The sequence below is a fragment of the uncultured Brachyspira sp. genome (assembly GCF_910588665.1).
Lineage (GTDB): Bacteria > Spirochaetota > Brachyspiria > Brachyspirales > Brachyspiraceae > Brachyspira.
Map to the genome: position 1 here is coordinate 1 of NZ_CAJUPR010000004.1, position 57,671 is coordinate 57,671.

Here is a 57,671-nt window from a genome sequence, read left to right on the forward strand (position 1 = left end):
TTTTCTGCTGATGGGATTATATTTTATTATTTTGTATCTTTTTTTATTATTGCTAGTCTTCTGAATGATTTGTTATATTTTCAGAACTTCTTATTTCTGCTGTACCCGCCTTTAAAACCCAAGATAATAAATTATCCCGCCAAGTAGGCGGCTACCTGCTCGGGAATAATTTCTGCATTAAGCCTTTCTTATATTTCTTTAATGCTTCAAGTTTGCGGCGCTCTGCGTCGATTAGTTCATCGGCGGTGCTCAATACTTCTGAAATTTTCTGCTGTTCTTTAATAGACTTTGATGTTTGTATTGAAAATTCTTTTATATATGATAATGGTATATTTTTTATTCCTGTTCCTATTCCTAATTTCATTATTCTATTTTCATTATGTTTTAAACATTGATATAAAAATAAAGTATCTATACTTGCATCATGTAATGTATAGCAATGCCCACTAGACCAAAATTTAGTTTTTATAAAATTAACATATCCGCAAGAACCACCTTCACTTATAGCTATTGTATTTGCTTCTCTATTATATGAATTACAATAACCAGAAAAAGTTACACCGCCGTTTAATACAGGATATTTACCATTTTCAATTAAATCTAATTTATTTTTTTGTTCTCCTTTTTTTATACTGCAAAGTTCTTCCAATTTTTTTTCTTCCCATTCGCCTGCTGTTTGGAATTCGGGGAAGCGCATTTCGGGTACTTTTTCGCCGTCTCTTGGAAACAGTTTCTGCATTAAGCCTTTTTTATATTTCTTTAATGCTTCAAGTTTGCGGCGCTCTGCGTCGATTAGTTCATCGGCGGAAGTGAGGAAGGAGGCGATTTTCTGCTGTTCGGGGAGTGACGGAAGTTTTATAATAATATTTTTTAAAACATTTTCCTCAACTCTTTGCCGTCCCGATGTTCCTGTCATTGATTTAATTGCAGTATTTCTGATATAGTCTGTATTGAAAAGATAATATATAAAATCGTTGTAAGTGATATTTTCCTTTCCTCTTAATACAATAAATTCTGTAGAACCGAAACCAACCTCATTTTTTTCTAAAATTGACACTTGAGCAGTTTTGCCGTTTTCTAAACATGGTGTAATTCTAGCCATTAAAGTATCGCCGTTTCTAAATTTTGAACCTCCGTTAAATATATTTATTTTATATCTGTTTATTTTTCTGGTATGAGGCAGTAAGCAATCCATAGATATTTTTTTATAATAATTGCCTTTTATTAGTTTTTCTGAAGGATTAAAATATACTATATCACCAAGTTTTACTTCCTGCCATTTTTTCATTACATAATGCCTTTAATTAAATCTATTTTTTATATATTTGTAAGCCTAACATTTTAATTTATATATAATTATAACATAATTAAAAAAATATTATATATCTATTCTTATTGTTTTATTGCTGTATAAAATAATTAAAGTTATTTGAATATAATCATTGATTTAAATTATTATTCTTTTAATTTAATATAATTTGTAAAAATAATTTAATAAAATAATATTTATTCATATTTCCTTGACAATTTGAACATGATTTATATACTTTTAAAATATGGAGATATTATATGTCAAATAAAAAAATAAAAAAAATGCAAAACTCTAAAACTATCTCATTGGAACATAAGCTTGATGACGGTACTGTTGTAAAACTTAATCCTACAGTTACAAGAATAGTATTGTTTGATAATAAAAAACATTAATTTATTATTGATAGTTTATAGATTTAGATTATTATTTTCAAATATGTATTTTTCTTTACAATTAAATTCTCTGACGCTGTTTTCATTATATATATCCACTCTCACTTTCTTATTTTCTTTTATAAAATTTTGTACTTGTCTTAATAATTTTTTTTCATCTCCGCTTTTATAAAGTATCAATACATCAAAATCGTATTCATTTTTTAAAGTATTTTGCCTGTAAAGTTTATCCGTATATACGGCAAAACCTATTGCATTTTTTTTATTTTTATCATTTGAAGTATGAGCGTTAAATTTTGCAAGAAGCTTATCGTATCTTCCTCCTGATAAAACAGCATTGTTTAAGCCTTTTATATATCCTTTAAATATTATTCCGTTATAATATCCGAGTTTGCTTTCTATGGAGAAGTCTAATAATATTCTGCTTAAATTATCATAGTTTTCAAAAACACCGCATAAACTTTCTAATTCTTCATAAGCTTTTTGCATTTTATCGTTTATAATTATATATTTTATTTTATCTAATGCTTCTTTATAATTTCCAGATAAATCTATTAATGATATTATGGCGTTTTTGTATTTATCATCTATATTATTTAATATAAGTTCTTTTTCTAGATCATGTTTATTTTTACTGTATATGAAATTAAGCATCTCAAGTTTTTTATTCTCATCTAAATTAAGCTCATCTATTAAAGCAAACATAAAATCTATGCTTGATATTTCAAGTATATATTCATTATTTATAGATTTTAAACTGTCTATTGCCATGCTTATAATTTCTAAATTTGTATATGTGTTTAAATTTCCTATTATTTCAACGCCTATCTGCTGTATTTCCTCATATTCATTTGAAACATTATCTATTTTATAAATATCTTCTATATAGTAAATCTTTTTTGTATATTTCTCATCATCTTTCAAAACTTTTTTAACTATTGATAATGTAGTATCTGGTCTAAGCGACTGCAGATTTCCATTTAAATTCATAAATGTTAATATATGCTCCGTCTGAATAAAATCTCTGTAATTATTATATAAATTATAATCTTCAAATTTGCTTAATTTAATTTTTTTATATCCGTAGTGTTCATATATTTTAATTAAATTAGATATTATTATATTTTCTTTCATAAACAGCAGTTTCTTCTTTAAAAATATTTTTGAAATATTATAATATAAAAAATTAAAAATAACTATACAGCAGCAATTAAAAAAGCAATTATTATTATGGTTTTATATTTATCAGTTTGAAATAACTTAAAAAAGAGTATATATTATTTTTAAGTATTTTTAAGAGGATTTTATGATAACAGAGGAAGAGCTAATAAAAAAATTAATGAAAAATCAAATAGATTATAATATATTTATAAAATTTAATTCAAGTACTGCTTTAGAAAAAACATCTCTTGCAAATTTAATAAGAAAAGCCATAAGCAGCGGATATATTCAAAAAACGGATGGTAATCTGCTTAGAGTTACTAAAGAGGGAAGACAGTATATTAACAGATTAGAGGGAAAAGAAGAGGCTGTAAAAACTTCAAAATTAATAAGAGTAAATGTCAATTCTAAAGATGCCAAAACTGACAGCAGTATTATAGCTAAGGCTTATAATATAAAATTTGATTTTGCAAACGAATTATTGAAATCAGCAGAAGAAATAAGTAATAAATGTTATTTTGAAAATATAGAAAGCGATAGGCAGGATTTTAGAAATATTAAAACTATAACTATAGACAGCGAAGCATCAAAAGATTTGGATGATGCATTTAGCATAGAAAAAACAGATGATAATAATTATAAAGTTTATATACATATTTCAGATGTAAGTCATTTTATAGAGTTTAATTCTCCTTTAGATTTGGAGGCTAGAAAAAGAGGAAACTCAGTTTATCTTATAGATAAAGTCTATAATATGTTTCCTGAAATTTTATCTAATAATATAATTTCTTTGAATGAAAATGCTGACAGATTTGCTTTGACTATTATTGTATATATGGATAATAAAGGAGAAATTTTATCTTCTTCCGTGTGTAAAAGCATTATAAAGTCTGACAGAAAGCTGTCTTATAATTATGCCGAAAAGCTTATAAAAAAAGAAGAAAAAGATGAAGATTGGCTTTCAGAGCTGCTTGATAATGCTTTGAGCATAAAGAATATTTTGCGTAAAAAAAGAATGGAGGGCAGGGGAATTGAATTTGATAATAATGATATAAAGATAGTATTAAATGATGACGGTATTCCCATAGAATTTTGCGCTGAAGTTAAGAAAGAATCGATGTCAATAGTTGAAGAATTAATGATTCTTGCAAATAGCGAAATAGCTGAAAAATTGTCGGATTATGACGGGGTTATATACCGCTGTCATGGACTTCCTGATGAGTATAGATTTAATAATTTTAAGATATTGGCTCATAATAAAGGGTATGATTTAAAACAGTTTAAGGATAACAGCTATGATATAAAAGGCTTTATTGATAATATAAAAGGAAAGCCTGAAGAGAATCTGCTGATATCAGTTTTGCTTCGTTCAATGACTCCATCTTCATACAGCATAATAAATAAAAGTCATTTCGGCTTAGGTTTTGATAATTATACTTATTTTACTTCTCCTATAAGAAGATATGCAGATTTGCTTATACATAGAATTGTTAAAGATACCATATTATCAAATAAGGATACTATAGATGAAAAATTGAAAGAAATCAGCAGAAACTCCGTTGAAAGTTTGTCTTTTTTAGATAAAAACTCAAGAAAAGCTGAAAGATATATTATTCAAATAAAAGCGGCAAGATATATGAAAGACAGACTCGGAGAGGAATATTACGGAGTTATAAGCTCCATATCTCACAAAGGAATATATGTTGCAATAGAGGGTTTGGAGATAGAAGGATTTATAGAATCTTTTTATATAGGTGCAGATTATAGATTTTATCAGGATATGCAAAGCGTTTATATTAATAAGATAAAAACTTATGAGCTTGGAGACAGGCTTAAAGTATTAGTTGCAAGCGCTAATACAGAAAATGGTAAAATATTATTTTCTTTATGATAAATAAAATCTAAATCATAAAAATCTTTAATTAATTTTGCTTAACATTTTTTAATGAGTTTAAAATATTGTATAAATAATATTCTAATTTTTTATCATCAATAAATTTATAATTCAGCTTTATATCTTCCTCTTTTATAATAAAATATTTTAGCCCAGCCTTATTTATAAGCTTTTCTTTTATAAAATAATTATTTTTAATTTTTTCTTTCATTTCTTCGCTGTTATTTTTGAGATGTAATGTCCTGTCATATTCTATTACAGCTAACGGTTCATTTGTTTTATCGCCTTTTTTATGCGTTATTAAAAAATCGCAGTAAAAATCTCTGAAAGTTTTCCAAACATCCGTATTTTCTTCGCCGTCTAAAAATGCTTTGAATGATACTTTTTTATAGATATTGTAATCTTTAAAAATATTTAATATAGAATAAAATATTTTTGTCTCTTCAATATTAATAATTTTTTTTATAGTTATGATGCCGTCATTCATATCGGAAAGTCTTTGTTCCATTATATTTTGTATTATTTCTTTTCTTGCTTTTCTGTATCTTTTATAATATTTATTTTTTCTGTAATATTTTCTATAATTTTTATAACCAGTATATTTATTGCCGCCTATTTTAGATATAAAAAACAGCATTTTATTAAACCAAGCGATAATTATTTTAGCTATAAAAAATAATATTAAAGCGAAAATTATAAATGAAATAACGGCATGCATAATTGTAAAATCCAATTTTTTTTATTCAGCATTCTTTGAAATCGGATATAATATTGTTAATATTATTTAAAAATGAATTTAATTTTTCTGTATCTATTAATCCCGATTTCATTTTTATATCATAATCTTTAATTATGAAATATTTTAATCCTATTTTATTAAAAAGTTTTTCTCTTACATAATCATTGTTTTTTGCTTTTTGTTTTTGCTCTTCAGTGTCTCCGAAATGTCCGCCTCCATGATATTCTATAACGGCAATAGGCTCATTTATTTTACTGCCCATTTTATGCGTGATTAAAAAGTCGCAGTAAAAATCTCTGAAAGTTTTCCAAGAATCCGTATTATTCTCGCCTTTTAAAAATGCTCTGAATGATACCTGAGGATTTACATTATAATTATTTAATATTTTTATCATTGAATAAAATATTTTAGCTTCTTCTATATTCATAACTTTTTTTGTTTTTATACTTCCGCTTTCCATATATTTTAATCTCTGCTTTGCTGTTTCATTCAGAGTATATTTTTCATCATTACTATTTGAATCTCCTTCTTTAGCCGTTTTATTATCTGATGTATTGTTTTTATTGGGTGAGTTATGTATTGATATTGCAATTTAAGAAAATAAAAATAATTAATAAAGATGTAATTATAATTGCATTTTCATTCATAAAAAATGACTCCTGTTTAATACAATTTTTTAATGCTTTGAAACTGTATAATGCTGTCTATAGTATAGTAAAAAGTATTTAATGTGTCAATTAATATGAATTATAATATATTTTATTTATATTGTATTTTTTATATTATTAAATAGTGAGAATTATATATTTAATATTGAGTTTATTTCTTCTTTATTAAGTTCTTTAAACTCTCCTTCTTTAAGATTATTCAATAAAATACCTGCTATTCTAAGTCTTTTTAATATTACAACTTCAAATCCCACTTTACTGCACATTCTTCTAATCTGTCTGTTTTTTCCTTCGGTAAGAATAATATAAAATGAATTTTTGCTTATTCTTTTTACTTCGGCAGGCTTTAATTTCTTTCCGTCTAAAGAGATGCCGTACTCCAGTTTTTTTAATGCTCCGTCTGGAATATCTAAATCGGTTTTTACATAATATTCTTTTTCGCATTTTGTATTTTCGCCTATAATTTTTTTACTGAATATTCCGTCATTTGTAAATATTATAAGCCCCGAACTGTCTTTATCTAATCTTCCTACAGGGTATATATCATTTGAATAATTTTCTATAAGCTTATATATAGGCTTTCCTTCTTTTTTATTTTTTGAAACCACATATCCTCTGGGTTTATTTAATTTTATATATATTTTGCTTTCTTTGTATTTATTTATATCGCATTCAATTATATCTGTTTCCAATACCTGTATTGCCGGATTTTTTATTACTATTCCGTTGATTTTAATATTCCCGTTTTGAATAAGCTTATCTGCTTCTCTTCTGCTGGCTATATTTAAAGAAGAAATATATTTATTTAATCTCATTTTTTATCTTTATTTATAATAATTTTGATATATATATTATCATAATATTATTTTTAATCAAATTTCAGTAATATTTTCTAAAATTCATGCATTATTATATCGATATAATAGTATGAGAATTTTATATTTTTATAGTTGACAATTTTTATTGATTATAATATAATTGTGCTAAGTTATTGGATATAATTGCTTAGCTATAAATATTAAGGAGAGTGCGCTATGAAATTCTATAGAAGTACGAGAGATTTTTCTCGCTACCTCATAATCATTTGTCTATTCATAAGCATATGTTCGTTTGCTGTTTATGGACAAACTTCTAGTGTTTACATGGAAACTAGACTGCTTTACAATTTTGAAACATTAGATGAATGGCAGCCTATATCAAATGCTAGCCGTTTTATGTTTAAAGGTGATAGAACAAATGAAAATGGTGTTGTAATGAAATACCCTAATATGAGATTATTCGCTACAAAACCATACGGTATGGGTAACCAAAGCTATAATTCAACTAATTCATTATCTGTAAGTGTTTCTTTTTTCAGAAAATCATATAACTTTTTTGACTTAGTGCCAACAGTACAAAAAGTAATACCGGGAAGAGCTCAGACTTTTGATGTATGGGTATGGGGCGGTAATTACGACTATACTATGGAAATGATATTTGAAGACTATCTTGGGTATACTTATACATTGCCTTTAGGATCTATAAAATATATAGGCTGGAAGAATATGAGTACAGCGGTTCCTTCTTTCATTCCTCAGGAAGAACCTTATGTTCCTAGAGCAAAAGGTTTAAGATTTATGAATTTCCGTTTCTGGTCTTCGCCTGAGGAAAGAGCCGATAATTTTGTAGTTTTATTGGATTACTTCCAAACTGTAACAGATACATTCAGAGAAGCTTATGACGGTTCCGATATTGAGACTACATTAGGTCAGGAAGTCGGCGGAAGAACTTCAGAACAATATACGGAAGTAGGAGCTCAAGTAGTAGGAGAAGGCGGTAATGCGGCTGCTGCGGAACAGAATCAAGAAGCGCAATAATAAGGTATAAGTAAGGAGAAGACTAAATATGAAAAGATTAAGTATCTTGATAGCAATGTTAATTCTAACCGTTGCATTCTTGCTGTTTGCCCAAGATGCGGCTAATACAGGCGAGCAAACTACTCAGAATCAGGGTGAAAATGGTAATAATTTTGTAACAGAAGCTATAACTAATTATCTGATTGATGATTTTGAATTTGCTAATACTTGGCAGGCTTCTATGCCTAGAGATTACGGTATAGTTAGTGTTATTCGCCGTGAAGGAGGACCTGCTGATGTGATAGCTGAAGGTGCGGAAAATAATAAATATATTTTAGGTGCTAAAGTAGAGTATTTCAGAACAGGTTATCCTTGGTTTGCTGTTACTCCTCCTAGACCTGTTAAAATTCCAGGCTATACTAAGGAGCTAAGCGTTTGGGTGGCAGGGCGTAACCATAATAATAGAATGAGTTTTTATATTTATGATATAAATGGAAAATCTCAGCAGATTGGCGATGAAGCTCTTAATTTTATGGGTTGGAAAAATATTACTGTGCAGGTTCCTGCTAGTATAAAACAGGAAGATTTTAGAGGTCAGGTAGAACAGGGTATTAGCTTTATGGGTATAAATGTTAAAGTTAATCCTAAAGATTCTTACGGTAAATATTATATCTACTTTGATCAATTAATGGCTAAGACTGATATGTACTTAGAAACTTACAGAGAACAAGACGATCCATTAGATACTTGGTAATACAAGCTAGAATGAATATAAAGAAGGCGGGTATATTAAATACTGCGCCTTTTTTTATAAAATAGATTGAAATTAATGTAATAATATATTAAACTATAATAAATTTGATATTAAAAGAGTTTCTATGTCTAATATAAATTTACTGCTGCTTATAGGTTTCATATTACTTGCCGTATATTCTATTACTACCAGAATAGTTAATAATAGAGCCAATAAAGATAAAAAAGAGAATATTGAAAAAGAAAATAATAATAATAATGAAGATGATAATCTTAATAAATAGGGATTTTTTACATGACATATTTAATAGTATATATTTTTATAGGAATAATATGGATTATTATTAATATAATACAAAAAATTGATAAAGATAATAAAGTAAAAAAAGAAAAGAAAATACATACTCAAAAAACTGCTCAGAGTTATAAAAATAATGATAATGAAGAAAGAAATATTAAAAAAACTGCGCAAAAATATTAAACAACGTTATACTGAAGATAAAAATGTATATGAAACTTCTGAAAATGATAGATTAATATTAGATCTTCAGAAAAAGTATAATTCTAAAATGGATAAAATTAACAGCATAAGATATAATTCAGCCGATGCTGTTGATACTATCCAAATTGAAAATAAACTACATATAAATAATATGCTTTCTTCTCTTGATATAAAAAATGCAATAATCTATAATGCCATACTTGAACCTAAAAAGATTAATTATACTAGAATTAATAAAAATAAAATTTAATCAGAGAGTAATAATGAAATCATTTGAAGAGCTTATACATATAATACAAACTTTGAGGGGAGAAAACGGATGCGCTTGGGATAAAGTGCAGACATTTGACAGTTTGATTTCTTGTTTTTTAGAAGAGGCTTATGAACTTATAGATGCAATTAATAATAAAGATTATGATAATATTAAAGAAGAGCTCGGAGATGTTCTTCTTCATATTGTATTTTTTTGTGAGCTTGCTAACGATGAAAATAATTTTAATATAGATGATGTTTGCAGAAATATTAATGAAAAACTAATAAGAAGACATCCTCATGTATTTGGAAACAGCGATGTTAAAGATGTTCAAGGCATATTAAAACAATGGGATAAAATAAAACAGGAAGAAAAGAATAATAATAGGAAATATTTTGAAAGTGTTCTTGATGAAATTCCAAAATCATTACCTATAATGGAAAAATCTTATAAAATGATGAAAAAAGCGGCAAATGTCGGATTTGAATATAAAAATACTGACGATTCTCTAGCTAAGATAGAAGAAGAGTTTTCAGAAGTTAAAGAAGCATATAAAGAACAGGATAAGGAGCATTTGGAAGAGGAGATAGGAGATTTGATTATGACAGTTCTTGATTTTGCCAGAATGAATAAAATTAATCCTCTTAATTCTCTTATAAAAGTTAATGAAAAGTTTAGAAAAAGATTTAATTATATAGAGAAAAAAGCTATTGAGACAAATAAAAAATTAGAAGATATGTCTTTGGATGAAATGGATAATTTATGGAATGAATATAAAAAGCAGGAAATAAAAAACAAAAGCTTTCTTAAATAGCAAATACTTAATTCTGTCTATACAATAATTATAAGATATTTATTATTTTATAACAGAATACAAATATTTAGTCTTTAAATCACTAAATAAATATTGCTTTTGATATATAAGATTACAGTATTTTGCTTCTGCAGTAAAAAATATTATATATAAATTGTATATACAATTATAAAATATACTATTTATATTTTGTTTAAATTTTATTATTGCAAGAAATTAAATTTTATATTATAATGAGGTATCTTAAAATCAGGGGTTTTACTTAATGCCGATTAATACTAATTTGTATAAAAAATCAAAATTATATGATTTGCTTTTAAAAATTGTAAAAAAACAAAATGATGAAAATTTTGATGTTCAGGATAACATAAATAAACTATTGGAGTTTATAGAAAAAAGTACGCAAGAGGATGTAAATTATTCAGATGATAAAATAACTTGTCTGCATTTAGCTGTTCAGATAAATAATCCTGATGTGGTTGAAGCTTTAATATCAAAAGGAGCCGATGTTAATGCTATTAATGAAAGAGGAGTATCTCCTTTGCATCTGGCTATTATTAAAAATCAGCCTGAAAGTGTTGTAAAAGTTCTGCTTGATAATGGAGCGGATTATAATATTGAACAAGCAAATTTTTCTGCCGTAAATTTAGCGGAAATAATGAATGTTCCTTATATGCATTTATTCAAAAAATAGATATTATTTTCTTTCAGAGTAAAAAACTATAAATAATTGATATAATTATAAAATCTTTTATACTTTTTATTATATAGCATTTACTGAGAGGTTTAATTTATGTCAATTCTATTTATTAAAAATGCTTCTTTTATTATTACATGCGACAGCAATGACAGTGTTTATAATTCAAGTAATTTATTAATAGAAAACGGAATTATAACCTATATTGGTAAATATAGAAAAAAAGCTGATAAAATTATTGATGCTTTAGGTTGCTTCATGTACCTTTGTCTTATTAATATTAATCATTATTTATTTCAAATATTCATCATAAATTTGCCTCAGGTTCAGAATATGTAATTATTTGAATGGCTTACTAATATTTATGAAATTTGTAAAAATTTAGGTAATGATGCATTATATTATAGTTATATAGCTAAAGATTTAGGCATTAGAATGTATGCTTCAAGAGGAAGTATGGATTTAAGTAAAAAAGACAGAGGACTTCCTCCTGATTAGGTATTGCAGTCATTAGATGATATTTTAAAAGATTATCAGAGAGTTTTTGAAAAATATCATGATAGTTTAAAGTATTATATCAGTATGGCTGCACTAGCTTTTAATATTACAATAGAATTATTAAAGTAGTCTGTCTTATTGGCAAGAGATTTAAAGGTGAGGTTTCATACTTATTTATGCTAAACTAAAGATGAGAAAATATTTGTAAAAGAAAAATTTAATATGAGTCCTTTAGAATATATTGAATCTTTAGATTGGCTTGGAAGTTATGTTTGGTATGCTCATATAATTCATTTCAATGATGAAGAGTTAAGACTATTAGCCGATACAAAAATGGGAATAGCCCATTGCCCTATATCAAATATGAAATTGAGTTCTGGAATATGCAAAATACCTAAAATGCAGGAATTAAGCGCGCCTGTAGGATTAGCTGTGAAACAATGACGGTCCTAATCTGTTAGAATAGATGAGAATATATTATTTTATTAATAGACTTAATTCAAGCAATAAAGTACCTGAGGCTTATGATATATTAAAAATTGCCGCTAACGGAGGAACTGAAATTTTAGTCAGGTACAATAAATGAAAACTTTCTGTAATAGATGAAGAAAAAATATATAATTTTGCTAATGAAACAGAAAATATATATCTTAATAAATGCATATAAATTAAATTGTATTCTGGTAATAATTATTTTTTATTAAGCTTTTTATTGATTAAAAATATTCAATTATAAAAACGGTATATTTAAAATTTTTTAAAATAATAAAATCTATTTATAGTATTGACATTATTTTTATTTATATTATATTAAAGCCTGATAAAAAATAGTATGCAATAGCTCAAGTAATAGATATTCTTAGCAGGTGTATCTGTTGACTAAGAAAGGCTTATTAATAGTTTCATTATAATTAGCTGGAGCGAAAAAAACCCTATGCGGGTAAGCGACGAGTAAACTGCGTTTTATACGTTAAGATGTATATACGTAATTTTACGGAGGCTATTGCAAATATACGCATAGGGAGTTGTTTATGAACGATAATATTATCGTATCTTTAAAAAATATTAATGTTTCCTACGATGAAAATATAATATTAGAAAATCTTAATTTAGATATAAAAGATAAGGAGTTTTTAACTCTTCTAGGCCCGTCGGGCTGCGGTAAAACTACCATATTAAGAACTATAGCAGGCTTTATAAAACCCAATTCAGGAAAAGTTCTTTTTGACGGAAAAATTATTAATGATACTCCTCCGTATAAAAGAGAAGTAAATACTGTATTTCAAAGATATGCATTATTTCCTCATCTTAATGTTTTTGAAAATATAGCATTCGGACTTAATTTAAAAAAAGTTTCCAAATCGGAAATAAAAGAAAGAGTTCATCAAATGCTTAAAATGGTTAATTTAGAAAATTACGGAAATAGAAATATTAGCAGACTTTCAGGCGGTCAGCAGCAGAGAGTTGCCATTGCAAGAGCTTTAATCAATAAGCCCAGACTGCTTCTTCTTGATGAGCCTTTAGGAGCATTGGATTTAAAACTTAGAAAAGAGATGCAAATTGAATTAAAAAAAATTCAGCAGTCATTGGAAATTACTTTTGTATATGTTACCCATGATCAGGAAGAGGCATTAACTATGAGCGATACAGTAGCTGTTATGAAAGACGGAGAAATACTTCAGATTGGCACGCCTGAAGATATATATAATGAACCTAAAAATGCATTTATAGCCGATTTTATAGGAGAGAGCAATATCATAGACGGTATTATGCATGATGATTATTCTGTGGAGTTTGCAGGGTATATGTTTGAATGCGTGGATAAAGGATTTAGAAAACTTGAAAAAGTTGATGTTGTAATACGCCCCGAAGATATAATAGTTGTAAATCCTGAAAATGCAAATATATCAGGCTTAGTGGAATCTGCTATATTTAAAGGCGTTCATTTTGAAATGATATTAGATGCTCATGGTTATAAATGGATAATACATTCCACAGAGAAATGGGAGGCCGGTACTGAAATAGGTATTGATATATCTAAAGAAAATATTCATATTATGAAAAAAACTATATAAAGAGGCGATTATATGAAAACAAAAATACCTGCAATACCTTATTTAATTTGGACATTAGTTTTTGTATTAGTACCTCTTTTTTTGATAATATATTTTGCTTTTACAAATAATAAAGGGAGTTTTACACTTAATAATTTTGCTAATGTTACAGGATTTACTCCAGTTATAATACGCTCTGTAATACTTGCTTTTATTTCAACTTTAATATGTCTTATACTTGCTTATCCTTTGTCTTATTATATATCCAGACAGGAAAAAACAGTTCAGCATGCCCTTATAATGCTTGTAATGCTTCCTATGTGGATGAATTTTTTACTTAGAACTTATGCTTGGATGACTATACTGGAAAATAATGGACTTATAAATAAAGTTTTCATTTTTATGGGGCTTTCTCCTATAAAAATTATTAATACTCAGGCAGCTGTATTAATAGGTATGGTTTATAATTATCTGCCTTTTATGATACTTCCGCTTTATTCCATTATGACTAAAATACATCAAAGCCTGATAGAAGCTTCTCAGGATTTGGGAGCTAATTCCTTTAATGTGTTCATTAAAGTAATATTTCCGTTAAGTTTGCCAGGAATGGCTGCAGGCGTTACAATGGTATTTGTTGCAGCGGTAAGCACATTTGTAATTTCTCGTATGCTTGGCGGCGGTGCTAATATTCTTATAGGCGATTTAATAGAGATGCAGTTTTTGGGTATGTCGTATAATCCCAATTTGGGTTCGGCTATAAGTTTGGTATTAATAGTTATATCTTTGTGCGCTATAATGCTTATGCATCAGATATATGAAGAAGATGAAGATGTTAAGGATATGTTTTTATGATAAAAAAAATATTGTCAAAATGCTATATAGCTTTTATATTTTTATTTTTATATGCCCCTATAGCAATATTGATTTTCTTTTCTTTTAATAAAGCCAGAGGAAGGGGGGTATTTACAGGTTTTACTTTGAATTGGTATAGAGAATTATTTTCTAATGATTTAATACTTCATTCTTTTTTTAATACAATAATAGTTGCGGCAGTATCTTCTATATTTGCCACTATTATAGGTACGGCTGCTGCTATTGGAATTAATAGTTTTAGCAAAAATATGAAAAGCGCAGTTATGGGAATTACTTATATATCTATCATTAATCCTGAGATAGTAACGGGTATATCTTTAATGCTTTTATTTGTAATAATCAAGCTTAAATTTGGTTTTACAACATTAATTTTAGCTCATATTACTTTTAACATTCCTTATGTTATACTTAATGTTCTGCCTAAATTAAGACAGCAGGATAATAGTCTTTATGAGGCTGCGCTGGATTTAGGATGCACTCCCTCTTCAGCTTTTTGGAAAGTAGTAATACCTGATATACTTCCGGGCATACTTGCAGGTTTTTTAATGGCATTAACATATTCATTAGATGATTTTGTTGTAAGTTATTTTACCTCTGGAATTACTTCTCAGACTCTGCCTATAACTATTTATTCTATGACCAGAAAGAGGGTCAGCCCTGAAATAAATGCCATATCCACAGTTATATTTATAGTTGTGCTTGTAAGTCTTGTTGTAATGAATTTAAAAGATATAAAAAAAGAGAAGTATATGACACAGTTAAAAAATAAAATAAAATAAAAAATTATTATTTATAATATTATAAATGAGTTTAAGCTTTTAATTTATTTAATTTGAGTCTTAAAGGCTTAAGCTAACATAATATCAATAAAAGGAGATATATAAAACAATGAAAAAAAATATTTTTTTTATTTTAATGCTGATTGCATTATCCGCAAAAGGACAGACAGTTAATTTAAGCAGATTTGACACTAATTATTATCATAAATATAAGGGCAGGAATTTATCTATAAATGTGTATAATTGGGGAGAATATATATCTGACGGTTCGGACGGTACCTTAGACGTAAATAAAGCTTTTGAAGAGCTTACAGGGATAAAGGTTAACTATTCCACTTTTGCCTCAAATGAGGAAATGTATGTAAAATTAAAAGTCGGAGGAATTCAATATGATATTATAATACCTTCAGACTATATGATAGAAAAACTTATAAAAGAGAATTTGGTAAGAAAATTAAATTATGACAATATACCTGCACATACAAATATAGCAGCAAGATTTAAAAATCTTCCTTTTGATCCTACAGGCGAGTATTCTTTAGCTTATACTTGGGGTGTAACTGGAATAATTTATAACAGGAAATTAGTAGCAGAAAATGAAGAGGATATAAATTGGGATATACTTTTTAATGATAAATATAAAGGTCAAATACTTATGTACTATAATCCTAGAGATGCATTCAGTATAGCTCAGGCATATTTAGGATACTCCCTTAATACTACTAATGAATCTGAGCTTAGAGAATGTGCAAAGATTTTAAAAGATCAAAAACCTCTTGTGCAGTCTTATGTAATGGATGAGATATATGATAAAATGGAATCGGAAGAGGCTGCCATAGGTGTTTATTATGCAGGAGACTCTTTAACTATGATGGATAATAATCCCAATTTGAATTTCATTATACCAAAAAGAGGCGCTAATTTATTTGTAGATTCTATATGCATACCTTCCAACTCGGAAGATCCTCAATTAGGAGAGATGTATATTAATTTCTTATCAGAGCATGAAATAGCTTTTGCCAATATAGATTTTATCAATTATGCTTCTCCTAATAACAGAGCCGTTTCTATGATGAGTCCTGAAACAAGAAATAATAAAATAATATATCCTGATGAGGCAGTATTAGAAAACTGCGAGGTTTATGTAAATTTGCCAGATGATACAGGCATATTGGTAGAGGATTTATGGAATGAAGTGCTTTCAAATGATTCTGCCTATAAGGGCTGGGTTATACCTGTTTCTTTAGGCATTATAGTTTTTCTTTGCGCCGTTATTATAGTTCTTCGTAAGATTATGAGAAAAAGAGATAATTAATATACAACTTAAAAAATATTATTAACTTTTATATTTTATATAAAAAATAATAATAGCTGTTGAAATAAGGATTATAATTGAATATATTATAACAATATGCACATTTTTAAGGAGATAATTAAAATGCTAAAAAAAATTAAAATTATTTTTATACTGACTGCATTTATTTTATTCTTATTTTCATGTTCCAATTCTGAAAAATCCGGGAATACGGGAACTCTCACAATTATACATATGAATGATACCCATGCGAAAGATGAAGAAGAGAAGATAATTAACAATGAAGTAAGTCCTCCGCAAACTAATTATATGTACGGAGCTTCAAGAAGAGCCTACTATATAAAACAAGTAAAATCTGCTGATGATAATGTACTGGTTCTTCATGCAGGAGATACTATAACAGGAAGCGTTTATTCTACCGTATTTAGAGGCAGAGATGAAGTTAATATTATGAATATGATTGAAGTAGATGCAGCCGCTTTAGGGAATCATTTTGCAGATTACGGGCTTGATAATTTTACTGAAATAATGAAAGAAAGAAAGTTTCCTACTATTTCCATAAATGTAAAAAATAAATCTGATAATAGCTATTATGCTTCTCCTTATATTGTTACAAATGTTAATGGACTCAATGTTGCCATTATCGGAGTAACCATATCGGATTCTGTATATAATCCTAAAAATATTGAAAATATAATATTTGAAGAAGAAATAAAATCATTAAAAAACTTTATAAAAAAAATTCCTCTTAATACTACAAATGATGTTACAATATTATTAAGTCATGTAGGCTATGAAAAAGATAAAAAAATTGCAGAGTCTATGCCTAATACTTTTGATGTAATAATAGGAGGACATAGCCATACACAATTGTATGAGCCTGATATAGTAAACGGAACTCCCATAGTGCAGGCAGGATATTACGGACATTTTTTGGGACATATTAATTTAAATGTTAATAACGGTACTGTTGATAGTTTAGATTATAAATTAATTGAAATGAATAATGCTATAGAGCAGGATAATGATATGCTTTCTTTTATAAATGAAATGAAAGATGCTGTTAATAAGGAATTTAATGTAAGAATAGGAACTTTACCAGTAAAATTAGAGCATAACGGAATAAGATCCAATTCTATGGCTATAGGAAATTTTGCATGCGATTTGGTAAAAGATTCATACGGAAATGTGGATATGGTTATAATTAATTCAGGAAATTTAAGATCCGAATTGAAGTCGGGAGATATTACTTTGGGAAATATACAAAATGAATTTGCGCCGTTTAATAATGAAGTTGCAATAGTTTCATTAAACGGAAAAGATTTGCTTAATATAATAAGACTTTCAGGTGAAAAAAGAGGAAAAGGAGGATTTTTACAATTTTCAAGAGGAGTAGAGGTAAAGTATACTTCCGACGGTAATTTTATATATGCAAAATTAAACGGTAAAGATATAAGCGAATCTGAATATTATAATATAGCTCTGTCAGACTTTATACTAGACGGAGGAGACGGATATATTGATTATGAAAATAACCCTATAGGAAGAAAAGGAAAAAATATAGTTATGACAGGAAACGATATAAGAGATTCTTTAATATCAAAAATAAAAGAACTTGATAATATATCTATTGATTATATTGATGAAAATCCTAGAGTAATATTTGAATAAAAAATATTTTACAATAAATAAGATCCCTGTTTTTTATTAAACTAGGATCTTTTTTATAATAATTAATATATAATGTAATTTTAGCTTTTATAAAAAACAGCCTTTAAGTTTTGTATAGCCTAGCAAATGTTTTTCAATAGAAGCTGCAATTGATGAAAATGATTCTTTTATTCCTATATCTATATTCTTTCTCAATTTTTTTCCGAAAGCAAGTATAGGTATATACTCTCTTGTATGATCGCTGCCTTTATAAGTAGGATCGCATCCATGGTCTGCAGTTATAATAAGTAAATCATTGTCATTTAAACTCCCAATCATTTCTGGAATATATTTATCAAATTCTTCCAAAGCATTTTTATATCCTTTAGGATCTCTTCTATGTCCGTAAAGCATATCAAAATCTACTAAATTTGTAAATATCAATCCCTCATTAATTTCTTTAATAGCCTTTATTGTTTTTTCTATGCCGTCAAGATTATTTTTATTAGTTTGTCTGTTTTCTGTGATTCCTATGCCTGCAAATATATCGCTTGTTTTTCCAATCCCAATAACAGGAAGATTTTTATTTTTTATTCTGTCAAGCATAGTCTCTGCATTTGGAGGAATCGAATAATCATGCCTTCTTTCCGTTCTTTTATAATTTCCATTATTTCCTATATACGGACGTGCTATAACTCTTGCCACAGGCGAATATTCACTGCATATTTCAAGGCTTTTTCTGCATATACTATAAAGTTCATCTATAGGTATTATTTCTTCATGCGCCGCTATTTGAAGTACGGAATCTGCAGATGTATAAATTATAAGAGAACCGTTTTTTATTTGCTCATCAGCATAGCAATCTATAACTTCCGTTCCTGAATAAGGTTTATTGCATACTGCCTTTCTTTTAGAAAACTCTTCTATCTTTTTTATTGTGATTTCAGGAAAACCATTTGGATAAGTATTAAACGGTTTTTCGGATACAAGCCCCGCTATTTCCCAATGTCCTGTAGTAGTGTCTTTCGATTTGGAAGCCTCCATAGCTTTTCCGTAATAGCCTATTGTATTATTATTTCTGCATACTCCTTTTATATCCGCTATATTTCCAAGCCCCATTTTTTCCATATTTGGAATACTTATTCCTCCGTTAACTTCAGCTAAATGTACAAGAGTGTTGGTCCCTTCATCTCCGAAAGATGCGGCATCGGGCAAGGCACCGACTCCGCAGCTGTCTGCCACTATTAAAACGGCTTTCTTTTTATTCATATTTAATTATCCTATATTTTATTTTTATAGATATAAAAAGAGGGCAGAATATACCATCTTTAAAAATAATATAATTACTTATTTTCTACTTTCTTTTTTTTTCTAAGCCTATAGAGTTAGCCAGCTCTTCATCTATAATAACTACTACATCATTATGAAGCTTTAGAAAGGTAACAGGACATTTAGTTGTAATTTTATCGCTTGTAAGAAATTCTTTCATAGCGGCTGCTTTTCCCTTTCCTATAGCGGCTATTACTATTTTTTTTGCCTTTAATATTCCGCCCATACCCATACTGAATGCTTCTTTAGGAACATCTTTTTCCGATTCAAAGTATCTTGAATTAGCTTTTATAGTTTTTTCGTCAAGCTTTACGCATAAAGCATCAGCATGCAGATAATCGTCTGGTTCATTAAAAGCTATATGTCCGTTGGGACCTACGCCTAAAAGCTGTAAATCTCTGCTGTATTTATTCAGTTTATCATTAAATTCTTTTAAATTTTTATCTTTATCTCCAGTACCTTTTGGAACAAATGTATTTTTTTTATTAATATTAACATGATTGAACAAATTATTATCCATAAAATATCTGTAGCTTTGTTCATTTTTTCCGTCTAAGCCTCTATATTCGTCTAAGTTTATAGTCCTGACATTCTTAAAATCTATTTCTTTTTTCTGATAAGATTTTATAATATGAGGATAAACAACTTCTGCTGTACCTCCTGTGGCAAGTCCTAAAACTGCATCTTTTTTTTCTTTTAAAAGATTAATGATTTCCGATGCAGCTTTTTTACCTACAGTATTTGCATCTTTAGCAATAACTAATCTTAATCCCATAATAATTTACTCCTTTTTTATTATATATCGTTTTTGCGATTATAACATATATATTATTTATTATCAAACATATAAATAAGGATTAAAAAACTGATTAATATTTTTTGTATATAGAATTTATGTTCATCTTCTTTCAAATACATGACTTTTTATTAAAACAGCTCCGCTTTCTATCATAGCTTCCAATACTATATCTTTAATATTTTCGTCATTTATAGATTCATATACAGTTTTTTTATTATTTATAAATCCTAAGTATACAGTTATTGCATGTCCTATATTTAAAGTAAATAATTTTATTTTAATAGTTAGGAAGCAGATATCTAAGTGCGGGATCATTTAATGTTTCATTTGGAAACCACCATGTAGGAATTAAAAATGCAGTTATTAATCCCCATTCTATAAAAGCGGCAATATTCGGCTGTACCATATTTTTATATTTTATCCAATTTCATAATGAAATCTCCTTGAAATTTAAGTACTATTGTTATATCATGTTTTTATATTTTTAAAATGATAAATATTTTTTTGTATTTTAAGGACTATTGTATGTGTATTATAAAACCTAAAGCTGTAATATTTGATTTTGACGGAACATTAGTTGATAGCGAAAGTATTTATACTAAATCTTTAATAGCTGTTTCTGATAAAATGAATGTACTTAAAAATATTGATTTTAAATCTATTGCAGGCATGCAGACAAATGATATTCATGATATTTTAAAAAAGGATGGACATTATGTTCCTGATAATTTTTTCACCGAAACAGAAAAATATTTTTATAAATTGCTTGAAACAGATTTAATTGTATTTGACGGTGTTATGGAGACATTGGAGAGATTTAAAAACTTTGATATTGTTATAGCTTCTAATAGCAATATTAACTATGTAAAAAAATATTCCGACATAAAAGGAATATCTAAATATATTAAAGATTATTCCTGCTTTAATGAAAAATTAAAAGCTAAGCCTGAACCAGATTTATTTTTATATGCATTTGAACTTCTTAAAAAATATAATAATAATTTAAAAAAAGATGATGTTTTAATATTTGAAGACAGCTTAGCAGGAATTGAAGCTGCTGAAAAATCAGGTATTAAATCTGCGGCAGTAACTAATAGCTACAGTAAAGAAGAACTATTAAAAAAAGGCGCTTATATAGTTTTAGATAAAATAAATGAAATATTTAATTATATAGAAATATAGTTTTATAATAACTAATTTATATTTTATACTCTTAAAAATATATCTTTATTATATCATAATTATTGAAATTTATATATATAAATATAATATAAAAGTAATAGTTAAAAATTAAGGATTTAATATGTTAAAAGAAATGTTATATGGTAAAATACAAATTACTGAAAGTGTAAAAGATTGGAAAGAAGCCTTGAGGATAGCCGCTAAGCCTCTTTTAGATACTAAAAATATAGAACCTAGATATGTGGATTCTATTATAGAAAATGTAAATAAGAACGGACCTTATATAGTTATAACCGATGGTGTTGCTATGCCTCATTCAAGACCTGAAGAAGGCGTTATAAAAAAAGGAATGAGTTTATTAAAAGTAAAAAACGGCGTAGACTTTTATCAGACTGAAAAGAAAGTATATTTATTTTTTACATTGGCGGCTGAAGATTCTGACAGTCATCAAGATGCTATAGCTGATTTGGCAGATGTTCTCGGAGATGATGATTTACTTAAAAAAATAATAGAAGAAGATTTAACACAGGAAGAAATTTTAAGTTTATTTAATTAATTTGTATTAAGTCAGATTGACAAATGGGCTTCAAATTAATGAAGCCCCTGAAAAATATTACATATCGGCTATAAACTTATACATAGGAAATTTTCTGCATAAAGCACCTACTTTTTTAGCAATAGAATTTATTATTTTTTCATCATTGCTGTTGCTTAAAACTTCATCTATATATTGAGTTAATTCCATAATATCTTTTTCTTTCAAACCTCTGGTAGTAACGGCAGGGGTTCCTAATCTTATGCCGCTTGTAATCATTGGAGATTCCGTATCATATGGTATGCCGTTTTTATTAATAGTTATATGAGCCTTATCTAAAACAGCTTCGGCAGTCTGTCCTGTGATTCCTTTAGATTTTTTTACATCAGCTAATATTAAATGCGTATCTGTACCGCCTGATATTAATTCATATCCTTTAGCTAAAAACATATTAGCCATAGCCTCCGCATTTTTTATAACTTGTTCCTGATATTTAATAAATTTAGGATCCAATGCCTCTTTAAAGCATACAGCTTTAGCAGCTATAACATGCATTAAAGGTCCTCCCTGTATCCCAGGAAATATGGTTTTATCAACCTTTTTAGCTAAATCCTCCTCAGTGGAAATAATATATCCTCCTCTGGGACCTCTTAAAGTTTTATGAGTAGTGCCTGTAACAAAATGTGCATAGGGAATGGGGCTTGGGTGAACTCCAGCAGCTACAAGACCTGCAATATGCGCCATATCTACCATCAGCATAGCGCCTACTTCATCAGCAATTTCTCTGAATTTTTTGAAGTCAATAAATCTGGGATAAGCGCTTGCTCCTGCGACTATCAATTTAGGATTAACTCTTTTAGCTATATCTCTCACTTCGTCATAATCTATTTGCATAGTATCTTTTCTGACATTATAATGTTCAAAATTATAAATTTTTCCTGAGAAATTTACATTTTTGCCATGTGTTAAATGTCCGCCTGAATCCAGAGACAGACCTAAGCATGTGTCTCCCGGCTGAAGAACTGCCATATAAACACCCATATTAGCCTGAGAACCAGAATGAGGCTGTACATTTACAAAAGGCGCTTTAAATAATTTTTTTGCCCTTTCTATAGCCAAGTTTTCCACAACATCAACTTCGCTGCATCCTCCGTAATATCTTTTTGACGGATAACCCTCTGCATATTTATTGGTAAATATAGAACCCTGCGCTTCCATAACGGCTCGTGAAACTATATTTTCGCTTGCTATAAGTTCAAAACCGTTAATCTCTCTTTTATACTCATTTTTCATTGCAGCAAATATTTCTTTATCAGCACTTTTTAATGCAGCTTCCGATACATAATACTTAGATGCGGACACTTTTGCAGTTTTTACCGCTTTTTTAGAACTTGCAGCATTTTTTTTAACAACCGTTTTTTTAGCAGATTGTGCCACCTTTTTAGATGAAGATTTATCTGCTGATTTTTTCTTAGATACAGCCATGTTTCCTCCGATGAAATCTATTTTTAATCATTTTTTTTATTTAAAGCAATGATATACCAATATAATTTTTTTTTCAATTATTAAAATTGTATAATATATATTTTTTTATAATTTAAATATATATAAATAATTTTTATATGAGATTATAATAAAAAGCAGTAAATCAAAATAGGATTTAAATAATTTAATTTATTATTGCAAAACATAGTTATAGATAGTATAATAAAGCTCATAATTAAATATTTTTAATATAAATAAAAAATTAATTCTTAAAGGTATAATATGAAAATATTATTTATATGTTTAGGTTTTCTTTTCATAGGCATAGGAGCAGTAGGAATAGCAGTGCCCATTTTGCCTACTACTCCTTTTCTTTTACTTGCATCTTTCTTTTTTGCAAAAGGCTCTAAAAGATTTCATAATTGGTTTATGTCTACAAAATTGTATAAAAAATATTTAAAAAGCTTTGCTGAATCAAGGGCTATGACTTTAAAATCTAAACTTACCATATTGATTCCTGTAAGTGCTATGCTTATCATAACATTTATTTTTGTTAATAACTTATATGCCAGAATTATTATAGCTTTGCTTATTACTGCAAAATATTTTTATTTCTTCACTCAAATAAAAACTATAAAAGATCCGCAGGGAATAAGGAGCTTGAAAGAAAGCAATAGAGAGGAATTCTAAACTTTAATATTTTATTATAATAAACAGAGTTTTCTTGTTATTTTTGGAGATAGTATATGAAAATATTAAAATATATTTTTACTGCGGGTATTATGTTTTCTTATTTATTTAATGATGTTTATGCGAGTGAAAATAATGAAGATACAAATAAAAAGGGATTTCAATCCGTATTAGATAATAGATTTTTTTCCATAGGATTATTCAGCAGCGCCGACTCTATAAAAACAACCGTGAATATGGAATTGGGTTTTAAGATAATGAAATATAATAATTTCCAGATTAAAAGCTATACTATTATAACAGGATCAAAGATATATGATGACAATCCGCAAATGTATCAATTAGGATTTATTCAGAAGCTTGCATTTGGCGGAAATGATGAATATACAGGAGAGATAGGCATATCCAGATATGGTTTTATTTTTTTTGGTTTTGGTTTTTTATCATTTAATCCTGACAAAAGCGGAAAGTTTTTATTTGATTCTCCTTATTATTGGGAAGTCGGCGGAGGTGCGGGTTTTAATATAAATGTAAGCAAACATATATCAATGCTGCTTGAGTTCGGAGGAGGAATTCATCTTGTACCAGAAGGAGAAAAACTCGGATATCATAAAAAAATTAATAAAGCAGGATTTGGAAGAATCAGTATAGGTGCAAGGTATTATTTTTAATTGCTGTTTATTAAAAAATAATTACTTAGAATAAATAAAATTTTATTTGTACTAAGTAATTATTTTATACATATGTTTTTTATCACCAAGTATTTTTTATTTCTTTTAAAATAGATTCTGTTAATTTTATGGTATTTACATCATCTTCTATTGAAACAAATCTTTTATCTTTACCTAATATGCAGTTTGCAAAATGCTCATCTTCTAATTTTAATGGATTATCCCTATGAATGAATACTCTCTCTATAATAGATTCCTGCTTATAATTAATGCCTACAGAAGTTTTTATGTTGCTCTGACTAGCCGCCTGTCTGTGTATTGTTATATCCTGAGTTGCATAATCTAATAAAAAGTATGCTTCTTCGGTACTTATTGCAAGTGTTCTTATTTTTTCCTGAGTTATACGGCTTGCACTTATAGAGGCTATAGTTTCGTCTTCAAACTCTATTAAAGCGCTTGCTATGTCTTCATTTTTTGTTTTTATTCTCTTTCCGCTTGCAGAAAATTTTATAATAGGCTTTTTTACTAATGAAGTTACAATATCTAAATCATGAATCATTATATCAAATACAACGCCTACATCGGTAATACGGGGAGTAAACGGTGCTAATCTTCTTGCCTCTATTAAATAAGGTTTTTTTATTATATTATGAAGTTCCTGAACGGCTCCGTTAAATCTCTCAACATGACCTACCTGAAGTATAACATTTTTTTGTTTTACAATATCCTGCAATTCTAAAGCCTGAGCATAAGTTTCTGTCATAGGTTTTTCCACTAATACATGTTTTCCTTTTTCAATTGCTTTTTTTGTTATTTCAAAGTGGTAAATTGTGGGACTGGCTATTATTATGGCATCGGAATTATCTAAAGCTTCATCTGCGCTTTTAAATCTTTTTATATTGTATTTTTTAGATATTTCATCAAGATGATTTTCATCAGCATCATATATGCCAGATAAGTTTATATTATTTATTTGATTTATAACATTGAGATGAAACTGTCCCATTCTTCCCACGCCTATAAGACTTATATTTACTTTATCCATTTAAGAATCCTTTTTATTATATTTTATTTAAAATTATAAATTTAATTTTTATAAATTCAATACTAATTTTTTATTTTATACACTATCTAATATTGTAAAAATATAGTATATTTTTTATATAATAATTTAAATTAAAAAAACGGAGCTTATAATGAAAACAGATATAGAAATAGCACAGGAATGCAATTTAGAGAGAATAGGGAAGATAGCTGATAAATTAAAATTAACAGAAGATGATTATGAAGTTTACGGAAAATATAAGGCTAAAATTGAATTGTCGCTTTTAGATAAATTAAATGATAAAAATGACGGAAAATTAATATTGGTAACCGCTGTAACTCCTACGCCTGCAGGAGAAGGTAAATCAACAGTTACAATAGGGCTTAGTCAGGGATTAAACAGAATAGGAAAAAATGCTATTGCAGCTTTAAGAGAACCTTCTTTAGGACCTGTATTCGGCATAAAAGGAGGAGCCTGCGGAGGCGGATATTCTCAGATTGTTCCTATGGAAGATATTAATCTGCATTTTAATGGTGATTTTCATGCAATTACCAGCGCACATAATTTAATAGCTGCATGCATTGATAATCATATTAAGCAGGGAAATGAATTGAAAATAGATGTTAATAATATAGTATTTAAAAGAGCTCTTGATATGAATGACAGATCATTGCGTGATATTGTTATAGGACTTGGAGGAAGCGGGAATGGTATTGTAAGGCAGTCTTCATTTCAAATAACTGTTTCATCTGAAATTATGGCTATACTTTGTCTTTCAAATTCATTGACGGATTTAAAAAATAGAATAGGAAATATTATATTTGCTTATGATATTAATGATAATCCTCTTAAGGTAAAAGATCTAAAAGTAGAAGGAGCTGCCTCAGCATTGCTTAAAGATGCCATAAAACCTAATCTAGTTCAGACACTTGAAAATACGCCTGCTATAGTTCATGGAGGACCTTTTGCCAATATTGCGCATGGCTGCAATTCTATACTTGCGACTAAAATGGCTTTGAAGCTTGGGGATTATGCTGTAACCGAGGCTGGTTTTGCAGCAGATTTGGGAGCCGAAAAGTTTCTTGATATAAAATGCCGCATTGCCGATTTAAAGCCGAACTGCATAGTATTGGTTGCCACTATAAGAGCATTGAAGCATCATGGAGGTGCAAAAGAGCTTAATAAAGAGGATTTAAATGCCTTGACCGAAGGTTTTAAAAATCTGGATAAGCATATTGAAAATATGCAGAAATATAATATTCCTGTAATTGTTGCTGTTAATAAATTTTATTCCGATACCAATAAAGAGATAGAATGCATAATAAAGCATTGCGGAGATATAGGCATAGATATTTCATTATGCGATGTTTGGTCTAAAGGAGGGGAAGGAGCTATTGATTTGGCGCATAAAGTAGTAAGCAGGGCTTTAGATTACAATTATAAGCCTCTGTATGATTTGAATAAAACTATAAGGGAGAAAATAGAAATTATATGTAAGGAAATATACGGAGCAGGGGAGGTTAAATTTTCTAATAAAGCTTTAAATACAATAAAAAAATTGGAAAGTATGGGAATAGGTAATTTGCCTATATGCATATCGAAAACGCAAAAATCTATATCGGATAATCCTGCTTTATTAAATGCTCCTAAAGATTATACTTTGAATATTGATGAGGTAAAAGCCGCTTTAGGAGCAGGTTTTATTATAGTTATGGCTGGCGGTATTATAGATATGCCTGGTCTTCCTAAGATTCCTGCTGCATGCGGCATAGATATAGATGAAAACGGAAAGATAACAGGATTATTTTAAAACAAACAGCTATGATTTATTTCATAGCTGTTGTTTGCGCATTGCATTATAAAAAAATTTATTGCGTATCTGTATTATTTTCTTCTGTTTCAGCAGTATTGTTTTCTGTTTCTATAGGTTCGGACTGAATAGATGGTAATTTAATATTGTCAATATCTTCTGCTTTGATATTTAAATCCATTCTTCTTATAACGGTTTTTGCAGTTTTAATATCAACGGCTTCTCCTAAAGCGTCAATCAATGTTATTTCAGATTCTTCATTTTTATATTGCTTCATTTCAAGAATATAACCTTCGCCGTCTTTAGCTATAGTAGTTTTATTTTTTCCGTCATCTTCAATATCTATAATAACTCCGTCTGCTCTTACTTCATGAATTAAACTTCTTCCGTCAGTATAGTTTTTTGAATTGTACATACTTCCGTCAGGTTCCGTAGCTGTAGTTTCAGTGTTTCCTAAAGCATCTTTTGTATATATTACAGTGGAGCCGTTAGGTTTTACAGTAGTAGTTATGCTGCTTGAGTCTGCGGCTGTAACTTCCGTTACGGTGCTTGAATCTGTATTAATTGTTGTAGTTTCTCTTGAGCCGTCCTGTCTTATTATTCTTTTTATGGCGGTTCCGTCATGCATTTTTATTTCGCTTATAGTATTATCAGATATCGTATCGGTTATAACGGTTCCGTCAACTTTTTTCGTTACAACAGTGAAAGAACCGTCTTCATTATATGTTTTTGTTATAATGCTGCCGTCATCAGATTTTATATTATAAGAGAAAGTTCCTGAGCCTGCGGAATCCGATTTTCTTTCCTCAACTCTTCCGTCAGGATAAACCATTTTTAAATTGCTTATTCCGTTAGTATCTACAGATGTTGTTCCTATACTTCCGTCTATATAATTTGCAGTTACAATATAGCTTCCGTCAGGATTTTCTGTTTTTACTATAACAGCTCCGTCAGATCTTTTAGTTTCCGTTTTTGTGTTTCCAAAATTATCTTCCGTTCTTTTTACTTCCGTTCCGTCTAAACTTCTTGTATAAAAAAATGTACCGCTGTCATCTTTATAATTTGTAGTAACGGAACCGTCGGATCTTTCCGCTGTAAACGATTTATTGCTTTCTGAAGTTTTTGTGTTTATAAAAGAACCGTCAGGGTATAAAGTATATTCAAAGATATCTCCAGAAGAAGTTTTTGTGCTTATAGATTTTGAGCTGTCTGTCATATAGGTTTCTACTTTTCTGTCTCCGTTTTCAAACAGTATATCTATTTCTCTTTTTCCATAAGGATATATTGTATAGGAAATTTCATAATTATTGGAATACATTTTTGTTTTTTCTGTTTTTCCGTTTTCATAAATTATTTTAACGCCGTTAGTATATATTGTTTCTCTTTCATAATCAAAATTAGGAAATATATTTTCTGTAGTTATACTTCCGTCATTATTTGTATTTATTCTGTAATTATTGGTAAAAGGAATAAATTTTACAGAAGAGTCATTGCTTCTTATAAGAGATATAACTTTTTCTAAAGATTCTTTTTGATAATAATCGCTTCCTGCATTGGTTAAAAATATTTCATAGGATACAGCTGCATTTGTTATATCCCCCATAGCAAGAAAAGTATGCCCCATATTAAGATATGCGCTGTAATATAAAGCCCAAGTATTGTATTTATCTACTGATGCGGCATTTGTTTTTATTTCAACAATATTTCCGTTAGTGTCTGTTGTGTTTGTCATTATTATTATATTTGTTATGCTGTAAGGATTTTTTTCAGTTATTACATAAGATGAGCCCGATATTGTGGAGTTTGTGCTTAATGAAACTGTATTAGAATCCGATGCTGCAGGTTCATTTGGATTTACCACTTCAATATTAAAATTATTATTTGCTTCAAATATTACGGTTGTATTTGTAAATATATAATCATTTGTATATGTATTAGTTATGACGACATTTGTAAATAACGGAAGTTTTGTAAATGTATTATTAAGTTTATTTATATTATTTTCATAATTAGTATTATTTACCGCATCTAATATATAATCTGTCGTGCTGTCAGATATAATTTCCTGAGTTAAAGATGTATTTTCTGATATTTCATTAGTAAATGATATATCATCTGCTGAATTATTTGAAGAATTTTCTAATGCATCAGATATAAATACCGTATTAGTTACAGTATTCTGATAAACTGTATAATTAGTCATAATTTCATAATTGAGTTTAGCGGTATAAGTCGAATAAAGACGCTCTGCGGATCTTCTGTACCAAATCAATGCATCCTCATAATTTTTTAATTGATAATATGAGTTTGCTATATTATTGCAGTATGAATATGAATCGTTTATATCAAATGCGAGTTTATAATAATCAATAGCGTTTTCATACTGCTTGTCTTGGAAATAGCATGCTCCTATATAATAATAAAGCATATCATTAGTGGAGAGCGGTCTTCTTTTCAGATACAAAAGAAAAGCTTCTCTTGCAAAATTATATTTTTTTTGAAAAAAAAGTTTTTCAGCATTATAAAATTCTCTGTCTATATTTCTATCATTATTCTGACCAAATAAAAATGATGATAATATTGCAAAAATAAATATTACAGATATTGCGGAAAATTTTTTCATAATAATATAATCCTTTTCATTAATTTTTAAGGACAATATTTAAAACTATCAATTTTTTATATAGTCAAAATAATGATTAAACAGAGAATAAAGTATATATTCGCTGTATCCTCTCACCTTTTTATTTTTATCCAAAACATCATTTAAAAATTCAAAAGTTTTATCATTAGGGTTTTCTATGTAATAGAGTCTCTCTTTAGACAGAGATAAACTTTCATTTTTTATCATTTTTATTAGAGATAATTCTTTTAACTTATCTTTTTTATCTTCTCTGCTTGACTTATAAGAGAATAAACGCTTAACTAAATTTTCAAACACTATTTTATTATACATAACGGCTCTTCTTACATCTGTATCCACACTTCCGTCATAGCTGCTGATTTCACTGTCAAATATAGCAATAGATACAGCAGATTTAATGTCGGCAAATACAGCCTTTTCTTCTTTCAGTTGAAATTTTTTATTAGACATAATATCAGAAAATATTTTCCTTTAATTTAAAATATATTCTTTTAATATATCGACAAAACTTAAAAATTAATTAGATTAAAAAATATTTGCTTTAAGAAATAATATAAATTTATATTCTTAAAATAAATACATAGAACTGATTTATAAAAAATTTTTAATAAAAGGAGGTATTTTAATATTAAAGTTATTAATTTATTTTTATTTATAAACTTTTATATAATTTCTATTTTTTTATAATACTGAATATAATGCGGTAGAATTTATATTATTATAATAAAAAACCTTACATAATAAATACTTATTATGTAAGGCATTATTTTTTATTAAATAAAATTATTTGTTTTTAATAGGATCATTAGGATTAGAAGCTGTTTCTTTTGATAATCCTCGAGCCCATTGACCTGTAATAAATAATTCAACTACAGCTAATATTATCATAATAGCGGCAATTGCAGCCAATACATAACCATCAAAAGTAGCTTTCATAACATTAGTATATACCACTAAGCCAAGAGCAGAAAGAGTAACCGCAAACATAAATGTCAAAGGTATAATATTTTCCCAAGAAGTTCTTTTTTGTCTGTTTTTTATCCAGGCAGCAACAGCTAATAAAGATAATCCTGCCAATAATTGATTCGCACTTCCGAATATAGGCCAAATTCTGGCATAACCGTAAAGTGTAAATCCTAAAGAGAATAGAACCGTAATGCCTGTTGCTATATAAGGATTAGTTAGAAAAGTTTTATGTACTCTTCCCGTAGAAGAAGTATATTCGCCTAATTCCTGTATTAAGTATCTTCCTATACGGGTTGCACTATCTAATGAAGTTAATGCAAAAGAAGCAAAAGCTAAAGTAACGAAAGTTTTTCCCATACTTAAAGGTATTCCGAAAGAAGTCATAAATGTTGCAACGCCTGTAGCAAATCTGGCGGCTGGAGTTCCTTGTCCGTTTCCTGCAACAGCTGAAACACTCATTAAAGCAACTATAGCAACTATACCTTCAATAAGCATAGCTCCGTATCCAACTAATTTAGCATCTTTTTCACTGTTAAGCTGTTTAGCGCTTGTTCCTGAACTTACAAGGGCATGGAATCCTGATATGGCCCCGCATGCAACAGTAATGAAAAGAATCGGGAATAGATAATTTCCTGCGCTAGGCATAAATCCTGTGAATGCAGGTGTTTGCACGGCTGGTCTCATTATAACCAAACCTACAACGCCGCCTACTACCATAGCATAAAGCAGGAATGATGATAGATAATCTCTAGGCTGCAATAATATCCAAACAGGCATTAAAGAAGCACATATTATGTAAATAACTAATATTATCTGCCAATGTACTTTTTGTAAAGTTAAAAACGGGAATTTATCAGAAACAAAAATTATAGTAGCCAATAATGCAACGCCTATTATTGTTGAAACGGCAACGCTTGCCCCTCTTCTGTATACTAAGAAACCGAATAATAAAGCTAAAACAATAAACAGCATACTAGCGGTGCCTGCAGCCGCAGATTCTCTGTAATTGTCAACATTTACTGCAAAAGTACCTGCCGTAATATCTAAGAAAGCCGCAACTACCAAACATATAGTAATAAAGGCGTAAAGAGTAAACATTATTTTACCTTTTTGGCTTACATTATGTCTTATAACTTCTCCGATAGATTTACCTTCATGTCTCAGAGAAGCAACTAATGAACCGTAATCATGCACTCCGCCAAAAAATACGCATCCAAATAAAATCCATAAATAAACTGGAAGCCAGCCAAACATAGTGGCGATTATGGGACCTGTAATAGGACCTGCTCCCGCTATTGATGAGAAATGGTGTCCCAATAATACTTTAGCATCTGTAGGCACATAGTCTCTTCCGTCTTTAAGAATATGTGCGGGGGTTTTCTTACCAGGGTCTATTCCCCATTTCTTTGCTAAATATGAACCATAAGTTATGTAAGCTATGAAAAATATGATCATACCTAACAATAAAAGAATGAAAGCATTCATTATATATCTCCTTACATTTTTTTATATCCTCCTAAAAATCAGAAAGAAGAAATTTTAATTCTTTCTTTCTCATTTTAGGTAAGTATACATTTTTATCAGCCATAGACACTATAACATATTGCGTCTCAGACCATCCATGAAATAAAAGCTTGTAATTAACTTTATAAAAGAATTTTTTCGCCATCTTTTCCCATTCTTTTTCCAAATGACTTTCTGTTACTATAATACCTGTGATAACGCTTCTTTTATGAAATTTATTAGGATTTGCAAGTATAGGTGTCAGTCTTATGAGCATTTCCTGAAAATTTTCTATATCTTCTTTTTTTAATTCTTTTATAAATCTTAAAAGCATATGTTCAAATACTGAATAGCCTTCATAAACTGTGGATTTAGTGATAAATGATTTGAAAAAATCATTTCTGTGAAAAGCATAAAGATCAAAGTATTCATCTTCTTTTTTTATTTCATATTCTAAGTCGAAATGTCTCATTAATTTCTCTGAAACATTAAATATATATTTCTTTACATTTTCATTATTGATGTGAAGTTTTGCCATGCCGCTTCTCCATGATATATATTATATAAAGTTTTTTTTCATTGTCAAGCTTAAATATACTAAATAATAATAATTGTTATTTAGTATCATTTAATTTAAATTAAATATAATACTTTATAATTAATTTGATATATAAGATTTACTATTTATGATGGATTGACATCGGTTAATATTTACAAATATTGATGCTTTTTACAGCAGTATTTTAATATTGCAGGCTGTATATTGCAGATAATATAGTCTTCATTTTTTTTATAGCCAATGCTCTGTGACTTATAGAATTTTTTTCTTCTAATGTCATTTGGGCATAAGTTATATTATATCCTTCAGGCTGAAATATGGGATCATAACCGAAACCGTCAATGCCTCTTGGTTTTTCTATTATTTTTCCATTAACTTTTCCTTCCAAAGCTATATAATAACTATCATCTAATACACATACAGCCGAAGTTATGAAGCATGCGGTTCTGTCTTCTTCATTTTTTAATTCATCTAAAAGCATTTGTATTTTTTCTTCATAGCTTAAATTTTCTCCGCCGTATCTTGCCGAATATATTCCGGGTCTGCCATTTAAAGCATTGATGCAAAGTCCTGAATCGTCGGCTAATGAAGGAAGTTTAGTATGATTATATACAGCTTTAGCTTTTATAAGAGAGTTTTCAATAAATGTGTTTCCGTTTTCTATTATTTCATTTATATCATGAGGCATAGGCATTATTTCCTTTACAATATTTCCTTTAAATATAGCCTCTATTTCTTTTAATTTATGCTTATTTGAGGTTGCTATTACTAATTTATTCAGCATATTCATATCCTTATAAATACTTTTTAATTTTTAAATATTATAAATACTTGTAAAAAAATCATCAAAAAATAGATTAAGTTTATACGGCGTCTTTCAGAATAAAGTTTTTATTATAAAAAATATTATGACTTTAATTAATTATCATTTTTAAAAAATAATAAAGACTTATTTACTTATTATCTGTATGAAACAATTTTATTCATATTATTTTTATTTCTTGTTGCAATCTGTACAATAATTAATATTATTATAATAGATATTCCTATGATGTCCGTATAAAATTCAGGATATATAGATAAAAGTCCCGATATAATAAACAGTATTCTTTCAATAGCATTGCATTTTCTAAATACATATCCTTCCAATCCTGCGGATACTGCAAACATACCTATAAGAGAAGTTATTAAAATAGGTATAATGTCCGAAATAGTAGTATCAATCATTAATATATCAGGATTGAATATAAACATATAAGGAATAATAAAAGCACCTATTGAAAGTTTAGTAGCTTCTATGCCAGTTTTCAGCGGGTCGGATTTTGCAATTGCAGCTCCTGCCATAGCAGCCAATGCTACAGGAGGCGTAACATCGGCTATTATGCCGAAATAAAATACAAACATATGGGCTGCAAGAGGCTTATAACCTAATCCTATTATTGCGCTTGCAGCTATTGTGGATGTAATAAGATAGTTTGCGGTTGTAGGAACTCCCATGCCAAGTATTATTGAGCTTATCATAGTTAAAAATAATAATAGTAAAGATATTCCTCCTGATATTGATATTAATCCTGCGCCTATTTTCAAACCTAAGCCCGTTAAAGTAATAACTCCTATTATAATTCCAGCCATAGCACATGCAACGGCAACGCTTATTATATTTCTAGCCGCATTCACAAAAACATCTATCAAATCACTGAATGTAAAACGGATTTTCCTTTTCATTATGATATCAGTTATAGAATTTATCAGCGCAACCAATGCTGCGGCTATAATTCCCATTAATCCTGCATATATTGCAGTTTTTCCCAGTATAAAGAAATATATTATTGTTAAAAGTGGAATAATTAAATAACCTCTTTTCATCAAAAGATCTCCGATTTTAGGCAGAGAATCTCTTGATAATCCTTTAAGTCCAGTTTTTTTAGCTTCCAAATGCACCATTATGAATATGCCTGTAAAATATAGTACGGCTGGTATTATAGCTGCTCTAGCAACTTCCATATAAGGAATACCTAAACTTTCAGCCATCAGGAAGGAAGCAGCTCCCATTATAGGAGGCATTAACTGTCCTCCTGTAGAAGCCGAAGCCTCAACAGCGCCTGCAAACTCAGGTCTGTAGCCTAAGGATTTCATCATAGGTATTGTAAAACTTCCCGTACCTACAGTGTTTGATACGGAACTTCCAGATACCGTGCCAAACATAGCACTTGTAAGCACCGCAACCTTAGCTGGTCCGCCGTCAAAACCTCCCGCTATGGCATCGCATATATCTATAAAAAACTGTCCTATTCCCGTTTTATCAAGCAATGCACCAAAGAATATAAAAAGAAAAATAAATGTGGCTGATGCTCCTATAGGCGTACCCATTATGCCTTCTGTATTATAAAATAAATGCGATACTAATCTTTGAATTGAATATCCTCTGTGATTTAGAAAGCCTGGCGCATAAGCTCCGAATAATGCATACATAATAAAAATTATTGATATCACAAGTATAGGAAGCCCGACTATTCTTCTGCATGCCTCAAATACTAAAAGTATTCCTATTATGCCTACTGCAATATCTGCTGCCGTATATATTCCAGCTCTTCTAACCAACGATTCAAAATTAATTGTAATATAGCTCCAAGAAGCAGCTCCTATTAAAGCAAATATAATATCATAGAACGGAAGCTTATCTTTAGGCATATCTTTTTTAATAGGAAAAAGCAAATAGGCAAGAAGCATAACAAATGATAAATGCGTTGCTCTTAAAATCTGCGCTGTAATTTTTCCAGAAAGTATTGAATATAATTGAAATAGGCAAAATATTACAGATATAAGTATAATTAAATATTTTTTCCAACCGCTGTATCTTCTGTATCTAGATTCGCTGTCATATTTACTCATATAATCATCAATTTCTTCAACTGTAGGAATATGAATATCTTTTCTATGCTTCATTATATCCTCCCATTATTTTATATAATTCATTATTATTTCAAATAATGATACATTTTTATATTCTATTTTTATATTAGTCTGAGGTGCAAAAAAACTATCCAATTCTATAACTTTTTCATCTGCGGTTATAGTATGATTAGCAATTATACCAATAAATAAATAAAAGTCTTTAATTATTCTGTTCATTTTATTTATTTCTATATAATCGTCGGTAATAACAATATTTTCATAGCTTTCAGGTTCGGCTATACCTGCGCCGTAAGAAACAAATCTAGTCTTATCTAAAATTAAATTATTGTTTTTATCTATAAAATAGTAATCTCTAATTCTGCCTTTATTAACAGAATGAGTATATGAAATTATAAACTTCTTATCATCAAGGTTTAATATCATATTAACTTTATTGTTTTTAACACTATTTAATACTAGTTTTGGAAATAATGGTATAAATAATAAAGTAATAGCTGTAAGTATAATTAATAAAAATATAATAATTTTTTTTGACATAATATAAAAAATTATTAATGTATTCATTATCTATCTCTGATAATGAATACATCTATTAAACTAAATTATTCTATATTATATCCTAATTCCTGATAATATTTTAAAGCTCCTGGGTGAAACGGTATTGATATTCCTTTATAAGAATCTTCTATATTTAATTCTTCTCCTTTGGCATGAGCTGCTGCCAAGTCAGATTTTTTATCAAATAATGTTTTCATTAAGTTATAAACAATATTTTCAGGTATATTATTATTAACAACAATAGTAGCTTTAACGGCTATTGCTCTGGTGTCGGTATCAATTTTACTATATGTATTAGCAGGTATTGTTATCTCAGTATAATATTTATATTTGTGAAGCATTTCATCTACAGGTATTTTATCCAAAGATACTAAAACTATATCGCTTGATAAAGATAGTTCCTGTAAAGCTGCATTAGGCATTCCAGCCACTATAAAACAAGCATCCAATGTGCCGTTTTGAAGTCCGTCGCTTGATTCTTTAAAAGAAAGATTTGATTTATTTATATCATTAAATGTTAAGCCGTAAGCTTCCAATATCTGCTTAGCATTAAATTCCACTCCGCTTCCTGCATCTCCAACAGATACTCTTTTTCCTTTCATATCAGATATTGTTTTTATTGCGCTTGATTTTGTAGCAGCTATTTGTACTATTTCAGGATATAATGTAAGCATTGCAGAAAAATTTGTTAATACTTCGCCTGCAAATATATCTGTGCCGTTATATGCATAATCTATAACATCATTTTGAACAAAAGCTAAATCAGCCTCATGTCTGTTAAGAAGTCTCAAATTTTCAGCGGAAGCCCCAGTTGATTGCGCTGTAACATTCATTCCGTTTATATTGGCATTCCATATACTTGCTATGCTTCCTCCAAATGAATAGTATGTTCCGCTGGTACCGCCTGTGGCAAAAATATAATTGAGATTACCGCTTTTTTGACACCCCGCAGCTAATAATAGAACGGCAGTAACAGCAATGAAAACATTTCTCATAATAATAATACTCCTTATAAAATTTACTGATATAATACACTTTATAATATTAAAAGTCAATATTTATTCTATTATATTTTTATACAGAATAAAAATATAAGCAGTATGTTTAAAGTTAAAAAGATTTAAAATATGATATAAAAATTTATATATTAATTAAATATTAATAAAAAAAGCAATGCTGTTATTTTAAGCAGCGTGCTATTTTGCCGTTTGACATCTCATAAACATTATTGGCATGCGCAGCTATATTATGGGCATGGGTAACCATTATTATACTTGTACCCTGTTTATTTATAGCCGTCAGTATTTCCATTAATGTTTTTGTTGTTGCAGGATCCAAATCGCTTGTAGGCTCATCGGCTATTAAGCATTTGCATCCGTAAGCTAATGCTCTGAGTATGGCAACTTTTTTCATTTCGCCGCCTGAAAGATTAGATGCTTTTGAATACATCTTGTCTTTCAGAGAAAATAATTCTATATTTTCTTTAGTTTGATTTATTTTATCATCGGTAATTTTATGTTTAAAAGCTAAAGGCATCAATATATTATCTATAACGCTTATAGTTGGTATTATAACAGGATATTGAAATATATATGAAAAATATTCCCTTCTGAAGCTTGCCATAACATCTTCACTCGCTCCGTTTAATTTGAAAGAATCATAATATATGGTTCCGCCTGTCGGCTTAAGTATTCCTCCAGTTATGCTGAGTAAAGTGCTTTTTCCGCTTCCAGTATGTCCCACAAAACTTATAAAATCTCCCTGATTTATATCCAGACTTATATTTTCTAAGGCATTGTACTGATTTATTCCCAAAGAGAAAGATTTTGAAACATTGATGATTTTTATATTCATAGAGTTCCTCTTAAATCTTCATAAGGATCTTTCTGCAGAAGTATTGAATTGGATATAAAAGCGCCTGTCATAAATCCTATTATCAATACGGCATTAGCTAAAATAATTATATAAGCACCATTGATTACATCTGATACCTCTATCAAAGTCAGTATATATGAACTGTATCTTAAATATAAAATTAATATTTCTATCATACAAATTAAAAATGATATTAAAATATATAAAAGGCTTATCAATATTGATAATTTTCTTATTGCAAGCTTAGTGGCTCCGAATATGCGCAAAGTGGAAAACATTCTGCTGTTTTTAGAAAATATATATGAGCTTGATATTGCCGAATATAGTATTCCTATTATTAATATTGCTATAAATAGAGCATATATTGAAAATTCTCTAAAAAAAGGTATATTTTCATTCAATAATATTTCATACTTCCATACTAAACTGAATATTGAGGTTACAGTCATAAGCTGAGACAATGAAATAAATATTATTATTGAAAAAATAATGCTTCCTTTAATAAGTTTTGAGGCATATCCTATAGTTGAGTTATACACAATAAAAAACCTTTTATTTATTATAATTGCCGTAAAACTTAACTTAATAAATTAAATCAAGCATAACTGTTGTTTATTCGGCTTTCTGGTATCTTTGTAAAAAATAATATTTATCTGCAATTTAAATATCGATATTATTAATAATTACTTAAGCAAATTATTTTAAGCATAATAATATCTATCTCAATATTCCAAATTCTATTGTATTTTCTTTATCTAATTCTTCTATATACGGTATAGGATATTCCAGCATGTCTTTACCGTTTTTTAAAGTATTATATATTGTCAGATTATTCTTTTTCCAATCGGATAATCTTTTTTTATACTCTTTATTGTATCCTGAAGTCATTTTTAATTTTCCATTCTGTATTATAAAGCCTACAAACATATTTACATTGCTTTCATACAATGAGCTTTTTATATCGTATATATCATAAGCTACATATTTTATAGGCATCTTTTCATAATAGTATGCATTAGTTGGGCTTTCAGCATATAAAAATACCCCGGTCCCTATTTTTATTCCGTTTATTTTATATTCTACATTTCCGTCATCTGTGAATGTGTATAAATAACCGTTCGGAGCCATTACTCTTTTTCCTCTTACGGTTTTTATCCATATATTATCGTAATTTGTATGAGATACCGTTTTTATATTGGAAGCGCATGACGATATTAAAAATAATAATATGGAAACACTAAATAATTTTATCATAAAAAATACCTTAAAATATTATGATATATTTTCGACATTTAAAGAAAAATAACAGTATAAAAAATATGATTTAATATTTATTTATGTATAAAAGTTTCAGAATATCATTATGCTTTTTATCAATAGTTTTAATTAAGTTATTATCCGATAATATATTAATACTTAAATTTTTTTATAAAAAATAAAAATTAACATAAATTTGATTAAAGAATCAAAATATATTATACTAGGCTCAAAATTATAAACGGAAAAATATAATGCAGGAAACATTTTTTGGAAGCGGAAAAGAAGAGACTCAGAAACTTACGCCTATGATGAGGCAGTACAAAGAAATAAAAGATAAATATAATGACAGCATACTGCTTTTCAGAATGGGAGATTTTTATGAGGTATTTTTTGATGATGCAAAAATAGTGTCCGATATATTAGGACTCACTCTAACAAAAAGAGCTAATGTTCCTATGGCTGGCGTTCCTTATCATGCTATAGACAATTATCTGTCAAAATTGGTTAAGTCTGGAATGAAAATTGCCGTATGCGATCAAATGGAGGATCCTAAATTTGCAAAAGGCATTGTAAGAAGAGAAGTTACTCAGGTTATAACTCCGGGTATTATTTCTGAAAATAAGTATTTGGAATCAAAAAGCAATAATTATCTGGCTTCCGTAATAGTATCAAAAAGCGAGAAAAATGCAGCTTTATCAATATGCGACATTTCTACAGGCGAGCTTTATGCTGCAGAAATAAATACAAATTTAGATAATCAGAACAAGGCTGTTAAAGAAATTATTGACGGGCTTACCGAAGAAATTATAAGGTTTTCTCCTAAAGAGATTATGGCTATAGAATCAGTTTCTGAAAGCATTATTATAAAAGAAATTAAAAATAAGTTTTCAAATATATTCTACAGTACCTCCGCAAATTATACGGCAGAATACTCCTATGCATATAAAACTTTGACTAATCATTTTAAAACCGTATCATTAAAAAGCTTTGGTATAGAAGAGAAGCCTCTTTTAATATCTCTGTTGGGATCAACTATATTTTATATTCAGGAACTGTCGAAAACTTCTCTTAAGCATATATCTGATATTAAACTCTATAATAAAGCAGATTCAATGACTTTAGATTATGCCACAATAGCAAGTCTGGAAATATTGGAGACAATTAGAAATGATAATAATAAAATGACATTATTTGATACTATAGACAGAACAAAAACTTCTATGGGAGCAAGATATTTAAAAAGAATAATAGTTAAGCCTTTATTGAATATTGATGATATAAATAAAAGACTTGACAATGTAGAGTTTTTTTATAAAAATCAAAAGCTTATGTATAAAATAAGAGATCTGCTTCAGGATATAGGAGATATAGAAAGGCTTGCATCTAAATTGGCGCTTTCAAGAATTAATCCTAAAGAGCTTGTATCATTAAAAAAGTTTTTAGTAATTTCCCTTGAGGTTATTACAGAACTTGCTATGAATAATTTTGAGGAAGTAAACTTTGAAGAAGTTAATGATATAAAAATAATTACCGATTTAATAGAGCGGGCTATACTTGAAGAGCCTAAAATAGTTATTAATGAAGGAGATATTATAAAAGACGATTATGACGAAACTTTAAAGAAATATAATGAAGCTAGAAGAAAGGGGCGTTCTTGGATATCCGAACTTGAATATAATTATAAATCAGATACTGGAATTAATAACTTAAAGATAAGATACAATAATGTAATAGGCTATTATATAGAAGTAACTAAAGCAAATGCTTCGTCGGTTCCCGTAAATTTTATAAAAAGACAGACATTAATAGGAAGCGAAAGATATACCACAGATAAATTAATGGAATATGAAACTATTATTAATGATGCTAATGAAAAAAGCTATTCATTAGAATATGATATATTTATTGAAGTTAGAAATAAAGCCAATGAATATTTAAACTCAATATTAAAAACTGCAAAAATAATATCTGTAATAGATGTTTATTCCTCTCTTGCATTCCTTGCCAAAGAGGATAATTATATAAGACCTGTAATTACAAATGACGGAATAATAGATATAAAAGAAGGCAGACATCCTGTTGTTGAAGTTAATCTTAAAACGGAAAGCTTTATTCCGAATGATACATATTTGGACAATAAAAATGAACATCTTCTTATAATTACAGGTCCTAATATGAGCGGTAAAAGCACATATTTAAGACAAACCGCTTTGATAGTATTATTGGCTCAAATCGGTTCATTCGTACCTGCATCAGGTGCAAAGATTTCCGTAGTTGATCGCATATTTACCCGCGTCGGAGCAAGCGATAATATTGCAAGAGGAGAAAGCACATTTTTAGTTGAAATGAATGAAACAGCATATATACTTAATCATTGTACTGATAAAAGCCTCGTTATAATGGACGAGATAGGAAGAGGCACTTCCACCTATGACGGACTTTCCATCGCTTGGGCTATAGTTGAATATTTAGCTCATGAAGAAAATAAGAGATCTAAAACTCTATTTGCCACGCATTACCATGAACTTACTATGCTTGAAGATTTAGAAGGCGTTAAAAATTATAGGGTATTAGTTGAAGAATATAAAGATGAAATAATATTTATGAAGAAAGTTACAGAAGGCGCTGCAAAATCAAGCTACGGCATATATGCTGCAAAAATAGCGGGTGCTCCTAATAAAGTTATAAAAAGAGCATCTGAAATATTAAAAAAATTAGAAACGGAAGCAGGGGTTCAAGCTGAAAATATAGAATTAAATACTCAGAAATCAGTTGGTATGCTTCCGTTTTATGATGATAAAAAAATAAAAGAAACAATAATAAAGGAAAGAGAAAGCGAAATAGAAAAAGAAATTAAAGAATTAAATATAAGCATAATAACTCCGATTGACGCTATAAATTTAATTAATAAATGGAAAAATATGATATAAAATATAATTTTTACGGTAATTGATATTTTATATAAATTTAATTTTAAGATTTATAATCCGAAGTTATATTATATAATGAGGTGTATCATGACGGAACAATACTATTATAAATCAACAACTGAGAGAGAATTTGACTGTATAAAAGATGATGAAAAATTAATAGAAACTTTATCTGACAAAGGATATACTGTTTATGCAATTACGCAGAAATCTAATCAGCTTATACCTTATCATGAACACCCTTCCGAAGAGATGGTAATTGTATTAAGCGGTAAAGTAAGATATATAGTAGAAGAAGAGATTGTGGATTTGGAAGAAGGTGATATTATAAGAGTAAGACAGCATTCTGTGCATTCTATGATAGGTATTGCAGATGATGGAATATCTAATTTATTATTAGTATTTATTTAATATATTAATTTCATTATAATTTATTCTATTTTTTGATGTTTTGTTATATAAATTTAATACATTACAATAAATATATTTAATTTTTTAGAATTATTTTTATTTAAAGTCTTTGTAAAGCATGCTAGGCTGAACATCGGTATTATTTTGGTATTTGCTGCTTGCATATTCTTCATATTCTCCGTCAATGGTATGATAGTAAAGCTGAGCTATTTCAACTGTAGGATATATTATTATAGGTTTTATGCAGAATATTTCTAAAGTCCAATATCCTCTAAAACCTACATCTCCGAAACCTGCTGTAATATGTATGAATATTCCAAGTCTGCCTATAGATGAACGTCCTTCTATCATAGGAACATATTTTTTTGTGCTTGTGTATTCCAAAGTTCTTCCTAAGTACAGCTCATTAGGTTTTAATTCATAGCCTTTTTCAGGTATTATTATTTCTTCCGTATCATTTTTCTTTTTCATGTCAAGTATATTATCTTTATATATTAAAAGCTTATTATGAAGCTTTACATTATAGCTGTTTGAATTTAATTGATTTCTATTGAAAGGTTCTATTATTATGTTTTTTCCCAAGTTTTTTTCTATTTCAAGTCCTGATAAAATCATTTATTTATTAATTCCTATTAATTACAGTTTTAATTTATTAAATTATTTTCTTTATTTTTCGGTATTATTATAGTATAATTTATATAGTAAAATAAAATTATGGAGTTATTAATGATATCTGTGAATTATAAAAATGCACTGTCATTTTTTAAAGAATATGAATTGGAATATTTGTCAGGCAGTGCAAGATATGCTAATGAACTTTTAGAAAGTAAAAAAGGTGCAGGCAGTGATTTTTTAGGCTGGGTTAATCTTCCTTCAGAAGCTTTAAAAATGGTTAAAGAGATTAACGAATTAGCTGAAGAAATAAGAGAAAATGCAGAAGTATTAGTATCTGTCGGTATCGGAGGTTCTTATCTTGGTGGAAAAGCGGTAATTGAATCGTTTTTAAATCCATTTTCAGCTGCAGAAAAGGGCAGTACTCAGGTAATATATGCAGGTCATAACATGAACGGTGAATATTTCAGGCATTTATTGAATTATTTGGAAGGAAAAGATTTTTATGTTAATGTAATATCAAAAAGCGGAACTACAACAGAGCCTGCAATAGCTTTTAGAGTGCTTAAAGAGTATGCTGAAAAAAGATACGGAAAAGAAGGCGCAGCTAAAAGAATAATAGCCACAACGGATAAAGATAAAGGAGCTTTAAAAACATTATCTAATGAAAACAAATACAGAACATTTATTATACCTGATGATGTCGGAGGAAGATATTCTGTGCTTACGCCTGTAGGTCTTCTGCCTATTGCAGCTGCAGGAATTAACATAGAAGAGTTTATAAAAGGCTTTGAATCTATGGCTGAATTAACTAAAGAAATGGATTATAAGAAAAATCCTTCTATGCTGTATGCTATGCTTAGAAATATACTTTACAGCAAAGGATACTTCACTGAAATAATGGTTAATTATATACCTAGAATGCATTTTATATCCGAATGGTGGAAACAGCTGTATGGTGAAAGCGAAGGCAAAGATAAAAAAGGAATATTTCCTGCTTCAGTTGATTTTTCTACAGATTTGCATTCTTTGGGTCAGTTTATTCAGGACGGTAAAAGAGTTATGTTTGAGACGGTTATAAGAGTTGATGAAGAAGATATTGATTTAACTATGAAAAAAGAGGATTCCGATTTGGACGGGCTTAATTATTTAGAAGGAAAAACTTTGCATGAAATAAACAAATCCGCATTGGAAGCTACAGTTCTTGCTCATGTTGATGGGGGAGTGCCTAACATAATAGTGGATATTGATAAAATTACGCCTTTTACTATAGGCGAGCTTTTGTATTTCTTTGAAAAAGCCTGCGGCATATCTGGATATATACTCGGAGTTAATCCTTTTGATCAGCCTGGAGTTGAAGAATATAAAAAAAATATGTTTGCTATGCTAGGTAAAGAAGGCTATGAAGAGATGGGTAAAAATTTAAGAGCAAGACTTGAAAAATAAAAAATATTTAAACTCTAACTTAAATAAAGAGGCTTTATATAAAGCCTCTTTTTAATTATTTAAAATAAATCTCTTATAATATCAGGATATTTTACTATTTCTATTTTTTTATTTTCAGGAGTATTATCAAATTCCGTTATATGTACTTTTATAGGATTTATCTGTCTTTTTATATATTCTATAACACTTTTTGAAATACATACTTCTTTTTTTATATTGATAATAATAAACGGGAATTTAAATCCTCTTGTATGAAATAATTCAACCTGTTCTAAAGATGAATGTATAACATTAGAATTATATTCTATTACAGGTATAATTTGAATTTCATTTTCTTTTTCTATATTTAATATTAAATCCATAAAATTATAATTTTCTTTTATAGGCGAGTAAAGAGGCAATGATTCAAATACCATATAATCATAAATATTTCTGTTTTCATCTATTAAATCGGTTATATCTCTTTCATCTATTTTTGCGTTTATACCGTGAAGAGGCGATATATTTCCGTTAGATGCATAAGAAACAAATATTTCAGAAGCCTTTAAATTGGCTGTGTTTTTTATATATTCGCAGTCAAATAATTTATTGCTGCGTACTTCCATAACAAAAGGTTTATAATAGCATACAGTTTTATCAAATATTTTTAAAGACGCCGCTATATGAGATGAAATATATGTTTTTCCAACATGGCTTTTATCAGATATAATACAAAATAATTTCATTAATACAACCTTGAACTAAATATCTTTAGCCGCTACTTTTATTTTATATTTAACTTTCTCTTTAGGTTTTAATGATATATTTTTTAAGCATACTATTGTAGAGTTTTGATAATTCATTTCAAGCTTATCAACTGCATCAGATATAGTATAATTAGGCATATATAGAAATAAAGTTTCTTCATTTGATTCAATTAAAATTTTTATCTTTATATATCCTTCATCAGCCATACCGAAAATATTGCCTTTATATTCGCCTAAGCTGCTGAGATTATCCGATATTTTTTTATCTCCTCCTATATAGTATCTGTCGGGCTCCTGCCCTGCAAGCAGAGTTATATTATTTTCTAAAGCGTATATAAACTCAGCATCTTCGTCTGATTTATTTTCTATTATTGATTCCATAGAAAAGCTTCCATCATTATTTATTACATACCTTTTTATTAAATGTATATTATTACCGTTTACTTCAGAAGTCTTTTCAAAAGAAACTGTGGCATAATCTTTATTAATTAGATTTTCTAATATATTGTAATATGATTCATAAAAACATGCATTTTCTTCATATTTCAATAATTGGAATTCCTCCGCAGAAGGAATTTTATTTAAGAAATGATCTACGGCAAACACTTTTTCATTTTTATCAAATACTAAATATTTAGCTGTTTTATCATCAACTTTTTTTACCATTTCATGTATGGATATATGCTCTCCGCCTTTATTAGCAGCATTATCAGTATTTTTCATAGCGGCTATATGATAAGCTTCTTTTCTTCTTTTAAGACAGTCTGTTAAATTAATAGGGTTTTCTTTTTTTAAATCCCATTCCACTATGGATCCGCTTAGAGAATGCAGTATAAAAGCAGCGCTTTCAGATGAAATTATAACTTCTTCTCTTCCGTCCATATCATAATCTAAATTATGGCTTAGAAAATATTTTCTTCCGTAAACTTTTTCAAGCGATATTGATGTGGCTTTGATTAAATTGGTATAGGCGGCATGTCTTAGATTGTTTAAATAAAGTCCTCCGAATGTGCCATGCCAATAAGGACAGTTGCATTGACCTTTCAGCAGATAATTTAAAGCGGTTTCTTTTTCTTTGTAATTAGAATCGGTAATATCTCCTATAATATTTGATGTGAATATCATTCTTTTATTCATTCTATTGCTTTCAGAGTATTTTATAAAATAATTTCTCCAAAAACCGCCTCTCATAAATTTTGTAATAATTTCATTTTCATTAGATTTTTTAAATTCTTCCTGCTTTAAATGAAATTCATATTGTATATCGGCAGGAAGCACCCAAGTAAGCATTTCTTCATAAGATCCTGCGGGTATATATATTTTTGATATTGGGGCATGTTTTTCCATATATTCGCTGTATGTAGTTGTTATTATTGTATCTTTTTCTTTAGTAAGAGCATCAAAAAAATTTTCAAGCCATTTATCTTCATACACCCATTTTTGAGTACCTGGCCAATCCCCGTATTTTTCCCCATCATCGTGCAAAACTACAGCTCTATTGCCTTCCTCCGTTGCTATAGATTTTAAATATTCAATGGATCTTTCAACATCTCTGAATGGTATAAGATAGCGAAGCTCCTGAGATATTGGAAATATATTTAATTTGTAATTTTCATCATCTGTAACAAAATATCCGAATATATTTTTTGTATCTATGCCTGCAGTTAAGAATTGAGAATCGTCAAGCATTATATATTTGATTCCGTTTTCAGCCAAATTTTTAACTAATGTAGGCTCCCATACTCTTTCTGCTATCCAAGCGCCTTGAGGAGTCAATTCAAATTTATCTTCTATATACTTGTTTAATTTTCTTATTTGTATATCCTTATCTTTATTCGGTATTGAAGGCATTATCGGTTCATAAAAACCTCCGCTTTGAATTTCTATTCTATTTTCATACGCTAATTTTTTTAATAATTCTATATGTTCAGGATGATATTTTTCTATCCATTCCAAAAGACAGCCTGTATAGTGAAAATTAAATTTTATATCTTTATATTTTTCAAGTATATTCAAAAATGGTTTATATGATTTCTGATAGGTGCTTTCAAAAACAAAATCGAAATTGCCTACAGGCTGATGATTGTGATTTCCTAATATTAAATTAATAGTTTTCATAATAATGCCCTATATTGGTAATATTTTCTTAATTTATAGTTTCGTAATAATAAATATTTTAATTAACATAATTCTATATTAAATATTTTTTTTGTAAAGCATAAGTTTTTTAATAATATTAATTTTTTTATTTAACGGCTTTTAGAATTATATAGTTAATATCTATCAGATACTATGATTATTTTAATTGTATTTTTTTATTAATTGATTTATTATTAACATAATTATTTAATATTTTGATGTTATTTTAAGGAAAATATTTTGAGAACAATAAGACTTGATATAGAAATGAGAGAGAAAAGCTTTTTATCCCCTGCGGCTGCATTTTCATCTGAAAGCAAAGGTACAGTATATCCCAGAGAAAAAGACGATATAAGAACTATTTATATGCAAGACAGAGACAGAATTGTTCACAGCGAATATTTCAGACGCCTTAAAGATAAGGCGCAGGTTATAATGCTTTCTGTAGGAGACTTCAGAACAAGACTTACACATACGCTTGAAGTTATGCAGATAGCCAGAAGTATAGCAAGAGCATTGAGGCTTAATGAGGATTTAACGGAGGCTATTGCATTCGGTCATGATCTCGGACATTCTCCTTTTGGGCATGCGGGAGAGAAGGCTATATCAAAATATTTTAAAGGCTTTCATCATTCTTCGCATTCTCTTAGAGTTGTTGAGCATTTGGAGAAAGGCAGGGGGCTTAATTTAAGCTTTGAAGTAAGAGATGGTATTATAAAGCATACTAAGGGTAAAAACGGAAAGCTTATTGCAGATTCTTCTGTACCTTTCACAAATGAGGGTATGATTGTTAGGATATCTGACACAATAGCTTATGCAAATCATGATGTTGATGACGCCATTAGATACGGTCTTCTCAGATATGAGGATTTGCCTAAAAATATTGTTAAAGTTTTAGGATCCACTTACGGAGAGAGAGCTGACACTATGATTATGGGAGTTATAGAAGCCAGTATGGAGAAAATGGAAATAGATATTAATGCTGAGGTATTAAAGGCTATTAATGATTTGAGGGCTTTTATGTTTAAAACCGTTTATGAAAGTAAGGCTATATTGGAAGATGCAGACAGAGTTAATAGAATTATATCCGTAATTTTTGAATATCTGATTAAGCATAAAGAGATTATAGAAGAGGACAGTTTATTCAAAAAATCAAATATTCCCTATATAAGTGATGAAGAGCTTGTTAAAGATTATATTGCTCATCTTACTGATTCTGAGGCTATTAATCTTCATAAAAAAATTACTTATGGAAAATTTAACTACATATAAGCTAATAATTAATTTTTTAATATATTCAAAGTATTTTTTAATTTTAAAATAAACTTCATCATTTTTTTAATGTTTTATATTTAATTTTTACCAATAAAAAAGCATGCATATAAAAATATGCATGCTTTTAAAATACTAACTATATATTCTAAAATCCATTTCTGGAAATATGTCGTCTCTCCATTCTATTTTTTTCAGCCATTCTTCATTTAAATCCCTGTTTTTTATGGCATAATAGAGATCCGTAAATCTTTTTATATAAAGCTTGGTGATATTAACAGCATAATCAACCATAGTGCCTGTATGCATAATGAAAGCCCAATCGCTGCTTTGCGCAAGCAGTAATTCCCTTGCCGCCTGATTAAGAGCCCTTTCATAAATCCCAGTTTCATTATAATAATCATGTGCTAATTCTATCATTCTTTCAGCTGCTTTATGCAAATGTCTGTATATCCAGCCGTTAGTACCATTCAGCCATACTTCCCCGTATCCGTTAGCTCCCCAGCTTGACATAGACGGCATAGATATCTGATTAACAGGATGTCTTTCTAAATATTCTTTAGGCGTTATTGTTTCTATTGTATTCTGATCATGATGAATCTTTCTCATTAGGAATTCTATAAACATAGGACCTTCATACCACCAATGTCCGAAAAGCTCCGCATCATAAGGCGATACTATTATAGGAGGTCTGTCCATAACGGAAGCTAAATATTCAATCTGTTTTTCTCTGTTAAACATAAAGTTTCCAGCATGCTCTCCTGCAGATTCCATAGCCCATTGAGGATTATAGGGTTCTTTAGCGCAGTCTTTTCCTGTAATTCTATAATATTTTATTCCAGTATTTTTTCTTAGACCGTTGCTTTGTATAAAATCTTTAATATATTCAAAAGGTAAATCATAGCCTATATCTCTGTAAAATTCTCTGTATCTGAAATCTCCCGGATATCCTACTTCTGCACTCCATACACTTCTTGAACTTTCTATATCTCTTCCGAAAGCAGCAACTCTGCTATCTCTGGAACAGTACAGAGGCGCATAAACTCCGTATTTAGGCACTTTATCTGCATACATTATTCCATGAGTATCAACAAAGAAATATTTTATCCCATTGTTGGCAAGATGTTTTTCCAATCCTGGAAAGAAGCCGCATTCTCCAAGCCATATACCAACAGGTTTTCTGCCAAGATGTTTTTCATGTGTTTTTACTGCCATTTTTAACTGAGCTTCTATTGCTTTAGGATATTCCTGCATAAACGGAAAAAATCCATGAGTAGCGCCGCAAGTAATTATCTCTAAATTTCCTCTTTCTAAGAAGTATCTGAAACCATTTAATATATTCTTATTGTATTTATAAACAAAAATATCTCTTATCTTCTTAAACTTATCTCTATAGAACTCAGCTGTATGATGAAAATTAGGATCCAGTGATGTTCTTTCGCATTCCATATCGGAGAGCTTGATTAATTTTTCTATATAATTAACATATCTATTTTGAAGAAGCTCATTAGCAAGCATATTCATAAGCGGAGGAGTAACGCTCATAGTTATTTTAAAATTTATACCGTCATTAACCATTCTGTCATAAGCATCTAGTAAGGGTATATATGTTTCGGTAATAGCTTCATAAAGCCATTCTTCCTCTAAAAAATTTTCATGTTCAGGATGCCGCACATATGGTAAGTGGGCATGAAGAACTAAAGCTAAATAGCCTTTTGACATAAATTATTCCTTAAGTTAAAGTTATATAAATAGTATATAAAATATAAATATTAAAATCAAGACTTTAAATAAGTTTATCATTAAAAAATAATAACTTCAATTTAAACTTCTCTGCAGTAAAATACTATAAAACTTTTTTACAGTTATTACAGACACCTGTAAAAACTATATCATGCTTAACTATTTTAATATCATATTCTTTTGAAACCAATTCATCTAATTTTTTCTGATATTCCATAGGTATATCGGACAGCTTTTTGCATTTACTGCATTGAAAATGATAATGCTCATTTGTTATATGATCGAAACGGACTGCATCATCTATTATAGATAATTTTTGTATATCTTTAGTTTCCGATAATAAATTTAAATTTCTATATACCGTTCCCAAACTTATAGAGGGAAAGTTCGGCTTAATATAATTATACACTTCCTCAGAAGTAGGGTGATTTTTTAATTCTCTTACTGCATTTAAAATCACTTGTTTTTGTATTGTATTTCTAGTATTATTCATAATTAATTCCCTTGTTTAAGAACTAAAACAATTAATAATTAATCTTAATTAGTAATATTATATTAAGTAAATTATTTGTCAAGGATAAAATATTATTTTATATAAATAATACTTAAAAATATTATTTATATAAGTTTACATAATCTATTGATAAATTATGAGAATCTTCTGTAAAACTGTTTATAATAATTATTTTATAATCGTAACCCTTATATGTATATATTTCAGCTAAAATACTGCCTTCATCATCATCTAATAACTGCTTATCCAATTGTATATTATTTGATGATAAAATATCCAAAATATTTTCACAGAAAACTTCCGCATTATCAGAGCTATTAATGGTTATCTGAGATATGAAATCATTATCGGTAAATACTATAAGCTCTGCTTCATCTTCACGGATTTTTATATTCTTTCTTAAAATATTATTAGCTACTGAAGATACTTCAATATCAAACATTTCCGATAAACTCTCAAAAGAGTTTTTAAAAGAAAGAGAGGCTAATGATTTTATATTATTATTTCTGAAACCTATTATATTGTAATAGGTAAAAGGACTTGTTATGCTTACAGCCTCATAAGAAGTTATATTCTTATGAATTATATTTGCTATTGCTATAAAAATAATAAAAAAACATGCAAATACTATAGACTTAACAGCTCTCATCAGTTTCTCTTAAAATAAACAATATACCAATTAGAATAATTATTTTTTATTCAGCTATATTATGATTTTCTATAAGTAATATATTATCAACCTCTTCTATAGAAAATAAAGGCATATCTCCAGCATTATAATATGAAGGCTTTATTTTAAATGACAATACATTTTCATACTGCATAAACTTCTCAGATTCAACAACTATACCAAGCTTAACTTCCATTTCTTCATTTGTATCAACTTTTTTAGGCATAAAACAAAACATAAATTTACCTGGTACATTACTTGAAACTACGGCAGGATTTGGAAAATTAACACCATAGCCCTGAAGTATTTTTTCATCGCAGAATATATAAACTAAAGCGTTATCTATATTTTCAAAATTGTTTGAAGCAGTAATATTTCCCATTATGCTGGGATATGTTAAATAATAACCGCTTTCATCAATTGTAGGAACAGATTCTAATAAAGTATTTTCCTTTCTTCTAGCCACTATTTCGCAGGCATCTGCTATAATGCTCAATATTTCCGTATTGTTTTGTACGGTATCCTTATCATAACTATGAAGAATGCCTCTGGCACTTGTAACATATTGAGGCTGAACTCTATTCAAAGTGTATGCTATTATATCCATACGCATATTTGTATTTATTGGAATATTTTTTTCTTTTAAATATGAATCCGCCAGTTTTGAAACTTTTTGCTCCATAAGGTTTACTAAATACATAAATGCATTACTCCGAGTTTATTTATACTATAAATATAATAAATAAACTATTATTTGTCAAAAAAAATTGATATTAATAAAAAATAAATTTACAAAATAATTAATTTATTTAGTAATGCTGAATAAAAATAATTCAAAATGTGCTTTGAATATATTATTAGGAACTGTAACATTTAAAGTATTAAGGTATGATATTCTAGATATTATATCAACTACCTCTTCTAAAGTAAAAAATTTTAAAGAAGCTTTTTTCTTTTTAAGTATAAATTCCGAAATTTTTGTTATCCTGCTTATCTCATTTAATGTAGTCTGAGGAGTAAATATTTTCATATAGTAAATAGCTAAAAAATTATTCATCATCAGTGTTAAAGAAGAAGAAGCATCTTGATCCAGTCTATGCATTATACTGAAGCATTTTTTTCTGTTTCTTTCAAAAACTGCATCTAAAAAATCAAAAATATTTCTGTTTTTTGATACATAAGTAAAATCGGATATATCTTCAACATTCAGATATTCCTTTTCATTATAACTGCAAATCTTATTAAGTTCTGAATAAAGAGAGCAGTAATTCAAATTTATATTATTAATTAAATATTCTACAGCATCGGAGGATATTTTTTTACCCTGCTTTATAATGTAAGAATTAATTAATCCTCTGAAGTCTTTTTCATTCGGAAGAGGAAAATCTATAAAATGTATATTATTAACATCTTTCTTTTTAGAAAAATATTTATACAGAGGATCTTCTTCCAAAGAATTATCTGTTTCTAATATGACTACCGCAGTTTTTGATGGATTAGAACAGTATTCTAAAAAATCTTCTTGAAAATTATTATATTTGTAAATTACTATAAGTCTTAATTTAGAGCCGAATGGAGGAGTGTCAGCCACTTCTAAAGGCATAAAACCTGCCGCATCATTTTTATCATAAAATACGCTGTAATTCATCTCGCTGTCTCCTTCATCTGGAAACATAGAAGAATGCATAGCCGCTATAAATGCCTTTTTAAAAAGTCTTTCCTTTCCTGTAAGTATATAAATACAGTAATTAAACGGCTCTTTTACATAATTATCTTTTATTTTTTGAAATTCAATCTCTGTTTTTACTAAAACTTTATCCATAATAATTATATAATATCATATATTTTTTTATATACAATAAGGGTAAATCATATAGCATTTTTCTTTTTTTTGGCTATATCTATAAATACTCTTATTTCTATTTTGCATTCATCGGAGGCATCTAATTTTACATTTTTTATTATAGCATATACTCTGTTTCTCTTATCTTCCATTTTATACGATATCAGAGGGGAAATAATGCTTGGAACATATCCCAGTCTGAAATCAAAGCTTCTGTCATAAATAGCTATAGCGAATCTGTCATAAGGATTTGTCATGTCACGGAGAAGATTAATCGGTTCATTTTTTAATAATAAATCTATAACATCCCTGCCGTTATTATATTTATATCCTGCAACGAAAAAATCTATATAATATTTCTTTGTTTTATAATTTCTGTTTATAATAATTCTCTTGAAACTCTCTTCATGATTAATTAAGCAAGTAATATGTACTGTATTTTTATTCATAAACAAAAAGGCTTACCTTATTTTTTAATGCATTGTACAAATTCTACTTCAATTCAAATATTCTGTCAAGAGATTATTTAATATAATAAAAAATTAACTGTAATTTTATTGTAAATAAATATTAATCTTTTAATTTCTTTAATAAAAGTATTTTTTCCCATATTGATATAAATGCAAACATATATTAAAATTATTTAAACTGAAAATTATGGAGTTATAATGATATTGCTTATTAGAAAATCTTTTATTATACTGCTGATTTTTATATTAAGTTCTGTTAATATATTTTCGCAGATAAGCGGCAATGATGAAGAAAATATATATAAAGATTCGGAATATATAAGAAATGAAGAGGAGGCAAAAGCTGCATACTCTTTGGCTTTATACTATAAAGAGAGGGCGTTTGCATCAAAAACTCAGAATATGGAAACTATAAAAGATTTAGAAAGTGCTAAAATAATTCTTGAAGAAGTTGTAAAGTATGTTGAAGATATAAATGTATATACGGCGCTTGCAGAAACTTATGAGGTTTTAGGCGAATATTATAAGAGTTCTGAAATTTATGATAAATTAGTTATTAGTTATCCTGAAAATACAGATATACTGCTTAAGGCTGCAGAGAGAAATATATTTATTATTAATAATACTGATAAGGCAAGATATTATCTTAATACTGCTTATGAAATAGATAATTCATATAATGATGTTTTAATATTATTAGGTTTCACATACTATGAAAGAAGAGAACTTGATAAAGCTGTGTACTATTTTTCTAAAGTAGATGAGACTGTAAAACCTAGAAATGATAATAACTATCTTAATTATTATCATTTCTATTATGGTATGAGCGAGTTTTATTTAAGCAGATTTTCTAATGCTATTAACAGATTAAATAAGCTTAAAAATGTTCAGTTGTCTCCTTCAGATAAATATAATGCATCTTATGGTATAGTAAAAAGCTATCAGGCTTTGGAGAAATATAATGCGGCTTATTCAAACAGCATAGTTATAGATGACGCTTTATTTTTAAGCGCTTATTTAAGTTTTATGGCAGATAAATATAATAATGAATTATTTAATGAAATAGATCCTTCATATTCTAATACACCTAAGATACTATCTATAATAATGGAGGCTCATAATTCTAATTACAGCAATGCTCTTAATATGATTGAAACAGATTTGGACAGAAAGAATATAGATTTAGATATTATACAGACATATTATAAAATGATTTATGATACAGGAAATATAAATGATAAAATAAGCGCAGAAATTGATATTATATCATTTTACTTTATGATTAATAATATAGATGCATTGCCCAGTCATATAGATAATTTAATAAGATATGATAAGAGCGGTAAGTTTAATAATTTATATTTGCAGGCGGCTTTGGAGTTTAAAAATCAAAATAACTATAAAATGTCAAAAGAAATGCTTGAAAAATATTTGTCTTTAAATAATATAAATATAAAAGAAAATGAATTAGTATCTTTGGTATTAACAGCCTGCGATATAGGGGAGGGCGGTTTAGCAATGAAAGCCGTTGAAAAATTTGAAAAAACTAAATATTCATATAGTTATTTAAAAGCTTATGCCTCTTTAATGAATAAAGATAATGAAAATGCATATAAATATTTAAATGAAGATTTTAAATATTTTTCTAATAATAAATCTAATACCAATTCATTTAGATTGAATATTCCTTATATGACATCATTAGCTATGGATAATAGGGATTGTGCATTATTGTATGCAAATTATAAATATTCTATAGACACAAATAAAGCGGAAAATATTAATAGTTTGTCTTGGGCTTTGGTATCTTTAGGCGAAGATCTTGATAAGGCAATAGATCTTTCAAAGGAGGCAATTAAATTAAATCCGAATTCTCCGCATTATATAGACACGCTTGGAGTTGCATATTATAAAAAAGGAGATTATGATAATGCTTTAAAAACTTTATTAAAAGCGGCGCTTTATCTGGATGATAATTCTATGGCGGAAATATATGCACATATAGCTGATGCTTATTATGCTAAAAATGATTATAAAAGCGCTCTTAAATACTATAGAAAATCAATATCTTCATATAAAAAAGAATTTGATTATGATGAGAGCAGAATAAAAGATAGAATTAGAAATTTAACCGAGAATGAATAAACGGGTTTTAATCTACTAGTATAACTTTTAATTTTTATAGGATATTAATATATGATGAACAGGAATATTATTTTTGCGGCTGTATTTATATTGATTTCAGCTGCTGCATTTGGTCAAAATGAAAATGATATAATGAAAGAGGCTTTTAACAGATTATCAAAGTCTCCTTTTACTTCAATATTTTCATCGGGAGGAGCATTTTACAGCGGAGATGATTTGGATCAAATGCCTATGCTTGTTAATTATTATAAAAACGGAAATAATAAATATATGAATGTTTCCGACGGTCTTTTTGGAAGTATGATAATGGATGCTAAGGTTAATAATAACAGTCTTATACTTAACCTGCCTGAACTTAAATCTCCTATTAAAAGAAACTTTGATGAGTTTGCTTTAGATGCTCCTATTATGCGTTTTCCTAAGGTTTATGCTGATATACTGGATTATAAATTTATAGATTTATCAAAAAAAATAATAAGCAGCAATATAACTTTAGGAAGAAATTGGCATACACTTAAGATAGAATATAATGACAGAGTAGACACAATAGTATTTTCTGCAAGTACCTATAGGGTAAGAACTTTTTCCACTGCTTTTATGGATAATATTGTTAATGTGGAGTTGGGAGACTATAGTACAGTTAATAATATGCCTTATCCTAAAGAGTTTATAATGAAAAGCAAGGCTGATAAAAGAGAACTGCATTATAATATT

Annotated in this window: 56 protein-coding genes and 1 pseudogene (1 of these 57 running past the window's edge); 26 read left to right on the forward strand and 31 right to left on the reverse strand. The window is 28.4% G+C overall.

What is annotated here, in order from left to right:
• Nucleotides 1–151: 151 nt before the first annotated feature.
• Nucleotides 152–1,288, reverse strand: a complete 1,137-nt coding sequence (locus tag QZ306_RS03655; RefSeq protein WP_295161202.1) for a restriction endonuclease subunit S — start codon at nt 1,286–1,288, stop codon at nt 152–154.
• Between the two features lie 281 nt (nt 1,289–1,569).
• Between QZ306_RS03655 and QZ306_RS03660 the strand changes: the two genes are divergently transcribed.
• Nucleotides 1,570–1,704 carry a hypothetical protein gene (locus tag QZ306_RS03660; RefSeq protein WP_295161205.1) on the forward strand — a complete coding sequence of 45 codons (135 nt, stop codon included), beginning with the start codon at nt 1,570–1,572 and terminating at the stop codon, nt 1,702–1,704.
• 15 nt (nt 1,705–1,719) lie between these two features.
• Here QZ306_RS03660 and QZ306_RS03665 read toward each other — a convergent pair whose 3' ends face one another.
• A complete protein-coding gene (locus tag QZ306_RS03665) occupies nt 1,720–2,838 on the reverse strand; it encodes an ATP phosphoribosyltransferase regulatory subunit (protein ID WP_295161206.1) in 1,119 nt (372 codons plus the stop codon).
• Between the two features lie 172 nt (nt 2,839–3,010).
• Between QZ306_RS03665 and QZ306_RS03670 the strand changes: the two genes are divergently transcribed.
• Entirely contained in the window at nt 3,011–4,756 is a 1,746-nt protein-coding gene (locus tag QZ306_RS03670; RefSeq protein ID WP_295161209.1) for a ribonuclease R family protein, read from the forward strand.
• A gap of 31 nt (nt 4,757–4,787) precedes the next feature.
• On the opposite strand, the gene QZ306_RS03675 is transcribed toward QZ306_RS03670, so the two are convergent.
• The 3 genes from QZ306_RS03675 to QZ306_RS03685 form a co-directional block, all read right to left on the reverse strand.
• On the reverse strand, nt 4,788–5,477 hold the full coding sequence (locus tag QZ306_RS03675; protein WP_295161212.1) for a DUF2726 domain-containing protein: 690 nt from the start codon (nt 5,475–5,477) through the stop codon (nt 4,788–4,790).
• A gap of 25 nt (nt 5,478–5,502) precedes the next feature.
• The gene (locus QZ306_RS03680; RefSeq protein WP_295161215.1) at nt 5,503–5,958 is read right to left on the reverse strand and encodes a DUF2726 domain-containing protein; all 456 of its coding nucleotides are present in this window, start codon (nt 5,956–5,958) and stop codon (nt 5,503–5,505) included.
• Between the two features lie 339 nt (nt 5,959–6,297).
• Nucleotides 6,298–6,981, reverse strand: a complete 684-nt coding sequence (locus QZ306_RS03685; protein WP_295161218.1) for a pseudouridine synthase — start codon at nt 6,979–6,981, stop codon at nt 6,298–6,300.
• A gap of 327 nt (nt 6,982–7,308) precedes the next feature.
• On the opposite strand from QZ306_RS03685, the gene QZ306_RS03690 reads away from it, so the two are divergent.
• The 13 genes and pseudogenes from QZ306_RS03690 (at nt 7,309) to QZ306_RS03755 (ending at nt 18,210) form a co-directional block, all read left to right on the forward strand.
• Nucleotides 7,309–8,022, forward strand: coding sequence for a flagellar filament outer layer protein FlaA (locus tag QZ306_RS03690; protein WP_295161679.1), 714 nt, complete (start codon nt 7,309–7,311; stop codon nt 8,020–8,022).
• A 28-nt stretch (nt 8,023–8,050) separates the two neighbouring features.
• The gene (locus QZ306_RS03695; protein WP_295161220.1) at nt 8,051–8,755 is read left to right on the forward strand and encodes a flagellar filament outer layer protein FlaA; all 705 of its coding nucleotides are present in this window, start codon (nt 8,051–8,053) and stop codon (nt 8,753–8,755) included.
• A gap of 124 nt (nt 8,756–8,879) precedes the next feature.
• Nucleotides 8,880–9,038, forward strand: a complete 159-nt coding sequence (locus QZ306_RS03700; protein ID WP_295161223.1) for a hypothetical protein — start codon at nt 8,880–8,882, stop codon at nt 9,036–9,038.
• A gap of 11 nt (nt 9,039–9,049) precedes the next feature.
• Complete coding sequence (locus QZ306_RS03705) at nt 9,050–9,235, forward strand: hypothetical protein (protein WP_295161226.1); 186 nt, start codon at nt 9,050–9,052, stop codon at nt 9,233–9,235.
• Nucleotides 9,189–9,506: a hypothetical protein gene (locus QZ306_RS03710; RefSeq protein ID WP_295161227.1), complete on the forward strand. Its 318-nt coding sequence runs from the start codon at nt 9,189–9,191 to the stop codon at nt 9,504–9,506. Before QZ306_RS03705 ends, QZ306_RS03710 begins: the two co-directional genes overlap by 47 nt.
• A 13-nt stretch (nt 9,507–9,519) precedes the next feature.
• Nucleotides 9,520–10,323, forward strand: a complete 804-nt coding sequence (gene mazG, locus QZ306_RS03715) for a nucleoside triphosphate pyrophosphohydrolase (protein WP_295161230.1) — start codon at nt 9,520–9,522, stop codon at nt 10,321–10,323.
• A gap of 265 nt (nt 10,324–10,588) precedes the next feature.
• Nucleotides 10,589–11,017, forward strand: a complete 429-nt coding sequence (locus QZ306_RS03720; protein ID WP_295161233.1) for an ankyrin repeat domain-containing protein — start codon at nt 10,589–10,591, stop codon at nt 11,015–11,017.
• A 99-nt stretch (nt 11,018–11,116) separates the two neighbouring features.
• Nucleotides 11,117–12,185: pseudogene (locus QZ306_RS10650) on the forward strand (amidohydrolase family protein).
• A 364-nt stretch (nt 12,186–12,549) separates the two neighbouring features.
• Nucleotides 12,550–13,593, forward strand: a complete 1,044-nt coding sequence (locus tag QZ306_RS03735; RefSeq protein WP_295161241.1) for an ABC transporter ATP-binding protein — start codon at nt 12,550–12,552, stop codon at nt 13,591–13,593.
• Nucleotides 13,594–13,605: 12 nt separating this feature from the next.
• On the forward strand, nt 13,606–14,424 hold the full coding sequence (locus tag QZ306_RS03740; RefSeq protein ID WP_295161243.1) for an ABC transporter permease: 819 nt from the start codon (nt 13,606–13,608) through the stop codon (nt 14,422–14,424).
• The gene (locus QZ306_RS03745) at nt 14,421–15,224 is read left to right on the forward strand and encodes an ABC transporter permease (protein ID WP_295161246.1); all 804 of its coding nucleotides are present in this window, start codon (nt 14,421–14,423) and stop codon (nt 15,222–15,224) included. The genes QZ306_RS03740 and QZ306_RS03745 overlap by 4 nt, the downstream gene beginning before the upstream one ends.
• Before the next feature lie 109 nt (nt 15,225–15,333).
• Nucleotides 15,334–16,539 carry an ABC transporter substrate-binding protein gene (locus tag QZ306_RS03750; RefSeq protein ID WP_295161249.1) on the forward strand — a complete coding sequence of 402 codons (1,206 nt, stop codon included), beginning with the start codon at nt 15,334–15,336 and terminating at the stop codon, nt 16,537–16,539.
• A 123-nt stretch (nt 16,540–16,662) separates the two neighbouring features.
• Complete coding sequence (locus tag QZ306_RS03755) at nt 16,663–18,210, forward strand: bifunctional UDP-sugar hydrolase/5'-nucleotidase (protein WP_295161252.1); 1,548 nt, start codon at nt 16,663–16,665, stop codon at nt 18,208–18,210.
• A gap of 87 nt (nt 18,211–18,297) precedes the next feature.
• Here the strand turns inward: QZ306_RS03755 and QZ306_RS03760 are convergent, their stop codons facing one another.
• The 4 genes from QZ306_RS03760 to QZ306_RS03775 all read right to left on the reverse strand — a co-directional run bounded on the left by QZ306_RS03760 (nt 18,298) and on the right by QZ306_RS03775 (nt 20,723).
• A complete protein-coding gene (locus QZ306_RS03760; RefSeq protein ID WP_295161254.1) occupies nt 18,298–19,458 on the reverse strand; it encodes a phosphopentomutase in 1,161 nt (386 codons plus the stop codon).
• 85 nt (nt 19,459–19,543) lie between these two features.
• Nucleotides 19,544–20,293 (reverse strand): glucosamine-6-phosphate deaminase, encoded by a 750-nt coding sequence (locus QZ306_RS03765; RefSeq protein ID WP_295161257.1) that lies wholly within the window; start codon nt 20,291–20,293, stop codon nt 19,544–19,546.
• Between the two features lie 123 nt (nt 20,294–20,416).
• The gene (locus QZ306_RS03770; protein WP_295161259.1) at nt 20,417–20,632 is read right to left on the reverse strand and encodes a hypothetical protein; all 216 of its coding nucleotides are present in this window, start codon (nt 20,630–20,632) and stop codon (nt 20,417–20,419) included.
• Nucleotides 20,595–20,723 (reverse strand): hypothetical protein, encoded by a 129-nt coding sequence (locus tag QZ306_RS03775; RefSeq protein ID WP_295161262.1) that lies wholly within the window; start codon nt 20,721–20,723, stop codon nt 20,595–20,597. The genes QZ306_RS03770 and QZ306_RS03775 overlap by 38 nt, the downstream gene beginning before the upstream one ends.
• Nucleotides 20,724–20,842: 119 nt before the next feature.
• Between QZ306_RS03775 and QZ306_RS03780 the strand changes: the two genes are divergently transcribed.
• Together QZ306_RS03780 and QZ306_RS03785 are read left to right on the forward strand one after the other, a co-directional pair.
• Nucleotides 20,843–21,499 (forward strand): HAD family phosphatase, encoded by a 657-nt coding sequence (locus tag QZ306_RS03780; protein ID WP_295161265.1) that lies wholly within the window; start codon nt 20,843–20,845, stop codon nt 21,497–21,499.
• Between the two features lie 121 nt (nt 21,500–21,620).
• Entirely contained in the window at nt 21,621–22,055 is a 435-nt protein-coding gene (locus tag QZ306_RS03785) for a PTS sugar transporter subunit IIA (protein WP_295161268.1), read from the forward strand.
• 57 nt (nt 22,056–22,112) lie between these two features.
• Here the strand turns inward: QZ306_RS03785 and glyA are convergent, their stop codons facing one another.
• Complete coding sequence (glyA, locus tag QZ306_RS03790) at nt 22,113–23,519, reverse strand: serine hydroxymethyltransferase (protein ID WP_295161271.1); 1,407 nt, start codon at nt 23,517–23,519, stop codon at nt 22,113–22,115.
• 282 nt (nt 23,520–23,801) lie between these two features.
• On the opposite strand from glyA, the gene QZ306_RS03795 reads away from it, so the two are divergent.
• Both QZ306_RS03795 and QZ306_RS03800 read left to right on the forward strand, forming a co-directional pair.
• Nucleotides 23,802–24,209 carry a YbaN family protein gene (locus QZ306_RS03795; RefSeq protein WP_295161274.1) on the forward strand — a complete coding sequence of 136 codons (408 nt, stop codon included), beginning with the start codon at nt 23,802–23,804 and terminating at the stop codon, nt 24,207–24,209.
• 56 nt (nt 24,210–24,265) lie between these two features.
• Nucleotides 24,266–24,880 carry a hypothetical protein gene (locus QZ306_RS03800; protein WP_295161277.1) on the forward strand — a complete coding sequence of 205 codons (615 nt, stop codon included), beginning with the start codon at nt 24,266–24,268 and terminating at the stop codon, nt 24,878–24,880.
• Nucleotides 24,881–24,962: 82 nt separating this feature from the next.
• On the opposite strand, the gene QZ306_RS03805 is transcribed toward QZ306_RS03800, so the two are convergent.
• Nucleotides 24,963–25,925 (reverse strand): Gfo/Idh/MocA family oxidoreductase, encoded by a 963-nt coding sequence (locus QZ306_RS03805; protein WP_295161280.1) that lies wholly within the window; start codon nt 25,923–25,925, stop codon nt 24,963–24,965.
• 151 nt (nt 25,926–26,076) lie between these two features.
• On the opposite strand from QZ306_RS03805, the gene QZ306_RS03810 reads away from it, so the two are divergent.
• Nucleotides 26,077–27,735, forward strand: a complete 1,659-nt coding sequence (locus tag QZ306_RS03810) for a formate--tetrahydrofolate ligase (protein ID WP_295161283.1) — start codon at nt 26,077–26,079, stop codon at nt 27,733–27,735.
• A 58-nt stretch (nt 27,736–27,793) separates the two neighbouring features.
• On the opposite strand, the gene QZ306_RS03815 is transcribed toward QZ306_RS03810, so the two are convergent.
• The 11 genes from QZ306_RS03815 to QZ306_RS03865 form a co-directional block, all read right to left on the reverse strand.
• A complete protein-coding gene (locus QZ306_RS03815; protein WP_295161286.1) occupies nt 27,794–30,358 on the reverse strand; it encodes a tol-pal system YbgF family protein in 2,565 nt (854 codons plus the stop codon).
• A 48-nt stretch (nt 30,359–30,406) separates the two neighbouring features.
• Nucleotides 30,407–30,829, reverse strand: coding sequence for a hypothetical protein (locus tag QZ306_RS03820; protein ID WP_295161289.1), 423 nt, complete (start codon nt 30,827–30,829; stop codon nt 30,407–30,409).
• 333 nt (nt 30,830–31,162) lie between these two features.
• Nucleotides 31,163–32,830, reverse strand: coding sequence for a carbon starvation protein A (locus QZ306_RS03825; protein ID WP_295161292.1), 1,668 nt, complete (start codon nt 32,828–32,830; stop codon nt 31,163–31,165).
• Between the two features lie 31 nt (nt 32,831–32,861).
• Nucleotides 32,862–33,386, reverse strand: a complete 525-nt coding sequence (locus QZ306_RS03830) for a hypothetical protein (RefSeq protein ID WP_295161295.1) — start codon at nt 33,384–33,386, stop codon at nt 32,862–32,864.
• A gap of 205 nt (nt 33,387–33,591) precedes the next feature.
• Nucleotides 33,592–34,191, reverse strand: coding sequence for an RdgB/HAM1 family non-canonical purine NTP pyrophosphatase (rdgB, locus tag QZ306_RS03835; protein ID WP_295161298.1), 600 nt, complete (start codon nt 34,189–34,191; stop codon nt 33,592–33,594).
• A 176-nt stretch (nt 34,192–34,367) separates the two neighbouring features.
• Complete coding sequence (locus QZ306_RS03840; RefSeq protein ID WP_295161302.1) at nt 34,368–36,353, reverse strand: TRAP transporter permease; 1,986 nt, start codon at nt 36,351–36,353, stop codon at nt 34,368–34,370.
• Between the two features lie 12 nt (nt 36,354–36,365).
• Nucleotides 36,366–36,860, reverse strand: coding sequence for a DUF1850 domain-containing protein (locus QZ306_RS03845; protein WP_295161681.1), 495 nt, complete (start codon nt 36,858–36,860; stop codon nt 36,366–36,368).
• A 65-nt stretch (nt 36,861–36,925) separates the two neighbouring features.
• On the reverse strand, nt 36,926–37,876 hold the full coding sequence (locus QZ306_RS03850) for a TAXI family TRAP transporter solute-binding subunit (protein WP_295161305.1): 951 nt from the start codon (nt 37,874–37,876) through the stop codon (nt 36,926–36,928).
• A gap of 184 nt (nt 37,877–38,060) precedes the next feature.
• On the reverse strand, nt 38,061–38,735 hold the full coding sequence (locus QZ306_RS03855) for an ABC transporter ATP-binding protein (RefSeq protein WP_295161308.1): 675 nt from the start codon (nt 38,733–38,735) through the stop codon (nt 38,061–38,063).
• On the reverse strand, nt 38,732–39,295 hold the full coding sequence (locus tag QZ306_RS03860; RefSeq protein WP_295161310.1) for a hypothetical protein: 564 nt from the start codon (nt 39,293–39,295) through the stop codon (nt 38,732–38,734). Before QZ306_RS03860 ends, QZ306_RS03855 begins: the two co-directional genes overlap by 4 nt.
• A gap of 178 nt (nt 39,296–39,473) precedes the next feature.
• A complete protein-coding gene (locus QZ306_RS03865; protein ID WP_295161313.1) occupies nt 39,474–40,010 on the reverse strand; it encodes a hypothetical protein in 537 nt (178 codons plus the stop codon).
• 257 nt (nt 40,011–40,267) lie between these two features.
• On the opposite strand from QZ306_RS03865, the gene mutS reads away from it, so the two are divergent.
• Entirely contained in the window at nt 40,268–42,946 is a 2,679-nt protein-coding gene (gene mutS, locus QZ306_RS03870) for a DNA mismatch repair protein MutS (protein ID WP_295161316.1), read from the forward strand.
• Nucleotides 42,947–43,033: 87 nt separating this feature from the next.
• Nucleotides 43,034–43,357 (forward strand): cupin domain-containing protein, encoded by a 324-nt coding sequence (locus QZ306_RS03875; protein WP_295161319.1) that lies wholly within the window; start codon nt 43,034–43,036, stop codon nt 43,355–43,357.
• A gap of 96 nt (nt 43,358–43,453) precedes the next feature.
• Here the strand turns inward: QZ306_RS03875 and dcd are convergent, their stop codons facing one another.
• Nucleotides 43,454–43,972 (reverse strand): dCTP deaminase, encoded by a 519-nt coding sequence (gene dcd / locus QZ306_RS03880; protein WP_295161321.1) that lies wholly within the window; start codon nt 43,970–43,972, stop codon nt 43,454–43,456.
• 111 nt (nt 43,973–44,083) lie between these two features.
• On the opposite strand from dcd, the gene QZ306_RS03885 reads away from it, so the two are divergent.
• A complete protein-coding gene (locus QZ306_RS03885; protein WP_295161324.1) occupies nt 44,084–45,415 on the forward strand; it encodes a glucose-6-phosphate isomerase in 1,332 nt (443 codons plus the stop codon).
• Nucleotides 45,416–45,474: 59 nt separating this feature from the next.
• Here the strand turns inward: QZ306_RS03885 and QZ306_RS03890 are convergent, their stop codons facing one another.
• Together QZ306_RS03890 and QZ306_RS03895 are read right to left on the reverse strand one after the other, a co-directional pair.
• On the reverse strand, nt 45,475–46,140 hold the full coding sequence (locus QZ306_RS03890; protein WP_295161326.1) for a dethiobiotin synthase: 666 nt from the start codon (nt 46,138–46,140) through the stop codon (nt 45,475–45,477).
• A gap of 15 nt (nt 46,141–46,155) precedes the next feature.
• Nucleotides 46,156–48,279, reverse strand: coding sequence for an alpha-amylase/4-alpha-glucanotransferase domain-containing protein (locus tag QZ306_RS03895; protein ID WP_295161329.1), 2,124 nt, complete (start codon nt 48,277–48,279; stop codon nt 46,156–46,158).
• A 261-nt stretch (nt 48,280–48,540) separates the two neighbouring features.
• On the opposite strand from QZ306_RS03895, the gene QZ306_RS03900 reads away from it, so the two are divergent.
• Nucleotides 48,541–49,572 carry a deoxyguanosinetriphosphate triphosphohydrolase gene (locus QZ306_RS03900; protein WP_295161332.1) on the forward strand — a complete coding sequence of 344 codons (1,032 nt, stop codon included), beginning with the start codon at nt 48,541–48,543 and terminating at the stop codon, nt 49,570–49,572.
• Nucleotides 49,573–49,707: 135 nt separating this feature from the next.
• Here the strand turns inward: QZ306_RS03900 and QZ306_RS03905 are convergent, their stop codons facing one another.
• The 6 genes from QZ306_RS03905 to QZ306_RS03930 all read right to left on the reverse strand — a co-directional run bounded on the left by QZ306_RS03905 (nt 49,708) and on the right by QZ306_RS03930 (nt 54,791).
• Nucleotides 49,708–51,294 (reverse strand): 1,4-alpha-glucan branching protein domain-containing protein, encoded by a 1,587-nt coding sequence (locus QZ306_RS03905; protein ID WP_295161335.1) that lies wholly within the window; start codon nt 51,292–51,294, stop codon nt 49,708–49,710.
• A 124-nt stretch (nt 51,295–51,418) separates the two neighbouring features.
• A complete protein-coding gene (locus QZ306_RS03910; RefSeq protein ID WP_295161338.1) occupies nt 51,419–51,808 on the reverse strand; it encodes a transcriptional repressor in 390 nt (129 codons plus the stop codon).
• Between the two features lie 121 nt (nt 51,809–51,929).
• Nucleotides 51,930–52,478 (reverse strand): hypothetical protein, encoded by a 549-nt coding sequence (locus QZ306_RS03915; RefSeq protein WP_295161341.1) that lies wholly within the window; start codon nt 52,476–52,478, stop codon nt 51,930–51,932.
• A gap of 46 nt (nt 52,479–52,524) precedes the next feature.
• A complete protein-coding gene (locus tag QZ306_RS03920) occupies nt 52,525–53,199 on the reverse strand; it encodes a late competence development ComFB family protein (RefSeq protein ID WP_295161344.1) in 675 nt (224 codons plus the stop codon).
• A 105-nt stretch (nt 53,200–53,304) separates the two neighbouring features.
• Entirely contained in the window at nt 53,305–54,321 is a 1,017-nt protein-coding gene (gene holA / locus QZ306_RS03925) for a DNA polymerase III subunit delta (protein ID WP_295161347.1), read from the reverse strand.
• A 47-nt stretch (nt 54,322–54,368) separates the two neighbouring features.
• A complete protein-coding gene (locus tag QZ306_RS03930; RefSeq protein ID WP_295161349.1) occupies nt 54,369–54,791 on the reverse strand; it encodes an HIRAN domain-containing protein in 423 nt (140 codons plus the stop codon).
• A 219-nt stretch (nt 54,792–55,010) separates the two neighbouring features.
• Here QZ306_RS03930 and QZ306_RS03935 point away from each other — a divergent pair, with 219 nt between their 5' ends.
• Nucleotides 55,011–56,957, forward strand: a complete 1,947-nt coding sequence (locus QZ306_RS03935) for a tetratricopeptide repeat protein (protein ID WP_295161352.1) — start codon at nt 55,011–55,013, stop codon at nt 56,955–56,957.
• 51 nt (nt 56,958–57,008) lie between these two features.
• On the forward strand, nt 57,009–57,671 hold the 5' portion of the coding sequence (locus QZ306_RS03940; RefSeq protein WP_295161355.1) for a hypothetical protein. The gene runs 57 nt beyond the window's last position; 663 of the gene's 720 nt are visible here — the first part of the coding sequence; its start codon is at nt 57,009–57,011; the stop codon falls past the right edge of the window.

Bases quoted from the DNA above. Each gene is read 5' to 3' on its own strand.
- QZ306_RS03655 (WP_295161202.1), bottom strand. From the start codon at position 1,288: ATGAAAAAATGGCAGGAAGTAAAACTTGGTGATATAGTATATTTTAAT.
- QZ306_RS03660 (WP_295161205.1), top strand. From the start codon at position 1,570: ATGTCAAATAAAAAAATAAAAAAAATGCAAAACTCTAAAACTATCTCA.
- QZ306_RS03665 (WP_295161206.1), bottom strand. From the start codon at position 2,838: ATGAAAGAAAATATAATAATATCTAATTTAATTAAAATATATGAACAC.
- QZ306_RS03670 (WP_295161209.1), top strand. From the start codon at position 3,011: ATGATAACAGAGGAAGAGCTAATAAAAAAATTAATGAAAAATCAAATA.
- QZ306_RS03675 (WP_295161212.1), bottom strand. From the start codon at position 5,477: ATGCATGCCGTTATTTCATTTATAATTTTCGCTTTAATATTATTTTTT.
- QZ306_RS03680 (WP_295161215.1), bottom strand. From the start codon at position 5,958: ATGGAAAGCGGAAGTATAAAAACAAAAAAAGTTATGAATATAGAAGAA.
- QZ306_RS03685 (WP_295161218.1), bottom strand. From the start codon at position 6,981: ATGAGATTAAATAAATATATTTCTTCTTTAAATATAGCCAGCAGAAGA.
- QZ306_RS03690 (WP_295161679.1), top strand. From the start codon at position 7,309: ATGGAAACTAGACTGCTTTACAATTTTGAAACATTAGATGAATGGCAG.
- QZ306_RS03695 (WP_295161220.1), top strand. From the start codon at position 8,051: ATGAAAAGATTAAGTATCTTGATAGCAATGTTAATTCTAACCGTTGCA.
- QZ306_RS03700 (WP_295161223.1), top strand. From the start codon at position 8,880: ATGTCTAATATAAATTTACTGCTGCTTATAGGTTTCATATTACTTGCC.
- QZ306_RS03705 (WP_295161226.1), top strand. From the start codon at position 9,050: ATGACATATTTAATAGTATATATTTTTATAGGAATAATATGGATTATT.
- QZ306_RS03710 (WP_295161227.1), top strand. From the start codon at position 9,189: ATGATAATGAAGAAAGAAATATTAAAAAAACTGCGCAAAAATATTAAA.
- mazG (WP_295161230.1), top strand. From the start codon at position 9,520: ATGAAATCATTTGAAGAGCTTATACATATAATACAAACTTTGAGGGGA.
- QZ306_RS03720 (WP_295161233.1), top strand. From the start codon at position 10,589: ATGCCGATTAATACTAATTTGTATAAAAAATCAAAATTATATGATTTG.
- QZ306_RS03735 (WP_295161241.1), top strand. From the start codon at position 12,550: ATGAACGATAATATTATCGTATCTTTAAAAAATATTAATGTTTCCTAC.
- QZ306_RS03740 (WP_295161243.1), top strand. From the start codon at position 13,606: ATGAAAACAAAAATACCTGCAATACCTTATTTAATTTGGACATTAGTT.
- QZ306_RS03745 (WP_295161246.1), top strand. From the start codon at position 14,421: ATGATAAAAAAAATATTGTCAAAATGCTATATAGCTTTTATATTTTTA.
- QZ306_RS03750 (WP_295161249.1), top strand. From the start codon at position 15,334: ATGAAAAAAAATATTTTTTTTATTTTAATGCTGATTGCATTATCCGCA.
- QZ306_RS03755 (WP_295161252.1), top strand. From the start codon at position 16,663: ATGCTAAAAAAAATTAAAATTATTTTTATACTGACTGCATTTATTTTA.
- QZ306_RS03760 (WP_295161254.1), bottom strand. From the start codon at position 19,458: ATGAATAAAAAGAAAGCCGTTTTAATAGTGGCAGACAGCTGCGGAGTC.
- QZ306_RS03765 (WP_295161257.1), bottom strand. From the start codon at position 20,293: ATGGGATTAAGATTAGTTATTGCTAAAGATGCAAATACTGTAGGTAAA.
- QZ306_RS03770 (WP_295161259.1), bottom strand. From the start codon at position 20,632: ATGATCCCGCACTTAGATATCTGCTTCCTAACTATTAAAATAAAATTA.
- QZ306_RS03775 (WP_295161262.1), bottom strand. From the start codon at position 20,723: ATGGTACAGCCGAATATTGCCGCTTTTATAGAATGGGGATTAATAACT.
- QZ306_RS03780 (WP_295161265.1), top strand. From the start codon at position 20,843: ATGTGTATTATAAAACCTAAAGCTGTAATATTTGATTTTGACGGAACA.
- QZ306_RS03785 (WP_295161268.1), top strand. From the start codon at position 21,621: ATGTTAAAAGAAATGTTATATGGTAAAATACAAATTACTGAAAGTGTA.
- glyA (WP_295161271.1), bottom strand. From the start codon at position 23,519: ATGGCTGTATCTAAGAAAAAATCAGCAGATAAATCTTCATCTAAAAAG.
- QZ306_RS03795 (WP_295161274.1), top strand. From the start codon at position 23,802: ATGAAAATATTATTTATATGTTTAGGTTTTCTTTTCATAGGCATAGGA.
- QZ306_RS03800 (WP_295161277.1), top strand. From the start codon at position 24,266: ATGAAAATATTAAAATATATTTTTACTGCGGGTATTATGTTTTCTTAT.
- QZ306_RS03805 (WP_295161280.1), bottom strand. From the start codon at position 25,925: ATGGATAAAGTAAATATAAGTCTTATAGGCGTGGGAAGAATGGGACAG.
- QZ306_RS03810 (WP_295161283.1), top strand. From the start codon at position 26,077: ATGAAAACAGATATAGAAATAGCACAGGAATGCAATTTAGAGAGAATA.
- QZ306_RS03815 (WP_295161286.1), bottom strand. From the start codon at position 30,358: ATGAAAAAATTTTCCGCAATATCTGTAATATTTATTTTTGCAATATTA.
- QZ306_RS03820 (WP_295161289.1), bottom strand. From the start codon at position 30,829: ATGTCTAATAAAAAATTTCAACTGAAAGAAGAAAAGGCTGTATTTGCC.
- QZ306_RS03825 (WP_295161292.1), bottom strand. From the start codon at position 32,830: ATGAATGCTTTCATTCTTTTATTGTTAGGTATGATCATATTTTTCATA.
- QZ306_RS03830 (WP_295161295.1), bottom strand. From the start codon at position 33,386: ATGGCAAAACTTCACATCAATAATGAAAATGTAAAGAAATATATATTT.
- rdgB (WP_295161298.1), bottom strand. From the start codon at position 34,191: ATGCTGAATAAATTAGTAATAGCAACCTCAAATAAGCATAAATTAAAA.
- QZ306_RS03840 (WP_295161302.1), bottom strand. From the start codon at position 36,353: ATGAAGCATAGAAAAGATATTCATATTCCTACAGTTGAAGAAATTGAT.
- QZ306_RS03845 (WP_295161681.1), bottom strand. From the start codon at position 36,860: ATGTCAAAAAAAATTATTATATTTTTATTAATTATACTTACAGCTATT.
- QZ306_RS03850 (WP_295161305.1), bottom strand. From the start codon at position 37,876: ATGAGAAATGTTTTCATTGCTGTTACTGCCGTTCTATTATTAGCTGCG.
- QZ306_RS03855 (WP_295161308.1), bottom strand. From the start codon at position 38,735: ATGAATATAAAAATCATCAATGTTTCAAAATCTTTCTCTTTGGGAATA.
- QZ306_RS03865 (WP_295161313.1), bottom strand. From the start codon at position 40,010: ATGATAAAATTATTTAGTGTTTCCATATTATTATTTTTAATATCGTCA.
- mutS (WP_295161316.1), top strand. From the start codon at position 40,268: ATGCAGGAAACATTTTTTGGAAGCGGAAAAGAAGAGACTCAGAAACTT.
- QZ306_RS03875 (WP_295161319.1), top strand. From the start codon at position 43,034: ATGACGGAACAATACTATTATAAATCAACAACTGAGAGAGAATTTGAC.
- dcd (WP_295161321.1), bottom strand. From the start codon at position 43,972: ATGATTTTATCAGGACTTGAAATAGAAAAAAACTTGGGAAAAAACATA.
- QZ306_RS03885 (WP_295161324.1), top strand. From the start codon at position 44,084: ATGATATCTGTGAATTATAAAAATGCACTGTCATTTTTTAAAGAATAT.
- QZ306_RS03890 (WP_295161326.1), bottom strand. From the start codon at position 46,140: ATGAAATTATTTTGTATTATATCTGATAAAAGCCATGTTGGAAAAACA.
- QZ306_RS03895 (WP_295161329.1), bottom strand. From the start codon at position 48,279: ATGAAAACTATTAATTTAATATTAGGAAATCACAATCATCAGCCTGTA.
- QZ306_RS03905 (WP_295161335.1), bottom strand. From the start codon at position 51,294: ATGTCAAAAGGCTATTTAGCTTTAGTTCTTCATGCCCACTTACCATAT.
- QZ306_RS03910 (WP_295161338.1), bottom strand. From the start codon at position 51,808: ATGAATAATACTAGAAATACAATACAAAAACAAGTGATTTTAAATGCA.
- QZ306_RS03915 (WP_295161341.1), bottom strand. From the start codon at position 52,478: ATGAGAGCTGTTAAGTCTATAGTATTTGCATGTTTTTTTATTATTTTT.
- QZ306_RS03920 (WP_295161344.1), bottom strand. From the start codon at position 53,199: ATGTATTTAGTAAACCTTATGGAGCAAAAAGTTTCAAAACTGGCGGAT.
- holA (WP_295161347.1), bottom strand. From the start codon at position 54,321: ATGGATAAAGTTTTAGTAAAAACAGAGATTGAATTTCAAAAAATAAAA.
- QZ306_RS03930 (WP_295161349.1), bottom strand. From the start codon at position 54,791: ATGAATAAAAATACAGTACATATTACTTGCTTAATTAATCATGAAGAG.
- QZ306_RS03935 (WP_295161352.1), top strand. From the start codon at position 55,011: ATGATATTGCTTATTAGAAAATCTTTTATTATACTGCTGATTTTTATA.